This is a genomic window from Streptomyces rhizoryzae (assembly GCF_023155275.1).
In the GTDB taxonomy this organism is placed as follows: Bacteria; Actinomycetota; Actinomycetes; order Streptomycetales; family Streptomycetaceae; genus Streptomyces; species Streptomyces rhizoryzae.
Genome location: NZ_JALMUV010000034.1, coordinates 1 through 56,833, shown reverse-complemented (window position 1 = coordinate 56,833; position 56,833 = coordinate 1). Strand labels below are relative to the sequence as shown.

The following is a 56,833-nucleotide window of genomic DNA, read 5'->3' as shown; positions in this document are numbered from 1 at the left end:
TCTTCGGCGCCGCGGCGGCCGGCTGCGCGGGCGCGGGCGCCGCCGCGTCGATCACCTTCTGCCGCCGCTCCAGATACTCGTCCAGACCGCGCGGCAGCATCCGCAGCGCCGCGTCACCCAGCAGCGCGAACACCCGGTCCGTCGTCCGCTCGACGAAGTACCGGTCGTGGCTGATGACGATCATCGACCCCGGCCAGCCGTCGAGCAGGTCCTCCAGCTGCGTCAGCGTCTCGATGTCGAGGTCGTTGGTCGGCTCGTCCAGGAACAGCACGTTCGGCTCGTCCATCAGCAGCCGCAGCAGCTGGAGCCGCCGCCGCTCACCACCGGACAGATCACCGACCGGCGTCCACTGCTTCTCCTTCGTGAAGCCGAACTTCTCGCACAGCTGCCCCGCGGTCATCTCCCGGCCCTTGCCGAGATCGACCCGGTCCCGCACCTGCTGGACGGCCTCCAGCACCCGCAGCGCCGGGTTCAGCTCCGCGACCTCCTGCGAGAGGTAGGCCAGCTTCACGGTCTTGCCGACCACGACCTTCCCGGCCACCGGCTGGCGCTCGCCGCCGCTGCGGGCCGCCGCCTCCAGCGTCCGCAGCAGCGAGGTCTTGCCCGCGCCGTTGACGCCGACCAGACCGATCCGGTCGCCCGGCCCCAGCTGCCACGTCAGGTGCTTGAGCAGCACCTTCGGCCCGGCCTGGACGGTCACGTCCGCCAGCTCGAAGACCGTCTTGCCCAGCCGCGAACTGGCGAACTTCATCAGCTCCGAGCTGTCCCGCGGCGGCGGCACGTCCGCGATCAGCTCGTTGGCCGCCTCGATCCGGAACCGCGGCTTGCTGGTGCGGGCCGGCGCACCGCGCCGCAGCCACGCCAGCTCCTTGCGCATGAGGTTCTGCCGCTTGGCCTCCTCCGTCGCCGCGATCCGCTCCCGCTCGGCGCGCGCGAAGACGTAGTCGGAGTAGCCGCCCTCGTACTCGTGGACGGTGCCGCGCTGGACGTCCCACATCCGCGTCGCCACCTGGTCCAGGAACCACCGGTCGTGGGTGACCACGACCAGCGCGGACCGCCGCGCCGCCAGGTGCCGGGCCAGCCACGAGATGCCCTCCACGTCGAGGTGGTTGGTGGGCTCGTCCAGCACGATCAGGTCCTGCTCGGCGATCAGCAGCTTGGCCAGCGCGATCCGCCGCCGCTCACCACCGGACAGCGGCCCGATGACGGTGTCCAGCCCCTGCGTGAACCCCGGCAGGTGCAGGTCCCCGAACAGCCCGGTCAGCACGTCCCGGATCTTGGCGTTCCCGGCCCACTCGTGATCGGCGAGATCCCCGATCACCTCGTGCCGGATCGTCGCGGCCGGATCCAGCGAATCGTGCTGCGTCAGCACCCCGAGCCGCAGGTCACCGGCGTGCGTGACCCGCCCGGCGTCGGCGGACTCCAGCTTGGCCAGAATCCGGATCAGCGTGGTCTTGCCGTCGCCGTTGCGGCCCACGACGCCGATCCGGTCCCCCTCGTTGACCCCGAGGGAGACGCCGTCGAGCAGCGCACGCGTCCCGTACACCTTGTCGACGGCTTCCAGATTGACGAGGTTGGCGGCCATCTCACTCCTGGTCTGTGAATCCCTGGTCTGGGGATCGATCAGCCTCCAGGGTAGTCGCCGGTGCGCGGCCCCCTCGGGGGAGGACGAGGGGGGCCGTTGGGGGGCATGCACGGGGCGGTCACTCATTGTGATGACGTACGTGGGGATACGGTCGCCGCGGCGCCCCAGGGACCGAAGAATCCCGCCCGTGGGAGAAACCCTGAGCACCGAACCGCCCCGGCGATGGCCGGTCCCGCCCCCGTCCGGCTGGACCGTGGACCATCTGCTGGCCCTGCCCAACCTGCCGCCGCACACCCAATTGATCGACGGGAGCCTGGTCTGCGTGAGCCCGCAGCGCCGTTTCCACGGCACCATGATCGACCTGCTCGTCTGCGGCCTGCGCACGACCCTGCCGCCCGCCTTCAAGGCCAGCCGCCAGATGACCGTCGTCCTCGACAGGCACAACGGCCACGAACCCGACGTGAGCGTGGTCCGCGCCTCCGCGGTCACGGGCCCGGACCAGATGAGCTACCGGGCCGAGGACGTGGTCCTCGTCGTCGAAGTCGTCACCCCGGAGTCGGCGGCCCGCGACCACGGGACCAAGCCACGCAAGTACGCCGCCGCCGGGATCGAGAACTTCTGGCGCGTCGAGGAGTCCGGAACGAGCGGCAGGCCCGTCGTCCACGTCTACGAACTCGACCCGGTCACCAAGTCCTACGTCCACGCAGGCATGCACCGCGACCGGGTCAAGCTCGACCGGCCCTACCCGAGATGCTCTCCGCGCGCTGCTCCATTTCCAGCACGTCCGCGAAGTACTCCGCGTGACCACCTCGGCGGGCCTTGGCCGCCGCTTCGCAGCGACGCTCGAAAAACCCGTTCGTACCGAGCTTCTTGTCCACGTGTAGCTGCACCGTAGAAGCACGGGACGCTGGCCGAGGGGTTGGTGTCCTTGCGAGGGGGCATAACTCACCATCGCTGTCCACGAGTTGTCCGGTACAACCCGATTCCCCGGCACGCTACGCCGACGCCGCGCCACCCCGTGAGCGTTTCGTCACAATACGCACGTGTGGGTGGTTCGGGCGGGCGCCACCGGGTCGTGCGTTTCCGCGACCCGGTGGGCCGCGTCGCGGCGCGGCGCGGCGTAAAGACGTAAAAGCCTGGGGAAAGTACCCTCCCCACCCCTCCGACCTCCCCGGCCGTCCCGCCACTCACACGAGTGACGTGTGCCAACTCGGCTGGATAGGCAGGGGGTTGTGCGGCATATGCTCACCGCGACAACGTGCATCACCGCACGCCAAAACGCGCATCACCGCACACATACTTCGGCCCCCGGCCGGGACTGGCATCCCGAACGAGGGCCTAACCACCCAGGAAGCAACAACCTTCCCGATGGCTCTCAAGAACCCTAGCGCGCCCTCGCGCACCGTGTCCCGCGTTCCCGTGACGACTCCCCCGTCCGGTGTGACGCACGTCAACACCCGTCACACCAGTCGCTACACGGTGGTCGGCAATCACCTCGCCCAGCACCGCGAGCTGACGCTCGTCGCGATCGGACTCGCGGTGCACATCCAGTCGCTGCCCGCCGGGGCACGCATCGGCATCAAGTGCCTGACCGCCCGTTTCCGGGAGAGCGAGGCCCGTATCGCCTCAGCGCTGCGCGAACTGGAGGCGGCGGGATACCTCCAGCGCACACGGGAACGGCTCCCGACCGGCCGCGTCGTCACGCGCACGGTCTCGTACAACCAGCCGGGCGCAACGCCCGCCACCGCGCCCCGTCCCGCCCCACCGGCCCGGAGAACGAAACGAGCCCACGAGACGAAGCCGACACCAAGGCCGACTCGGCAGCCGACCTCGCCGCCGAGGACGACTCCGACTCCGAAACCGGCACTCGCACCGCTTCCCGCGCCCCGGCGCCCCGGCCCGGACGGTTCGCGGCTGGCCCACCGCATCCTCGTGGACCTGCGGCAGGACGATCCCCGCCTGCTGCTCTCCGAAGCGGACGTGGCGCGCCTGACCCCGGCCGTGAGCGCCTGGCTGGAACGCGCGGCACCGCCCGACGCCGTACGCCGCACCCTCGCGGCGGACCTGCCGCCCGGCCTCCGCCGCCCGGCGGCCCTGCTCGCCCACCGCCTCACGGCATGGCTCCCCCCGCCCGTCCCGGCCGCCCCCGCACACCCTGCCCCCTTCCAGACCTGCGACGGCTGCGACCGCGCCTTCCGCGCCCCACGCCCCGGCCTCTGCCGCGACTGCCGCCCCGGCCCACCGGAGACCGCCCAGCGTGAACGTGACCCCGCTACGCCACCCGTAAGGACTTCGTGTACGGCGAGGACGTCACCCTCGCCGACTGGACGATCCGGACGGACGGCCTGCCGCGTTACGTGTGACGACGACCCAGCAGCCCTCAGTCCACGTACTCCATCGTGATCGGGGCGGTGTTGTTCGTCAGGTCCGGGTCCGGGTGCTCCGGGTCGGGCTCCACGGAGACCGTGCCCCGCGCGCCCTCGACGCGTTTGTCGATGCGGACGCGCAGCTCGGGAGCGGGGTTGTTGGGGGCCGGGCACAGCACCTTGCGGTTCTTCTCGTCGGTGTACTCGCAGTAGAGCAGTTCGCTCGCCTCGCCCTCCTGGTGCGGGATCAGGCTGACGCCCTCCGGCAGGGTCACGTACGAGCTGCCTTCCAGGTAGCCGGCCGCGTCCATCACGCCGATCCCCAGCGTCTGGCCCACCTTGCCCTTGATGGTGAACCCGTTGACCTGCCGGTCGTACCTCCGGGTAGTGCGGAACTGCATGTCCGCGGGGGCCAGCTCCCGGTCGAACTGGTCGAAATTGCTGCCGTCGGTCGGGCGGAAACCGAGTGGCGCGCCGGTTCCCCGCGGGGCGGAGTCGGGCAGCAGGTCGCGGGTCGGTGTGTTGGGGGCGGGGTAGAGGGTCGCGGTGATCTTGCCCTGGCTCCCGGTGCTGTCGACCGCGACCGTGAACGGGTGGTCGGTCTCGTACGCCGCGCCGGCCGGCAGGGGCCCGGGGATCGTGCACAGCGCCTTCTTCGGTGCGTCGGCCTTGTCGTAACGGCAGTTGCCGTACCGCCGGCGCAGCGTCGCCTGGCCCACCACCTCCACCGCGACGCTGAGGTCGCCCTCGACGTCGACGTCCCCCTTGTTGCCGAACGCGGGGCGCACCGTCAGCTCGGAGCCGGGCTCCACCGGACCGGACGCCCAGGGCAGGTCCCTGGCGGTCAAGCGGGGCGAACCGATGACGATGTGGGAGGTGTGGTGAAGGGTGGGGGCGTTGTCGCTGGTCACGGTGACCTTCATGGGGCCGGCCGGGCCCTTCTCCGCGTTCTTCCGCACCACCATGTTGAAGAGCCAGAGGTTTTCCTGCTCGCCCGACGCGATGTCCTTCGGGGTGCAGGTGATGATGCCGCGGACGCCCTTGCAGCCGTGCTTCCGGTTCATGGTGGTGAACGTCACCGACTTCGTGGCGGTCGTGTCGACGGTCACCTTGATGTCCCTGACACGCGCCGACCCCTTGCCCCGGGTCACCGTGCTCGCTGCCAGGCGCACGTAGAACGGGTCGGAGGAGCCGCCCACCCACCTCCGCTCCGACTCCTCGATGTAGCGCAAGTAGCTCGTGCCCATCGGGTTCTTGAACGCCAACTCGGCCCGCTGCGGGACCTGTTCCGCCTCCGGTCCGGCCGCGCCGCAGGACGCCACCGCCCCGCCGAACACGACCGCCAGGGCGGCCGCCCCGGCCGTGGTCGCGCGTCGTCGCCGTCTGCTCGCCATGGAAACCTTCATGCAGGCCATGACCCGCACGGCGGGCCGCCCGGTTTCCGGCGGGCGGACACGAAACAACTACGGAACGGCTACCGGACGGCCTTGGCGGGCTGGGCTCCGTCTCTGTGGTCAGAGGCGGTAAAGGTCGGATCCGGGCACGTTGTTGCAGGTGGCAGAGACGGAATTGCCCACCGGCAGGCTGATTCCGATGATGTGCTCGTTGTTGATCTTGTTCGCGCAGATCGGAACCTGCACGCTGACATTGCCCAGGTTGGCGTCCTCCAGCATTGTCCGCAGGCCCGCGTTGTAGTCGCGGACGCCGACGCGAGCGCGGGTCCGGGCCGGGTCGGCTGCGGGAGCTGCCGTGCGTCGCGAAGAGGGCAGCTCGGGCGGGGTGACCGTCAGGCACCTCCCCTGCGGGCTCTGCCCGGCGGGCACTGCCTGCGCGGTCACGGTTGCCTTCAGCGGTCCGGTGTTCTTCACGCACAGCGCCACGCGCATGGCGGCTGCTTCCTGCCGGGTGCCGCGGTACAGCTCGACGCTGCGGACCTGCGGGTCCCTTACCTGCGGGGCCCGGACCCGCTCGGCGGCCGCGGCAGGGGCGGCGACCGAAGCGGTCAGGGCCAGCGCCGCGAGAGTGGCACCGGTCCCGCGGAAGGTCGCACGGAACATGGGGGCACTTCCTTTCCGGCGGGGAACGAGCGCCATGGACATGCCCGCAACTGGGGATGGTCCACTGCACAGCATCCCTGCGCGCACCCGAACGAGGCACGGTACGGGACACCGGGCCACGCCAGTGAGTGAACCGCCCGCTCTGCCGTTGCGGGGAAGCGCGGCAGTGCGCGGGCAAGACGCCATGCGGGCCTTCTCGGAAACGCTCACCAGGCCGCACTCCACCTCGCCCGCGCCCGCGTCTGGACCCGGCTCCGGACCCGGCCCCGGCTCCGGCCGAAGAGGCGGAAGCTAAAGGGTGTTGGCGAGGACCGTCGCCCCCGGCGCAGGCCCCGTGGTGGTGCGGGCCGCTCGGCAGGTGCCGGAGGCGCGCAGGGCCGCGGCGACGCGGTCGGCGTCCTCGGCGTCGGCGGTCAGGAAGGCCGTGGTGGGGCCGGAGCCGGAGACGAGGGCGGCGAGGGCGCCGGCCTCCTTGCCGGCGGCGAGGGTGGCGGCCAGGGAGGGGCGGAGGGAGACCGCGGCGGCCTGGAGGTCGTTGCTCATCGACGCGGCCAGGGCGGCGGGGTCGCCGGTGCGGAGGGCGGCGAGGAGGGCGGGGGACGGCTCGGGGTCGGGGATGTCGGCGGTGGTGGCGCCCTGGCCGGAGGCGTCGCGGAGGCGGTCGCACTCCTTGTAGACGGCGGGGGTGGACAGGCCGCCGTCGGCGACGGCGAACACCCAGTGGAAGGTGCCGCCGGTCTCCAGGGGTTCGAGGAGTTCGCCGCGGCCGCGGCCCAGGGCGGCGCCGCCGACCAGACTGAAGGGGACGTCGCTGCCCAACTCGGCGCAGAGGGAAAGGAGTTCGGACCGGGGGGTGGCGGTGCCCCAGAGGGTGTCGCAGGCCAGGAGGGCGGCGGCGGCGTCCGCGCTGCCGCCGGCCATCCCGCCGGCGACCGGGATGTCCTTGGCGATGTGGAGGTGGACGCGCGGCTCCAGGCCGTGGCGGGCGGCGAGGGCGGTGGCGGCGCGCGCGGCGAGGTTGGTCCCGTCCAGCGGCACCTGGTCGGCGTCGGGGCCGGCGCAGGTGAGGGTGAGGGTGTCGGCGGGGGTCGCCGTCACCTCGTCGTACAGGCCGACCGCGAGGAAGACGTTGGCCAGGTCGTGGAAGCCGTCGGGGCGGCGGCCGCCGACCGCGAGCTGGACGTTGACCTTGGCGGGGACGCGGGCGGTGACGCTGCCGGGGCGGCGGTCGGCGGCGGTGCGGGTCATCGGGCGGACTCCTCGTCGGTGGCGTCCGCGGCCGCGGCCGCCGCCTTGTTCTCGGCGATGGCGATGAAGGACTCGATGGCCAGCGACTCGCCGCGGGCCTGCGGGGAGACCCCGGCGGCGACGAGCGCGGCCTCGGCGGCCCGCGCCGAGCCCGCCCAGCCGGCGAGCGCGGCCCGCAGCGTCTTGCGGCGCTGGGCGAAGGCGGCGTCGATGACCGCGAAGACCTCTTCGCGGGAGGCGCGGGACGGCAGCGGCTCGGCCCGGCGGACCAGGGAGACCAGGCCGGATTCGACGTTGGGGGCCGGCCAGAAGACGTTGCGGCCGATCGCGCCGGCCCGCTTGACCTCGGCGTACCAGTTGGCCTTGACGGACGGGACGCCGTAGACCTTGCTGCCGGGGCCGGCGGCGAGGCGGTCGGCGACCTCGGCCTGGACCATGACCAGGGTGCGTTCGATGGTCGGGAACCGCTCCAGCATGTGCAGCAGGACGGGGACCGCGACGTTGTAGGGGAGGTTGGCGACCAGGGCGGTGGGGGCCGGGCCGGGGAGTTCGGTGACGTGCAGGGCGTCGCGGTGGACGAGGGCGAAGCGGTCGGCGCGCTCGGGGAGGCGGGCGGCGACGGTGGCGGGCAGCGCCGCGGCGAGCACGTCGTCGATCTCCACGGCGATGACCCGCTCGGCGGTCTCCAGGAGCGCCAGGGTCAGCGAGCCGAGGCCGGGGCCGACCTCGACGACCACGTCGTCGGGGCGGACCTCGGCGGTCCGGACGATCCGGCGGACGGTATTGGCGTCGATGACGAAGTTCTGGCCGCGCTGCTTGGTGGGGCGGACGCCCAGCGCGGCGGCCAGCTCCCGGACATCGGCAGGGCCCAGCAGGGGGCCGGTTTCGTCAGTGGTCTTGCGGTCGCTCACCCGTGAAGCTTACGGCCGCAGACCGGCCACGGGCTCGCGCCCCGGGTCACGTAGAGCTTCTTGGCCCGGTAGGTCTGCTCCTCGGCGGGGGCCTCCTGGGGGCGGCCGGTGCCGCCGAGGCGGTGCCAGGTGCGGACGTCGAACTGGTAGAGGCCGCCGTGGGTGCCGGTGGCGTCCACCGCGTCGGGGCGGCCGCCGGCCTCGCAGCGGGCCAGCGCGCCCCAGGCGAGGTGGTCGGCGCCGGGGACCGGGGCGGGCCCGGCGCGGGTGCCGAAGCGGACGATCCGGGGGCGGGGGGCGCGGACCGTCTCGGCGGCGACCTCGCGGGGTGCGCGGCGGACGCCGTTGACGGTGTCGCGGTGGTAGGTGACCCGCCGCAGGCCGGGGGCGCCGGGCCGGACCACCTCCTCGGTGCCGCGCGGCAGGTGCGGGTCGGGGCGCCGGACGGTGCGGAACGGGACGGGCTCCTCGCGGACCTCGGTGCGGCCGGTGATCCGCAGGACGGTGACGATCTGCCCGTCGCGGGGGAAGCTGTCCGGCGGTACGGAGGTGGTGTCCCGCTCGCGCAGGGCCAGCCCGGCCTCGGCGAGGGCCTCGCGCACGGTGGCGGCGGTGGTGCGGACGCGGTACTCACGGCCGTCGGCGGCCACCACCAGGGTGCGGGCGGTGCGGACGTGGAGTTCCAGGCCGTGCCGGCCGATGGGCTGGGAGCGGGAGGCGGAGAGGTAGGCGCCCTCGGCGCGGACGCCGAGCTGGCGCAGCGCACCGTCGACGGTGCCGGCGGTGGTCCACACCCGGCGGCGCTGCCCGTCGAGGGTGAGCGCCACCGGCCGGCCGTGGCGGACCACGATGTCGTCGCCGTTGGTCAGGTCGGTGCCGGGGGCGGGGGCGACGATGTCGTGGGGGCCGACGGGGACGTCCTGGTCGGCGAGCAGGCCGTCGACGTCGTCGGCGAAGGTGTGCAGGGTGCGGGGGTGGCCGTCGACGCTGAGCCGGACCGCCTTGTCGTGGGCGACGAAGGCGGTGGTGCCGCCGGCGAGGAAGGCGACGACCAGGGCGCGGGGCAGCAGCCGGCGGAGGTGGTCGGGGGTGGCGGCGGGGCGCCGGCGGCGGCCGCGGGCGCGGCCGCCGCGGTGGGCGCTGGGTGAAGGACTCACGCTGCACCTGCCACGGGTGTCGTCCGGTAACCGGTCAAGCGCGGAATGTAGCGGAGCGGGGGCGGCGGGCCCAACTCGCCGCGGGGTGGCGCGCGGGGGGCCACCCGTTCAGTAGTCGAACGCGCGGGCGGTGTTGGCGGCGACGGCCGAGGCCAGCGCGTCCTCCGTCATGCCCTTGACGGCGGCCATGGCACGGAGGGTGAGCGGGATCAGATACGGGGCGTTGGCCCGTCCGCGGTACGGGGCGGGGGTGAGGAAGGGTGCGTCGGTCTCGACCAGCAGCAGTTCGGGCGGCGCCACGGCGACGGCGTCGCGCAGCGGCTGGGCGTTCTTGAAGGTGACGTTGCCGGCGAACGACATGAAGTAGCCGGCCGCGGCGCAGACCTCGGCCAGCGCGGCGTCGCCGGAGAAGCAGTGGAAGACGACCCGGTCCGGGGCGCCCTCCTCGCGCAGCACCCGCAGCACGTCGTCGTGGGCCTCGCGGTCGTGGATGACCAGGGCCTTGCCGTGCCGCTTGGCGATCTCGATGTGGGCGCGGAAGGACCGCTCCTGGGCGGCCCGGCCCTCGGGGCCGGTGCGGAAGTGGTCCAGGCCGGTCTCGCCGACGCCGCGGACCTCGGGGCGGGCGGCCAGCGCGTCGATCCCGGCGAGCGCCTCGTCGAGGGCGGCGTCCCCGCCGGGCTCCCGCGCGCCCTGCCGGGACCAGCCGTCGGGGTCCCCCAGCACGATCCGCGGCGCCTCGTTGGGGTGCAGGGCGACGGCGGCGTGCACGGCGTCGTGGGCGGCGGCGGTGTCGGCGGCCCAGCGGGAGCCGTTCAGGTCGCAGCCCACCTGGACGAGGGTGGTGACGCCGACCGAGGCGGCCTTGGCGAGGGCCGCCTCGACGGTCGTGTCCTGCATGTCCAGGTGGGTGTGCGAGTCCGCGACCGGTACCCGGAGGGGTTCGGGCAGCGGCGGCGGGGTGTCCTTGTCCTGCTTGGCCATGGCCGCGATCCTACGAGGACCGCGGCTCCGGCCTCACCTGCGGTGGTGCTGGAAGGGGTGCAGCAGGTCGGAGAGGTGCCAGTGGTGCCGGCCGGTCCCGTCGGTGCCGCTGTCCGCGCCGTCACCGCCGGTGCGGTGGGCGGACTTGCGGTGCTGCGGGCTCCGGTGCAGGTGCGCGATCGCGTCGGAGACCATCGAGACCTGCCCGGAGCGCATGATGCGGACGACGGTGCCGCCGCAGCTGAGGCACGTGGGATGGGTCAGGGGGGAGGGGACGCGCTCGCCGTCGGCGTAGTAGACGGCGTGCATGACGCCCTTGGTGTCCACCTGGTGCTCGATCTCGTAGGACTGCTCCCAGCCGTGGCCGCAGCCCATGCAGCAGAAGGCGTACGCCTCGCGGGCGGCGGGCTCGGGCCGCCGGTTCTGGGACGGGACGGACTGGACGGACGGGACGGACGCCGCGCCGGACGCACCGGTGGTCGTCTTGGTGATCTCGCTCATGTGCGCTCCTCTTGTCCGCTGGACAAGCTCTCCGGGGCCGGAAGGTCCCGGTACCCAGGGAACGCCTTCCGGGGCCGGTTGCGCAGCCGTGCCGGCACCTATTGGCCCAGATTTGGCAGCTCGTAGGACAAACGCACCGCAGGGGGCCGGATCGCTTTACCTTCGATGCCGGCCATTTACCTTCTGAACGGTCGCTTCCCGCCCGTACGCTGGGCTTTTACGCTCTGTCGAGCGTGTGGGCGCTCATCCGGCGGCGCCCGGGCCGGCCGCCCGGTCCGCGTTCTTCGCCGCCACCACCGCGTCGAAGACCTCCCGCTTGGGCAGCCCGGCCTCCGCCGCCACCGCCGCGATCGCCTCCTTGCGCCGCTCCCCGGCCTCCTCGCGGATCCGCACCCGGCGCACCAGCTCCGCGGCGTCCAGCTCCGCCGGGCCGCTCTCCGGGGCGCCCTCGACCACCACGGTGATCTCCCCGCGGACGCCCTCCGCGGCCCAGGCCGCCAGTTCGCCCAGCCCGCCCCGCCGGACCTCCTCGTAGGTCTTGGTCAGCTCGCGGCAGACCGCGGCGCGGCGGTCCGCGCCGAACACCTCGGCCATCGCCGCGACGGTGTCGGCCAGGCGGTGCGGCGCCTCGAAGTAGACCAGGGTGCGGCGTTCGCCGGCGGCCTCGCGGAGCCGGGAGAGCCGCTCGCCGGCCTTGCGGGGCAGGAAGCCCTCGAAGCAGAAGCGGTCCACCGGCAGCCCGGACACCGCGAGCGCGGTGAGCACCGCGCTCGGGCCGGGCACGGCGGTGACCCGCACACCGCGCTCCACGGCGGCGGCGACCAGGCGGTAGCCGGGGTCGGAGACCGACGGCATCCCGGCGTCGGTGACCAGCAGCACCCGTGCCCCGCCGGCCAGCGCGTCGGCCAGCTCCGGCGTCCGGGCCGCCTCGTTGCCCTCGAAGTAGGAGACGATCCGGCCGGCCGGCACCACGTCCAGGGCCTGGGTGAGCCGGCGCAGCCGCCGGGTGTCCTCGGCCGCGATCACGTCGGCGGCGGCGAGTTCGGCGGCGAGCCGCGGCGGGGCGTCCGCCACGTCGCCGATGGGCGTCCCTGCGAGTACCAGCGTTCCAGTCACGCCCCCATCCTCCCAGCCCCGGGCGGCGGCCCCGGCCGGGACCGGGCCGGTGACGCGCGGGGCCGCCCGGCGGCGCTCAGCCGCGCTCCGCAGGCCCCTTCCCTACGATGGGCCGGGTGACCAGTGACACCACCGCGACGCACGCGGCCGCCCCGCGCACCCCGGAGCCGACCGAGCGGCCGCCCGCGTGGCAGCGGCGGCTGCGCCGGTTCGGGTACACCGGGCAGCCCGCGGCCGACGTCCGGACGCGGCTGGTGGCGCCGTTCCCCGCGCCGGACGGGCGGGGCTGGGCGCTGCTCGGCGCCGGCCCGCGGCTCGCCGGATGGCTGGCCCGCCGGGCGGGCTGGCTCGGCCCCCTGCTGGTGACGCTGTGCGCGGGGGTGCTGACGTTCTGGAACCTCGGCAGCCCGCGGAAGGTGATATTCGACGAGACGTACTATCCCAAGGACGCCTGGTCGCTGCTCCAGTACGGCTACGAGGGCACCTGGGCGAAGAATGCCAACGACGCGCTGCTGGCGCACCCCCCGCAGATCCTGCTCTCGCCGGAGCACTCGTACGTCGTCCACCCGCCGATGGGCAAGTGGCTGATCGCGCTGGGCGAGTGGGCGTTCGGGATGAACCCCTTCGGCTGGCGGTTCACGACCGCGCTGCTGGGGACCCTGTCGGTGCTGCTGGTCTGCCGGATCGGGCGGCGGCTGCTGCGCTCGACGGCGCTGGGCTGCCTGGCCGGCGGGCTGCTGGCGGTGGACGGGCTGCACTTCGTGATGAGCCGCACCGCGCTGCTCGACCTGATCGTGATGTTCTGGGTGCTGGCCGGCTTCGGCTGCCTGCTGGTGGACCGGGACCGCACCCGGGCCCGGCTCGCCGCGGCGCTGCCGACCGGCCCGGACGGCCTGACCCGGCCGGACGCGGAGGTCGGCGGCCGGCTGCGGCTGGGCTGGCGGCCGTGGCGGATCGCGGCCGGGCTGTGCCTGGGACTGTCGGCGGCGACCAAGTGGAACGGCCTGTACTTCCTGGCCGCGTTCGCGCTGATGTCGGTGCTGTGGGACATGGGCGCGCGGCGCACGGCCGGGGCCCGGCACCCGTTCCGGGCGGTGCTGCGGCGCGACGTCCTGCCCGCGTTCGGCGCCACCGTCGTGGTGGCGCTCGCCACGTACCTGGCGTCCTGGACCGGCTGGATCGCCACCAAGGGCGGCTACTACCGCGACTGGGCCACCACCCCCGAGGGGCAGCACAGCTCGTTCACCTGGCTCCCGGACTGGCTGCGCAGCCTGTGGCACTACCAGAGCGAGGTCTACGCCTTCCACACCGGCCTGACCACCCCGCACACCTATATGTCCAACCCGTGGAGCTGGCTGGTGCTGGGCCGCCCGGTCTCGTACTTCTACGAGGACCCCAAGGCCGGGCAGGACGGCTGCACCGCCGCCGAGGGCTGCGCCCGCGAGGTGCTGGCACTGGGCACCCCGCTGCTGTGGTGGGCGGCCTGCTTCGCGCTGCTGTACGTGCTGTGGCGCTGGCTGTTCCGGCGGGACTGGCGGGCCGGGGCGGTCGCCTGCGGCGTCGCGGCCGGCTACCTGCCGTGGTTCCTCTACCAGGAGCGGACCATCTTCCTCTTCTACGCGGTGGTCTTCGTGCCGTTCCTGTGCCTGGCGCTGGCGATGATGATCGGCGCGATCATCGGGCCGCCGGGGGCGAGCGAGCGACGGCGGACCGTCGGCGCGGTCGGCGCGGGCGTCCTGGTTCTGCTGATCGTGTGGAACTTCATCTACTTCTATCCCCTCTATACCGGTATGCCGATCCCGAAGAGCGCCTGGCACCACCGGATGTGGTTCGACAGCTGGGTCTGAGCCCGCGCCGGCCGGCCCGGCGGATGTGACGAACCTGTCACGGCCCTTCCACAGCGTGTCACCGGACCGTGCCCGGATCGAGACTCACCGCCCGCCCGTGTCCCTTAGAGTGCGGGGGACGTTCTTGGGTGCGTACTCACGGACGGAAGGCTCCTGGGAGGGGATCGGTGGCATGCGCCGCGAGGTGAAATACGGACTGATCGGCGGGTCGGTGGCCCTGGTGGCGGGCGTCGTCGGCGGCTTCACGCTGTTCGGCGGTTCGGACGGGTCCTCGCCGCAGGCGGTCAGGGCGGCGGACGCCAAATCGGGCGACGGCCCGGCGGTGCCCACCGGCCCGCTGAGCGCCAAGGAGGTCAACACCACCGCGCAGGCGTTCCTGACCGCCTGGCAGTCCGGCGACGCCGACAAGGCCGCCGCGCTCACCGACGCCCCGGACGCCGCCCGCACCGCCCTGGCCTCGTTCGCCCGGCAGGCGAAGTTCTCCAAGGTGACGCTCAAGCCGGGCGCCCCGGCCGGCGCCAAGGTGCCCTACACGGTCACCGCCGAGATCGACTACAAGGCGGTCAAGACCCCGTTCTCGTACGGCACGGCGGTGACCCTCCAGCGCGACAAGGCCACCGGGAAGCCGCAGGTCGCCTGGCAGCCGTCCGCGCTCTACCCGGGCCTGGCCAAGGGCGACGAGCTGCGCACCGGGGAGGCCGAGGCGCCGCCGATCAAGGCGGTGGACCGCAACGGCGTGGAGCTGACCGCCAAGGACCACCCGAGCCTGGCCGGGGTGCTGGACAGCCTGCGCACCAAGTACGGCGCCAAGACCGACGGCAAGCCCGGCGTGGAGCTCTACATCCACCGCGCCAAGGCCGCCGACAGCAACGCCCAGCAGCCCGACAAGACGCTGAAGGTGCTCTCCAAGGGCACCCCGGGCACCCTGAAGACCACCCTGGACGCCAAGCTCCAGACCGCGGCGGAGAACGCCGTCAAGGGCAAGAAGTCGGCGTCCGCGGCCGCCGTCAAGCCCAGCACCGGGGAGATCCTGGCGCTCGCCAACTCCCCCGCGGACGGCTTCGACGTCGCCACCCAGGGGTCGCTGGCGCCCGGCTCGACGATGAAGATCGTCACCGCCGCGATGCTGATGGACAAGGGGCTGACGGCACCGGACAAGAAGGACCCGTGCCCGAAGTTCGTCACCGTCGGCGGCTGGAAGTTCCAGAACCTCAACAAGTCCGAGATCCCCGACGGCACCTTCGCGCAGAGCTTCGCGGCGTCCTGCAACAACGCCTTCATCGGCCACGCCAAGGACCTCTCCGACGACGACCTGACCAAGGAGGCCCGGGACGTCTTCGGCATCGGCCTGAACTGGGCGACCGGCATCCCCACCTTCGACGGCACCGTCCCGGTGCAGCACGACGCGCAGATGGCCGCCTCACTGATCGGCCAGGGCGGGGTCCGAATGAACCCGCTGAACGTCGCCTCGATCGCCGCCACCGCCCGGTCCGGCTCCTTCCACCAGCCGTACCTCGTCGCCCGGAGCCTGGACGGCCGGGCGTTCGCCACGGCCGCGCGCACCATGAAGCCGGAGACCGCCTCGAACCTCAAGGCGCTGATGAAGCTGACCGCCACCTCCGGGACCGGCGCCGAGGCGATGCAGGGGATCAGCGGCGACATCGGTGCCAAGACCGGCTCCGCCGAGGTCGACAACCAGGACAAGCCCAACGCCTGGTTCGCCGCCTACCGCGACGACCTCGCCGCCGCCGCCGTGGTCCCCGCCAGCGGCCACGGCGGCACCAACGCCGGCCCGGTGGTCCGCGCCCTGCTCACCGCCGGCTGACGCCCGCGGGCGCCCGATCGCGGCGGGCGCCCGACGGCCGGAACCCGTTCGCATGGCCCGTACAGCTTTCGCTAGCGTGCGGGCCATGAGCGATTCCGCGACCGGCACCGAGACCCCACCGACCGCCACCGCCACCGACGCCCATCCGCGCTTCGCCGAGGCCCTGGACGCGCTCGGCCTGCGCGTCGAGGTCCGCGCCTTCCCCGAGGCCACCCGCACCGCGGCGCAGGCCGCCGCGGCCCTCGGCTGCGACCTCGCCCAGATCGTGAAGTCCCTGGTCTTCGCCGCCGACGGGGCGCCCGTCCTGGTCCTGATGGACGGCGCGTCCCGGGTGGACGTGGACCGGGTCCGCGCCGAACTGGGCGCGGCGGAGGTCACCCGGGCGGATGCCGCCCTCGTCCGGGAGACCACCGGCTACGCCATCGGCGGCGTGCCCCCGTTCGGCCACCGCACCCGCACCCCCGTGCTCGCCGACCGCGGCCTCCTCGCGCACACCACCGTCTGGGCCGCCGCCGGGACCCCGCACACCGTCTTCCCGCTCGACCCGCAGACCCTGATCGCGCACGCCGGCGGCACGCTGGTGGACGTCCGCGAGCAGACCTCGTGACCCCGCTGGTCGTCGCGGCCGTCCTGCTGGCCGCCCTCACCCACGCCAGCTGGAACGCCATCGCCCACGGCATACGCGACCAGCTGCTCGCCTTCACCCTGGTCGGCGGCGGCGGCTCGCTCTGCGGCCTCGCACTGGTCTGCCTCACGCCGCTGCCCGCCCCGGCCGCCTGGCCGTACCTCCTCTTCTCCGCCGTCCTGCACGTCGTCTACCAGGCGCTGCTGATGCGGTCGTTCACGCTGGGCGACTTCAGCCAGATGTACCCGATCGCCCGGGGCACCGCGCCGCTGGTCGTCACGCTGCTGGCCGCGGTGTTCGTGCACGAGGTGCCGGACGGCCGGGTGCTGGCCGGCGTCGCGCTGGCCTCGGCCGGGCTGGTGGGACTGGCCCTGTGGGGCATCCGCGGCTCCGGGTCCCGGCCGCACTGGCCGGCGATCGCGGCCGCGGTCGCCACCGGCCTGTCCATCGCCTCGTACACCACCGTCGACGGCCTCGGCGTCCGCGCCGCGGACACGCCGCTGGGCTACATCGGCTGGCTGATGCTCCTCGAAGGGCTGGCCATCCCCGCCTACGCGCTGGCCACCCGGCGCGGCCGGCTCGCCGCCGAACTCCGCCCGCTGGCGCTGCGCGGCCTGGCCGGCGGGGTGCTGTCGGTGTTCGCCTACGGCCTGGTCCTGTGGGCGCAGACCCGCGCACCGCTGGCCCCCATCGCGGCCCTGCGCGAATCGTCGATCATCGTCGGTGCGGTCATCGGCACGCTGTTCTTCAAGGAACGGTTCGGGCTGCCGCGGGTGGCGGCGGCGGGGGTGATGGTGGTGGGGATCGGTCTGATGCTGGCCGGCTGACGCCGGAGCTTCCCGCGTTGCCGGCTCTCCCGCCGTGCGGGTGCTCTTCTCCCGCCTTCGGCGGGAGGGTTGCGGGTGGGTGGGGCGGGGCCCCTGTTCAGGCGCCGTGCAGGGCATGGACCAGGTCGCCGTTGGCGGTCAGGATGCCCCCGTCCACGGGGAGCGTGATGCCGGTGACCCAGGCGGCGTCGGGGGAGGCCAGGTAGGCGACGGCGGCGGCGATGTCCTCGGGACGGCCCACCCGGCCCAGCGGATAGACGGCCGCCGCCCGCCGCAGATTCTCCTCCCTGCCCTCCCAGTTGGGCGTGTGGACGGTGCCGGGCGCGATGAGGTTGACGCGGACCCCGCGCGGCGCGGCGTGCCCGGCCAGGGTGCGGGTCAGCGAGCCCAGTCCGGCCTTGGCCGCGCTGTAGGCGTGGTTCCCGAAGTCCTGAAGGCCGTTCACCGACCCGATGTTGACGATGCAGCCGCGTCCCCCGGCGGCGGCCAGATGCGGCAGCGCGGCCCGCGCACAGCGCATCGCCCCGGTCAGCGTCACATCGAGATCCGCGGCCCACTCCTCGTCCGGTGTGTCCTCGAAGAGGCCGGTGTCCGGGTGGCAGCTGTAGGCGTTGTTCACCAGCGTCTCCAGCCCGCCGAACGTCTCCGCGGCGTACGCGACGGCCGCCGCCACCGAGTCCCGGTCGGCGACATCGCAGACCCGCCCCTCGGCCAGCCCGCCCGCCGCCCTGATCCCCTCCGCGACCCGCCCGGCCCGCTCCTCCTCCGCATCCGTCACCAGCACCCGCGCCCCTTCCCCGGCCAACCGCCGGGCCGTGGCCTCCCCGATCCCGCGCCCGGCCCCCGTGATCAGTACGCGGTACCCCTCGAATCGCCTCATGGCACCTACCTACCCCCGCCCCCCGGGCCGCGTACCTCACCTCCCTCATCGGGCGCGGCCTGCCGCCCCTTCACCCGGCATACGGCGCACGGCGCGGCGCACGGCGGCACCGGCTCGCCGGGCGGCACGTGGATGACACCCCCGCCCGTCGCCACCAAGGGCGGCCTCGGCCCCGGCGGTCTCAGGGGGGACCGTTCGGTCATGACGTCGCCTTCCGGTGGGGATGGCGGCGCATCTCGACGGTGCAGTCGGTCGCCTTCGACCGGTCCCCGGCGGCCCGCGCCCGCGCCCGCTGCCGGGCCAGCGCCCCGCACACGTCACACCCGGCCACCGGCTCCGGCTCGGCCACCGCCAACGGATCCGCCAGATGAACGGGCCCACTCAGACCGGACATCAGCACCCCGCCTCCGCCCCGCCGACCCGGCACCCGCAGGCGGTGAAACGCGGGCGCGACAGATGTCCGGTGGTCCACCCACTGTGGTGGCGCATGTCGGTCTACCTCCCGAGGGTTGACGGCCGTGCCCCCGGACATTCGCCGCGTCGCGGGGACCCTTCGTACCGCCACCCTTTCGCCCCGTGGCCCCGCCCGTCAGCCGATGGTGGGTCACCCATCATGGGTGTGGTCGCCGATCCCGGGCGTCCCGGGCGTAAACTGGTCAACCACCGCCCAGCCAGTCGGAGTTGGCAATGTGGCCGTCAACTGCAATCCCGCCAGAGGTGCTTGCCCGGAGCGATGTCCGGGAATCCCTTGAGGCCCATGACTTCGGTCGGCTCTTCTACCTCGTCCGGAAGTGGGCCGGGATCAGCTACAACAGAATCGCGGAAGCGTGCGACATCAAATCGTCCCGGGTCAGTGAACTGGCGCGCGGCGAAGGGGCGATCACGACTCTGACCAAGATCGAAGCGATTGCTGACGCTCTCCGCATCCCAGGGGCCATGCTGAGGCTCGCGCCCCGGGCATGGGAATCCCCACCGGGAGGTACGGCGAGGCACGCCGAGGGCGCCACGTCACGACGCGCCTCGGTCCTGGACGAGGCACGTGGTGCCGAATACGTCGAGGCGATTCGAGCGACATCGCGCCGGCTGATCGCCCTCGACAATGAGTTGAACGGTGTGCCGATCGCCGCGATGGCGGCGCGTGCGTTCAAAGCCGTGCACCGGCGTCTCGGCAGCGGCGGGTACGAGCGGAAAAGTGAGCGAGACCTTCAGGCCGCGGCCGCAGAGCTGGCAGAGGTCGCTGGATGGACGCTGTTCGACGCGGAGGAGTACGACGCGGCGCGCCGCTTCAACCAGGAAGCGTTGTTCCTCGCGCGGTTGTCGGGAGATCGAGCCATCGAACTCCTGATTCTGCAAAATATGAGCATGCAGGCCGGCTGGCTGGGGCGCCCGCGAGAAGAACTGGCGATTGCCCGGTCGCTCCTCGATCGAGAGAACCTGTCACCACGCATTGAGGCGATCTTCAGGGTCCGCGAAGCCAAGGGGCTGTTCGCATCGGGGCAATCCACCGAGGCAGTGAGGATATTCCGGCGCGCACAGTCGCTTATCGGGGAGGGCGCGAGGAGTGACGATCCGCCCTGGGCTTGGTGGATCAGTACCGATGAGATCAACGGCCATCGGGCCATGGAGTTGCAGAAGGCGGGCGACTGGAGGTCCGCCATCCCGCTGCTCCAAGAAAACCTCTACACCCGGAACCGCCCGCGAGTCGGGTACCAGGGCATCTACTCCGCAAGGCTCCTCGCGTCATTGCTGAATGAGAAAGTATGGCGGGAGGCGGGGGAATTGGCCGAGTCCGTCGTGTCGGTGGTCCCCGAAATCGGGTCGGCGCGGACGTTGAAGCTCTTGAAGCGGACCGCCGCCGGCGGGGAAAAGATCGCGGGCATTCCGGAAAGCCTCCGCGATACTCTTCGCGGAGTAGGAGAGGCCATGGAGAAAGACCCTTACGCGCTCTGAGGCTTGCCACGTCCCGTCGCCGGGAGCTTCTCTCCTCCGCCCCCGCCGGGGCGGGGCCCGCCGCGGGGCCCGGGGGCGGCCGGGTCAGCCGGATACGGTCGCCAGGGCGCGCACCAGCGCCTGCGCCCGCGGATCCGCCGTCACGTTGCGCTGCATGCCGTTGGTGACGTAGCCGAAGGCGACCCCGTGCTCCGGGTCGGCGAAGGCCAGCGCGCCACCGCGGCCGGGGTGGCCGAAGGAGCCGGGGCCGAGCAGGGGGGACGCCGGGCCGTGGAGCATGAAGCCCAGGCCGAAGCGGGTGTTGACCAGGAGGGTGCGGTCGGGGCCCGCGGACTCCTCGGTGCGGGCGAGGGTGAGGGTGGCCGGCGCGAAGAGGCGGGCGTGGCCGTCGACCGGGCCGATCAGCGCGGCGTAGGCGCGGGCCAGGGCGGGTGCGGTGGCGATGCCGGCGGAGGCGGGGAGTTCGCCGGCGCGGTAGGCGTCGGAGTTCTCGTCGGGGGCCGGCGAGATCGCGGCGAAGGCGCGGCTGGTGAGCGAGGCCGGGTCGGCGTACGCGTCGGCGACGGTCTTCTTGGGGCGGACCCGCAGGCCGGCCGCGGCGGGGCGGGGCGGGGCCTCGACGGGGGCGAGGCGGCCGACGCGGGCGCGGGCCTCCGTTGGGAGGCCGATCCACAGGTCGAGGCCGAGGGGACCGGATATCTCCTCGGCGACCCAGGTGCCCAGGGTGCGGCCGGTGACCCGCAGGACCAGCTCGCCCAGCAGCCAGCTGTAGGTCTGGGCGTGGTAGCCGTGGTCGGTGCCGGGCGTCCAGGCGGGGGCCTGGGCGGCGACCGCGGCCGGGCCGCTGACGCCGTCGACGGCCTGGGCGGGGGTCAGCGGGGTGTCCAGGACCGGCAGGCCGGCCCGGTGCGCGAGCAGGTGGCGGACCAGGACGCGGTCCTTGCCGGCGGCCTTGAACTCGGGCCAGTACGTGCCGACCGGGGCGTCCAGGTCGAGGAGGCCGCGCTGGTGCAGCAGGAGCGGGACGGTGGCGGCGATGCCCTTGGTGGCGGAGCGGACGATCTGGGCGGTGCCGGGCTCCCAGGGCTCGGCCCCGCCGGGCCGGGCGTCGCCGTCCCTGGTGCCGCCCCAGAGGTCCACGACCTTGCGGCCGTCCCGGTAGACGGCGACCGCCGCTCCGCGCTCGCCGCGCTCGGCGAAGTTGGCCGCGAAGGCGTCCCGGACCGGCTCGAAGCCGTCCTCGACCGTGCCCTGGACGTCCACCACTGAATCCCGCTTCCCGCTCTTGTGTCGCTTTGGTGACCCATCAATGGTGCAACGCCGGGATCCATGCTCATGACCAGGGGCGCCGCCAGGGGCCGGGGGCGTGGCGTTCCTCACATCCGGCCGCGGCGGGCGGGCGGGTCAGCCGGGGAGGGTCACCGAGCGGGGGTCGAAGCCGAACGGCAGCTCCAGCCGGTGGCCGCGCATCAGCTCCTCGTCGCACAGCAGCTCCTGGGTGGTGCCGTCGGCGACGATCACCCCGCCGGAGAGCACCACGGACCGCGGGCACAGCTCCAGGGCGTAGGGCAGGTCGTGGGTGACCATCAGGACGGTGACGTCCAACGAGCGGAGGATGTCGGCGAGTTCGCGGCGGGAGGCCGGGTCGAGGTTGGAGGACGGCTCGTCCAGGACGAGGATCTCCGGGCGCATGGCCAGGACGGTGGCGACGGCGACCCGGCGGCGCTGGCCGAACGAGAGGTGGTGCGGCGGGCGGTCGGCGTAGCCGGTCATGCCGACCCGGTCCAGGGCCTCGGTGACCCGGGCGTCGAGTGCGGCGCCGCGCAGTCCGGCGGCGGCCGGGCCGAACGCCACGTCCTCCCGGACGGTCGGCATGAACAGCTGGTCGTCGGGGTCCTGGAAGACGATGCCGACCCGGCGGCGGATCTCGGCGAGGTGCTCCCTGGTGACCGGCAGGCCGGCGACGGTGACCGTGCCGGCGCCGGCTTCGAGGATGCCGTTGAGGTGCAGGACGAGGGTGGTCTTGCCGGCGCCGTTGGGGCCGAGCAGGGCGACCCGTTCGCCGCGGGCGAGGGTCAGGTCGACGCCGAACAGGGCCTGGTGGCCGTCGGGGTAGGCGTAGGCCAGGCCGGAGACGGCGAGGGAGGGGGCGGGGGCGGTGGTACTCACAGGATCCATCCCAGGAGGCAGACGGCCAGCGCGGCGAGCGGGAGGGCGGCGGCGCGGGTCCAGTGGGTGCGGGTGGCGGTGGCGGTGTCCGTCAGCGGCATGGTGCCGGTGTAGCCGCGGCTGACCATGGCGAGGTGGACGCGTTCCCCGCGTTCGTAGGAGCGGATGAACAGGGCGCCGGCGGACTTGGCGAGGACGCCCCAGTGGCGGACGCCGCGGGCCTCGAAGCCGCGGGAGAGCCGGGCGATCCGCATCCGCCGCAGCTCGTCGGTGAGCACGTCGCCGTAGCGGATCATGAAGGAGGCGATCTGGACGAGCAGCGGCGGGATCCGCAGGCGCTCCAGGCCGAGGAGCAGCTGCCGCAGCTCGGTGGTGGCGGCCAGCAGGACGGATGCGGCGACGCCGAGGGTGCCCTTGGCGAGGACGTTCCAGGCGCCCCACAGACCGCTGACGCTGAGGTCCAGGCCGAGGAGGTGGGTCCGCGGGCCCTCGGCGACGAACGGCATCAGGACCGCGAAGGCGACGAACGGCACCTCGATCAGCAGCCGCTTGAGCAGGAAGCCGGCCGGGACCCGGGCGGCCGCGGCCACCGCCGCGAGCAGCCCCGCGTACAGCGCGAACGCCCAGGCGGCGGTGCGCGGGGTGGCGACCACGACCAGGACGAAGCAGAAGACGGCCGCGATCTTGCAGTGCGCGGGGAGCGCGTGGACCGGGGAGCGGCCGTCCCGGTAGAGCTTGTGGGCGTGTCCCGCTCCCATGTCAGTGCTGCTCGGCGGGGGTGTCGGCGGCGGGCGCGGGGGTGTCGGCGGCGGCCTTGCGGCGGCGGAGGACGACGAAGACGCCGGTGCCGGCGGCGAGCGTGGCGGCGACGCCGATGACGCCGGCCAGGCCGCCGGCCAGCCGCCGGTTCGCGATGTCCTTGACGCTGTAGTCGGCGAGCGGGGAGTCGGCGGTGGCGTGCTCCTCGGTCCGGGTGTCCAGGCCCTTGTCGTGGGCGACCTTCTCCAGGCCGTCGGGGCTGGAGGAGGCGTAGTAGCTCAGGCCGCCGGCGCACACCAGGGCGGCGGCGAGGCCGGCCAGCCACAGGCGGCGGGGGGAGCGGCGGGGGGCGGCGGGCGCGGGCGCCGGGGCGGCGGGGGCGGCGGCCGGGGCGTCGTCGGCGGCGAGCGGGGAGGTGCGCAGCTCCAGCGGCCGGGTCAGGCCGCGGGCGCCGTAGACCAGGTCGGGCCGGACGGCGAGCACCGCGCCGACGGTCAGCGCGGTGATCACCGCCTCGCCGAGGCCGATCAGCACGTGCACCCCGACCATGGCGGTGAAGACCTTGCCGAGCGCGACGTCGGTGGTGCCGCCCAGCGCGTAGAAGGCGGTGAAGCAGACCGCGGCGGCCGGCACCGACAGCAGGGCGGCGGTGAACGAGGCGACGGCGACCGAGCGGCGGGTGCGCGGCAGCACCCTCACCAGCAGGCGGAAGACCGCGTAGGCGACGGCGGTGGTGATCACCGCCATGTCGGAGATGTTGACGCCGAGCGCGGTCAGCCCGCCGTCGGCGAACAGCACGCCCTGCATCAGCAGCACCACCGAGACGCAGAGCACGCCGGTGTACGGGCCGACGAGGATGGCGGCGAGCGCACCGCCGAGGAGGTGGCCGCTGGTGCCGGCGGCGACCGGGAAGTTCAGCATCTGCACGGCGAAGATGAACGCGGCGACCAGGCCGGCCAGCGGCGCGGTGCGCTCGGCGCCGGTGCCCGCGCCCGGCCCGGTGGCGGCCAGCTCGCGGCGGGCGCCGCGCAGGCTGACCGCGACCGCGGCGGCGGCGACCACACCGGCCGCCGCCGAGACCGGCGCGTCGATGAATCCGTCGGGTACGTGCATCTGAAGGTTCTCCGCTCTGGTGTGCGACCCGACGATGATGTGGGTCCTGCAACAGACTTGCAAGAGCGCCCATGATGCGGGACGGGGGCGCACGCCGTGCGTGCACCCCGGTCCGCCCCCGCATCGGCCTTGACTCCTGCGCCCCGCTCCCCCACCCTCCCGGCCATGGCCGCCGCCCAGGAAGCACCCCAGGCACCTGACTCCGGTCCCTCCGGCCCCACCGGCCCCACCGGCTCTGCCGGGCTCCCCCGTTTCACGCCGTGCTCCGGGGAGAGCTGGCGCGCCCCGTGGGCGATGTACGCGGCGCTGCGGGACTCCGCTCCGCTGCACCACGTCGCCGACGGCGACTACTGGGTGCTGTCCCGCTACGCGGACGTGGTCGCCGCGGCCCGGGACACCGGGCGGTTCTCCTCCGCCGGCGGCCTCACCACCGGCTACGGCGAGCGGGAGCGGCTGGGCATCACCGACGCCGCCCCGATGGTGATGCTGGACCCGCCCGAGCACACCGGCTTCAGACGGCTGGTCACCCGCGGCTACACCCCGCGCCGGGTCGCCTCGATCGAGCCGGACGTGCGGGCCTTCGTCCGGGACCGGCTGGACCGGATCGCCGCTGCGCGCGGCGGCTGCGACATCGTCGCGGAGCTGTTCAAGCCGCTGCCCAGCTTCGTCGTCGGGCGCTACCTGGGCGTGCCGGCGGCGGACCGGGCCCGCTTCGACGGCTGGACGCACGCCATCGTGGAGGCGGGCGCGCACGGCGACCCGCTGGCCGCGGGCGCGGCGGTGGCCGAGCTGTTCGGCTACTTCACCGAGCTGGCCGCGCGGCGCCGCGCCGAGCCCGCCGACGACACCGTCTCCGACCTGGTCCGGCTGCTGCCGGAGGGCGACGACACCGCGCTGCTGCGGATCCTCGGCTTCGCCTTCACCATGGTCGCCGGGGGCAACGACACCACCACCGGCCTGCTGGGCGGCGCCGCGGAGCTGCTGACCGCGCACCGCGGCCAGCGCCGCCTCCTGCTCGACGCCCCGGCCCGGCTGCCGGGCGCCGTCGAGGAGCTGCTGCGGCTGACGTCCCCGGTGCAGGCCCTGGCCCGGACCGTCACCGCCGACACCACCCTGCACGGCCGCACCGTGCCGGCCGGCCGCAAGGTGCTGCTGCTGTACGGCGCGGCGAACCGCGATCCGCGGGCGTTCGGCCCGGACGCCGAGCGGCTGGACGTGACCCGTACCGGGCCCGGGCACCTGGCGTTCACGCACGGCCCGCACCACTGCCTGGGCGCCGCCGCGGCCCGGCTGGTGGCCCGGGTCGCCCTCGCGGAACTGCTGCTCCGCTTCCCGGACTTCGCGGTGGACGCCGCGGCGGGCACCTTCGCGGACGGCCCCTCCGTGCGCCGGTACGCCACGCTGCCGTTCGTCACCGGCCGGAGCTGACCGCCGCCGCGGCCGGCGGACGCTCCGGGCGGTTCGGGACGCCGAGTTGCCTTGGGCCTCCCGCGCCGAAACCATGGGGGCGTGACCGATGCACCCGAGGCCGCCGGGCCGCTCCCGGGGCCGGAGAACACCACCACCTCCCGCGGCCGGCTGCGCCGCGTGCCGTCCGGACCGGCCGGTCCGCCCGGCGCGTACCTGCGCTATCCGCACCTGCACGGCGATCTGCTGTGCTTCGCCGCCGAGGACGACCTGTGGCTGGCGCCGCTGGCCCCGGACGGCGGGGAGCCGGACCGGGCCTGGCGGCTGACCGTGGACCGCACCCGGGTCGGGCACCCGCGGTTCTCGCCGGACGGCAGCCAGATCGCGTTCACCACCTGGCGCAGCCTCGACCCGGAGATCCATCTGGTGCCGGTGGCCGGCGGGCCGGCGCGGCAGCTGACGTACTGGGGCGGCACCGACGCCCGGGTCTGCGGCTGGACGCCGCCGGACCACGAGGGGCACGCGCAGATCCTCGCGGTGTCCTCGCACGGCCAGCCGTTCTCGTACTACTCGTGGTCCTACAGCGTGCCGACCGACGGCAGCCCCGGCGGGCAGCTGCCGTGGGGGCCGGTCTCCGACATCGCGGTGGCCGAGGTCGGCGGGGAGCGGCGGACGCTGCTGCTGACCGGCAAACCGCCGCACGAGCCGGCGTCCTGGAAGCGGTACCGCGGCGGGGCGATGGGCCGGATGTGGCTGCACGGCACCCGGCTGCTGCCGGATCTGCACGGGCACCTGGACGCGGTGATGTTCGCCGGCGGCCGGATCGCCTTCCTCTCCGACCACGAGGGCGTCGGCAACGTCTACTCCTGCCGGCCCGACGGCACCGATCTGCGCCGGCACAGCGACCACGCGGACTTCTACGCCCGGCACGCCTCGACGGACGGTTCCCGGATCGTCTACCAGTGCGCCGGCGACCTGTGGCTGATCGACGACCTGTCCCCGGACGCGGTGCCGCGCAAGCTCGGGGTGCGGCTGGGCGGCCCGCGGGCCGGGCGGCGCACGTACCAGGTGCCGGCCGCCTCGCACGTCACCGGGCTGGCGGTGGACGCCACCGGCCGGGCCAGCGCGGTCGGGGTGCGCGGCAGCCTGTACTGGCTCACCCACCGCGACGGCCCGGCCCGGACCCTGCACGACACCCCGGGCGTCCGGGTGCGGCTGCCGGTGGTGCTGGGCGGCACCGGGCGGCTGGCGTACGTCACCGACGCCGAGGGCGAGGACGCCGTGGAGGTCGCCGACCTGCCGCGGGCCAGCGGTGCGGGCACCCCGCGGCGGCTGGCGGCCGGGGCGCTGGGCCGGGTCCACGAGCTGGTGTCGGCGCCGGACGGCGAGCGGCTGGCGGTGGCCACGCACGACGGGCGGCTGCTGCTGGTGGAGACCGGTGAGGCGGACGCGACGGGCGAGCCGGACGCACCGGCGGCGGGCGCCGCGGCGCCGGTCACCGAGCTGGACCGGTCGCGCAACGGCCCGGTCCGGGACCTGGCGTTCTCCCCCGACTCGCGCTGGCTGACCTGGTCGCACCCGGGCATCGGCCGGTCGCTGCGGAAGATCCGGATGGCGCGGCTGTCCGACGGGCACCTGGTGGACGTCACCAACGGCCGCTTCGAGGACGAGCAGCCGGTGTTCACCCGGGACGGCCGCTATCTGGCCTTCCTGTCCTGGCGCGGCTTCGATCCGGTCTACGACGTGCACACCGGCGACCTGTCGTTCCCGCTGGGCTGCCGCCCGTACCTGGTCCCGCTGTCGTCGGCGACGCCCTCGCCGTTCGCGCTGTCCCCGGAGGGGCGGCCGGCGGCCGGCGGGCTGGACCCGGACGAGAACCCGCCGCCGGCGGAGGGGCCGGTGCTGGTGGAGGTGGAGGGGCTGGAGAACCGCGTCACGCCGTTCCCGGTGCCGGCGTCGAAGTACTCCTCGCTCCAGCCGGTCAGCGGCGGCGGGCTGGTGTGGCTGCGCTGGCCGATCTCCGGGGCACTGGGCGAGACCTTCGCCAACCCGGCCGACACCTCCGGCCGCCCCACCCTGGAGCACTTCGACCTGACCAAGGCGCGCCGCACCGAACTCACCAGCTCCCTGGACGCGTTCGCGCTCAGCGGCGACGGTACCCGGCTGGTCGTCAACGACGAGGGGGAGCTGCGCGCGGTGCCGGCGACCGAGCCGGCCGACCCCGACACCACCGTCTACCTCGACCTGCGGCGGATCCTGCACGACGTCGACCCGGGCGCGGAGTGGCGGCAGGCGTTCGAGGAGGCGGGCCGGATCGTCCGGGCGTACTTCTGGGACCCCAAGCTGTGCGGGATCGACTGGGACGACGTGCTGGCGCAGTACCGCCCGCTGCTGGAACGGGTCGCCACCCCCGACGAGTTCGCCGATCTGCTGCGCGAGGTGCTGGGCGAGCTGGGCACCTCGCACGCCTACGTCACCGGCGCCCGGCGCAACGAGGGCCCGCCGCACTACCAGCGCCCGATCGGCCTGCTCGGCGCCAACTTCGTGTGCCGGGAGGGCCGGTGGGTGGTCAAGCGGATCCTGCCGGGTGAGTCCTCGGACTCCAAGGCCCGGTCGCCGCTGGCCGGCACCGGCGTCCGGGAGGGCAGCGCGCTCACCCACATCGACGGGCGCCCGGTCGATCCGGTGGCCGGCCCGTACCCGCTGCTGGCCGCGGCCGGCGGGACGACCGTGGAGCTGACCTTCGCCCCGCCGGAGGGCGAGGAGGGCGGCAACGGGCACGCCCGCCGGGTCGCGGTGGTGCCGCTGATCGACGAGCGGCCGCTGCGCTACCAGGACTGGGTGGCCAAACGGCGGGCCGTGGTACGGGAGTTGAGCGGCGGCCGGTGCGGCTATCTGCACATCCCCGACATGGGCGGGTCGGGCTGGGCGCAGTTCAACCGCGATCTGCGCCGGGAGATGGCGATGCCGGCGCTGATCGTGGACGTGCGCGGCAACGCCGGCGGCAACATCTCCGAGCTGGTCATCGAGAAGCTGACCCGGTCCATCATGGGCTGGGACCTGACCCGGGACGCCGAGCCGGTGTCGTACACCAGCAACGCGCCGCGCGGCCCGGTGGTCGCGGTCGCGGACGAGATGACCTCGTCCGACGGCGACATGATCACCGCGGCGTTCAAGCTGCTGGGCATCGGGCCGGTGGTCGGGATGCGGACCTGGGGCGGGGTGGTCGGCATGACCGGCCGGCACCGGCTCGCGGACGGCACCTCGATCACCGTGCCGATGAACGCCGCGTGGTTCCGGCTCTACGGCTGGGGCGTGGAGAACCACGGCGTGGACGTCGACATCGAGGCGCTGCGCTCGCCGCTGCACTGGGCGGAGGGCCGCCACCCGCAGCTGGGCGTGGCGGTGCGCACCGCGCTGGAGCTGCTGGACCGGCATCCGGCGGCGACCCCGCCGGACCTCTCGGACGTCCCGGACCGGCGGCGGCCGCCGCTGCCGCCGCGGGGCAGCGGCGCCGGGGACGGCGGCAACTGACCGGCGGCGGCTGCCCGTTCTCCGGCAGCCGCCGCACGGCATGGTGGGAGGGGCGCACCCGGTTCCCGGATGCGCCCCTCCCGGGGACGACCTCCACGAGGACGAACGACCCTCGTTCCGGACGTCGGACGCGTCAGCTCTGGTAGCGGTCCTCGGCGTCGTCCATCATCTGCTGGCCGCGCTCGCGGGCCTGCTGGCCGCGCTCCTGGGCCTGCTTGCCGCGCTCCTGGCCCTGCTGACGGCCGCGCTCGCCGCGCTCCTGGCCCTGCTGGGCCCGGCGCTTGGCCTCGTCCTTGAGCTGCTGCGCCTTGTCCTTGAACTGGTCTTCGATGCCCATGCTGTTCACTCCTGTGGGGGTGTTGGGGATCGGGCTCGATAAGCGTGACACGAACCGACATTCGTCGCACTTCGATCACAATCGGACACTTTCCGTGGCCGATCCCGCCCGATTCCCGCCACCGGCCCCGGCCCCCTAGCGGTTCAGCCGGGCCTTCTCGTCCGCCTCGCCGCCCGCGCCGACCAGCCCGGCCCGGAACCCGTCGAGCCGGTCCCCGAACCTCCGCATCTCGCGCTGCCCCACCGTCCCGATGAGCGAGGGCAGGTAGCCGCGCACCGACTGCATCCCGCGCAGCCACCACTGCCCGTAGACGTGCGCGGAGCGGCGCTCGATCCCGGCCACCAGCCGGTCCACCGCCGGGCCCAGCGGATAGGTCTTGTTGGACGGCCAGGGCAGCCGGGAGCGCAGCTCCCGCATCAGGTCCTCCCGGTCCGCACCGCGCACCATGTCGGTGTCGGTCCAGCTCAGGTAGCCGACCCCGACCCGGACGCCCTTGTGCCCGACCTCGGCCCGCAGGCTGTGCGCGAACGCCTCCACGCCCGACTTGGAGGCGCAGTACGCGCTGAGCATCGGCGCCGGGGTGATCGCCGCCAGCGAGGCGATCTGGAGGAAGTAGCCGCGGGACTCCGCCAGCACCGGCAGGAACGCCCGCCCGGTGACCGCGCTGCCGATCAGATTGACCTCGATGACCCGCTTCCAGGCCACCGGGTCGGAGTCCGCGAACGGGCCGCCGGTCGCCACCCCGGCGTTGGCGACCACCACATCGACCTTCCCGAAGCGGAGTGTGACCTCCGCGGCGACCTCGGCCATCGCCTCGTGGTCGGTGACGTCGGCGTGCCAGTGGTGGGCCGGGCCGTGCAACGAGGCGGCCACCGCGCGCAGTTCGTCCGGCTCCAGGCCGACCAGCGCCAGCGTCGCGCCGCGCGCCGACAGCTTGCGCGCCAGCAGCGCCCCGACGCCGCGCGCCGCGCCGGTGACGACCACCACCTGTCCGTCGAGCTTGCTCCCGTTCACGCCGCCTCCTCCTCGTCGCGCCGCCGCCCGGCGCCGTTTCGCTGTTCCGCCGCCGGACGGGCCGGGGCGGTGGTCAGGTGGTCGCGGACCAGGTCCCGCAGCCGTCCGGCGACCGCGTCCGGGTCCTCGACGGGCGTCATGTGGCCCCGGCCCGGCAGTTCGGTCACGCCCACGCACCGCGGCAGCACGGACGCCAGCCGCCGGGCGTGCACGGCCGGGGTGAGCCGGTCCGCGGTGCCGGTCAGGACCGCGGCCGGCACCTCCAGCCGGCTCGCGCCGCGGGTGAGCTGGAGGTCGTGCAGCACCCGGCCCCAGCGGGCCCGGACGCCGGGCGGGCAGGCGTGCACGATCCGGGCGCACGCCTCGATCTGCTCGGGGGTCGCCGCGGGGCCCATCGTGGCGTAGCGCAGGGCCGCCCTGGCGAGCGGGTTGACCGGGCCGAGCGGGGCGCGGGAGCCCAGCAGCAGCCGGTGCGCCCGGCGGCGGGCGCCGGGGGTGGGCAGCGGGAAGACCCGAGACTCGGCGGGCAGGTTCGCGCTGCCGGTCGAGCACAGCAGGACGGCCGCGGCCCGGGCGCGCAGCTCGGGCCGCTCCGCCGCCGCCATGATCGTCATGCCGCCCATGGAGTGCCCGCCGAGGACGGCCCGTTCGCCGGGTGCGAGGGTCCGCTCCAGGACCGCGACGAGGTCGTCGGCGAGCGCGTGGGTGCTGTAGCCGGCGGGCCGTACGGCCGGGCTGCGCCCGTGCCCCCGCTGGTCGTAGACGATCACCCGGTGGTCGCCGGCCAGTTCCCGCACCACCGGCGCCCAGAAGGCGGTCGAGCAGGTCCAGCCGTGCGAGAGCACCACGGCCGGGGCGCCCTCGGGCCCGTGCGCCTCGGCGTACAGGGCGGACCCGTCGGCGGAGGTGACGTGGAGCGTCCGGCGGGGCGCCGGCGGGGCGTAGCGGCCGCGGACGGCGTGCGGCGGGCGGGTCATGCCGCCACCTCCTCGGCGGCGGTCCGGCCCGCGCCGGCCGGGGCCCCGTCCGGGGCGGGCCGGGGCGGCCGGAGCACCTCGTACTCGGCGAGGTCCACCTGGCGGGTCACCCGGCGGAACTCCGAGGTGGTGCCCGGCCACACGGTGGTGTTCCGCCCGTTGGCGTCCAGGTACCAGCTGTCGCAGCCGCCGGTGTTCCACACCGTGCGCGCCATCCGCTCCTGGACGGTGCGGGTCCACGCGTCGACCGCGGACTGCCGGGCGTCCAGCGCGATCCGGCCGCCGAGGACGTCGAGCTGGTGCAGGAAGTCGACGAGGTAGTTCAGCTGGGCCTCGATGATCAGGATCATCGAGCTGTTCCCCAGGCCGGTGTTGGGGCCGATGAGGGTGAGGAAGTTGGGGAAGCCGGCCGCACTGGTGCCGCGCAGCGCCGCCATCCCGTCCTTCCACTCCTCGGCCAGCGTGGTGCCGCGCGCGCCGGTGACCCGGCGGGCGATCGGCATGTCGGTGACGTGGAAGCCGGTGCCGAAGATGATCGCGTCCGCCGCGGTCTCGGTGCCGTCCGACGCGACCAGGACGTTGCCGCGGATCTCCCGCAGCCCGGAGGCCACCACGTCGACGTTGGGCCGGGTGAGCGCCGGGTACCAGCTGTTGGAGAGCAGGATCCGCTTGCAGCCGATGCGGTAGTCCGGGGTCAGCCGGGCCCGCAGCGCCGGATCCTTGACGGCCTTGTGCATATGGGCCTTGGCGAGCGCCTCGATCAGCCCCAGCTCGCCCGGCCGCTTGGTGAACGCGCTGACCTGCAACTCCCGGATGCCCCACAGCAGTTGGCGGCGCAGCGCGCGGGTGGCGGGCACCTTGGTGTGCAGCCAGCGCTCCACCCCGCTGATCCGCCGGTCGGCCCGCGGCATCACCCACGGCGGGGTCCGCTGGAACACCGTGAGCCGCTCGGCCTGCGGCTGGATCGCCGGCACGATCTGGATCGCCGAGGCGCCGGTGCCGATCATGGCGACCCGCTTGCCGCGCAGGTCGTAGTCGTGGTCCCAGCGGGCGGAGTGGAAGACCTTGCCGGGGAAGTCCGCCAGGCCCGGGATGTCGGGGATCTGCGGGTCGGAGAGCGGACCGGTGGCGGAGATCACGACATCGGCGGTGAGCGGACCGCGCGCGGTGTCGATCTCCCACCACAGCCGCTCGGCGTGCCAGCGCAGCGCGCGGACCTCGCAGTCCAGGCGCAGGTGCGGCCGCAGCCCGAAGGTGTCCGCCACCCGCTCCAGATAGGCGCGGATGTGCGGCTGCCCGCTGAAGTTGCGCGGCCACTCGGGGTTGGGGGCGAAGGAGAACGAGTACAGGTGCGAGGGCACGTCGCAGGCGCAGCCGGGATAGCTGTTGTCGCGCCAGGTGCCGCCGACCGCACCGGCCCGCTCCAGGACCACGAAGTCGGTGATCCCCGCCCGCCGCAGCCGTACGGCGGCGCCCAGGCCCCCGAATCCCGATCCGATCACCGCCACCCGTACATGCCGCTGCCCGTCGTCGGCCATGCCGCCACCTCCCGAGTCGGTACGCCATCATCGTCCAATCGCGCCAGCAATCACTGGCACGGTTGTCCTGCTGGGAGCGTAGGACACCTGACGTACCGAGCGGTAGGGGTGCGGCGGCAGGAAGTTACCGGCGGTCACGCCCCGGCCCGGGCCGCCCCGCCCCGCATAGGCTGGGCCCGTGGCAGACCAGGCGGCAGCGAACACCCCCGAGCAGGCGGACCGGCCCCCGCGCACCGCGGACGCGGCGGCGGACCGCGCCCCCAAGACGCGCGAGTTCCGGATGGCCGAGCTGGCCAGGGAGGCCGGGATCACGGTCCGCACCCTGCGCTTCTACCGCGAGCGCAAGCTGATCCCGCCGCCCCGCCGGGAGGGCCGGATCGCCTGGTACAACGAGCACCACCTGGCCCGGCTGCGGACCATCGCCGCCCTCCTGGAGCGCGGCCACACCCTCGGCGGGATCGCCGAACTCCTCACCGCCTTCGAGACCGGCCGGGACGTCGGCGAACTCCTCGGCCTGCCCAGCCCGCTGCTGACCCCCTGGTCCGAGGAGACCCCGGTCCGGCTGACCCCCGAGGAGCTGGCCGACCACTTCCGCGGCGAGGTCACCCCGGAGAACCTCTCCGCCTCACTGGCGCTGGGTTACCTCGCCGTGGACGGCGACGAGTTCGTGCACATCAGCCGCCGGCTGCTGGACGCCTCCACCAGCCTGGTCGCCGAGGGCATCCCGCTCGCCGCGGTCCTGGAGGCCGGCGCCGAGGTCCGCGCGCACGCCGACGCCCTCGCGGACATCCTCACCACCCTCATCCGCACCCACCTCTTCCCCACCCTCAAGGACCTCCCGCGCGCCACCGAGGCCGTCGAGAACCTCCGCCCCCTCGCCAAGGGCGTGGTGGAGGCCGAACTCTCCATGGCCATGGACCGCCGCATCCGCAGGGAACTGGACGACTTGCTGAACGGGACGGGGCGCGCGGACGACGCGGCTGCGGAGCCGGGGGCGGCGGGCAGGGAACCGGGGGCGGGCCCCGGCCCGGAGTAGTTCCCACCTGTGCCCGCACCACGACGTCGACGGTGTTCCCCCCACCACGACGTAGCGGACCGATGCCCGAAACGCCCGACAGCCCCGTCCGTGCGCCACGGTGCAGCGCGCGAACGGGGCCGGCGGGCTCACTCCTCCGCGGCCGTCAGCCGCCTATTTCCGGTCCCCGTCGCCGGGCTGCGGGGCGGGGCCCCGGGGCGCCTCCGGGGGCATGGGCCCGCCGTCGTGCTTCCCGCCGTCGTCCTCGGCGACGACGTCCAGATCCCGGGGGTGCCGGAACGGGACGCCGCGCCAGCCTTCGGCGTCGGGAGTGCGCGTCCCGAACGTCTCCACCGCTACCGTGCTCATCTGTCAACCTCCTCTTTCGTGAGGGGCCGTACCGCCGTACCGTCGACGGCACGGCCCGAGGGTCCGCAGGGTTTCTGCGGTCGGGTCACCCGCCCCGGCTGCTCGACTGTCCAGGTTTCCGCCGCCGGGGCGGGGGTCTCATACGCCGGCCCTCAGGGCTCGGGCGCCCACTGCCGCCGCTTGGCCCGGCAGACCGCGCAGTGGCCGCGACATGCGGGAACCGGTCGGCCCGGGGGAATCGATGTGGTCCCGGACGTGCCCCACACCGGGGTGGCGGCGGGTTCGGCCTCGTCCCCGCCGGCCTGCTCGGGCATCGGGCCGGTCATACCGTCTCCCGGTGCCCATGGCGGTGATTCCGGATCCCGCGGGCGGCAGCGCACGCGGCCTTCCAGTCGCCGGCCTCGGCCGCCGCGTCGCGTTTCACGGCCCGCGTCGCGCAGGAAGCGCACCCGGGAACGGGCGCCCCTTCCAGAAGCCAGCGATCCAGGTCGAGCTCGACGGGGTCGGCGCTGTACCGGGGTGGGGTTGTCATGCCATCTCCGCGGTTGGTCACGTCGTACGGGTGACTCCACGCTAGGGATGATGTTGTGAGGTGGGCCACTCCGTTGCAGTCTGTTGCACGTGAGTTATCCGAGAGAGTCAAGGGCGCCGGTGATCAGGGTTCTCGCTTCGGCTCCGTAAACGGCCATGCGGCGCAGGCGCTCGAACGCAGCGAGGTAGAGCGTCACTTCGCTGGGCGTTGTCACCGTAACCTTGGCTGTCAGGAGTTCAACGTGCACGCGATTGTCGTCGAACACCGTAAATGTCTCCGTGCCCCACATGTCCCGGCGGACGGATCTCGGGATGATCCCCAGGGAGACGGCCGGGTACGACATGGCGGCGAGCAGATAGCCGAGTTGGGCGGCCATCTCGGCGTTATCGGCAACACGGTGGAAGAGGACGTCCTCTTCCACCACCAGGACGACGCGGCGATGCCCGTCTCGGATGACGCGCGAGCGGTCAACGCGAGCTGCGGCGGCGCGTGCCGAGTCATCAGGTAGGCCGCGGAAGCTCGCGATGGTGGCGAGGAGGGCTCTGGCGTAACCCTCTGTTTGCAGGAGTCCGGGAATGAGCCGGGAACAGTAGATGCGAAACCGGGCGGTGCGCTGATACAGGGGAACGCCTGCTTCTTGGAGGCGTCGCAAGCCGGTGCGTTGCAGGCGTCGCCATTCGACGTACATCGAGTCAGCCGAGCGTGACGCCGCGATGAGGTCCTGCGCGTGCTCGGCAACGTTGCAGGCCCGGCACCAGGCGGTGATGTCGGCCTGGGACGGCATCGTCTTGGCGTTCTCGATGCGCGACGTTTTCGCCTTGTGCCATCCGCACCGGTCAGCCAGTTCTTGGGTCGTCAGCTCTGCGTCCAGGCGCAGTTCCTTCAGCCGCTCCGCGACGGATTCGCGAGCGGCCTGGGCACTGGAAGAAGGGGACGACGGCACGTTCTGACCGACTTGGTGTGACGTGGCTATACCTGGTATTCCTCGTGTGGGATGCCGTGCTCCCACAGGGCTTCGAACGCTTCGCTCAGGAATGTGACTGTGGCCGGCGCCGAGTTGAACTCGTCCTCCACAAGCGAGCCGTCTCCGGCGAAGTGATGGACGCGGGCCAGCCGATCGTCGAAGAGCCAGTAGTCGTTGGCGGGCACAGCCAAGTTTGTCGCGCGTCGACGAGGGAGCCAGCGAACCAGTTCTCCGGCTTCCGTGTTGGCACGGGTGACGTGGTGCTCCCACCGGATGTATTCCGAGGCCGGCTCGCTCACGACACGGAGTCGGCGGACGACGACTCCTCGTGCGACAGCGGTGGCGATGGATTCGTGGAAGGGACGCCACCATGACGCACGGTCGTCCCAATTGACGCGTTCACCTCGTCGCCAGGCTGCGAGCCGCTCATTGTCGAAATACGTGTCCCGCGATTCGAGGTGCACCGCGGAGCGTTCGGTGTCCTTGAGGACCTCAGCGAATGTCGGATGTGCCTGCTGCGCGTTCTGCGGCATCGCATGCCTTCCGGAGCTGCGGCACCATGCGTGCCGGGATACGGATCACAGCCTCGGTGTCCGGGAGGGACCCGAAGTTCAAGCACTCCGCCTGGGTGGCGTCATCGCTCTTCCAACCCTGGAGGACGAGGTCCGCGGTTGCCTCGTCCACCCATGCGGAAGGGCAGTGTTCATCATCCGAGTCGGGGTCCTTGCCGAAGAACAGTAATGACATGGTCTTCTCCCGTTCGAGCGGGCTGCGGCTTGTTGCACGACAATTGCCCCGCCGGAAGGCGGCGTCAAGGGCGAACTCACGTTGCGGACGACCCGAGGCGCGGGCGATCAGCGTGACGCCGTCGTTCTCGCAGGTCCACACCGCCGGGCCGAGCCGTTCCATGGCGTGCCGGCCGAACGGGCAGCTGACGGGCCCGTCGTCCGCTTCGGCGGCGGAAGCCGGCAGGGCCGCGAGCCGGTCGGCGACGAGGCGGGCTAGCAAGCGGTGCACGGGCGCCCCTGGCCGTCCGTCCGCTTGCCGCCGTTCTTCCCGTGGGAGGACTGCTGGTTCTTCTCGGCGTTCTTCCTGCTGACGTCGTCCGGCGCTCCGCTCATGTGCGCGCCGCCTTCACGCGGCGGGCTGCCGAGGCGAACTGACAGATGGTCAGCGGCCGGGGCGCGGTGCGGCAAAGGCGCGACCCGCCCTTGCGCTCCGCCGGTTCCACCGCGCGTTCGGGCCATGGTGTGGTCATGATCTGCTCCCCACGTTCTCGGAGGTGGCCGTCAGGGGTCACCCACACAGTCACTCTGTGCGGCCGACCGGTCACACCGTAGGGAGGCGGTCGCTACGCTGACGAGCGTTTCACCAACCGATCTGGGGCCTAGATGAGTGAGTCCGATGTTCTTAGTGGGCGGTTCGTGATTATTTGAGTGGTTCTGCTGTCGCCTGATGGTGTGGCGGCAGGGCGAAATCCGCCGGTCCACGGGTGCTGGTCTGGTGATGTGATCGGGTGAGTGAACGCAAGCCGTACCCGAGTGACTTATCGGACGAGCAGTGGTCGTTGATCGAGCCAGTGATCACCGCGTGGAAGAACCGGCACCGCTCGGTCAGCGGCCACCAGGGCGCCTACGACATGCGGGAGATCGTGAACGCGATCCTCTATCAGGGGCGGACCGGCTGCCAGTGGGCCTACCTCCCGCACGACCTGCCCCAGAAGAGTGCGACCTACTACTACTTCGCCGTATGGCGCGACGACGGCACTGATCAGGTCATCCATGAACTCCTGCGCTGCCAGGTCCGTGAACGCGCCCGCCGATTAGAGGACCCGACCCTGGTGGTCCTGGACACCCAGAGTGTCCACGCGGCCGCCGGGGTCCCCGCCGCCACGACCGGCCACGATCCGGCCAAGCGGGTGCCCGGCCGCAAGCGCGGCCTGGCCGTGGACGTCCTCGGCCTGGTCATCACAGTCGTCGTCCTCGCCGCGAACACCCACGACAACACCGCGGGCATCCTCCTGCTGGACCAGGTCGCCGAGCACACCGGCGGAACCGTCCGCAAAGCCCTGGCCGACCAGGGCTTCAAGAACCAGGTCGTCACGCACGGCGCCGGCCTGGGCATCGATGTCGAGATCGTCGCACGCGACCCACAGGTCAAGGGGTTCGTGCCGCAGCCGAAGCGATGGAGAGTCGAGCAGACCTACGGCATCCTGATACTGCACCGGCGCCTGGTCCGCGACTACGAGCACCGCCCCTCCTCCTCCGCCTCCCGCGTCTACTGGGCGATGACCCACGTCATGACCCGACGCCTCACCGGCGCGAACGCCCCCACCTGGCACGCGACGCAGACGGTGGCAGCGTGAACCTCCAGCCCCTGCTCGAAGCCCTGGACCTCCAGAAAGACGCCGCCCGGGCCCTGGCCGACGACCTCCGCGCACAGATCGACGACCTGCAGACCCGGCTGCGGGAGGCCGAGACGCACCTGGAGCACCTCGCGATCACCCGCAAGACCGTCACCGGCCTCGCCGACCGGCTCCCCGCATCCTCGCCGGAGCTGCCCGAACACCCGGACTACCCCCGCATCCTCGACGCCTTCAACCAGACGACCGGACCGCTACGGGCCAAGGACGTCTGCGAAGCCCTCGGCCACGAACTGCTGCCGAAGAACGTCGAAGGCACCCGCGCCAAGCTGAAACGCCTGGTCAGACTCGGCCTCCTCACCGAGGCCGACACCGGCAACTTCGCGAGAAAGCCGTAGCCGGACACCTACGTCCAGCAATCGCCGGCCACAATCTGGCGTGCGTACTGGTCCTCCGGGCCGATGTCCGCAACTACCTTCTGAGCTTCTTGCACCCGACCCGTCTCGCACATCAGTCGAACAAGGACGTACAGGGCGCCACGGTCGCCGTCTTCGGCGCGGTCACGCAGCGCCGCCTCCATACCCCGCTCTCGAAGCGATCTGTTGAGTCTTCGACGTGCGTGGCTATCCGTGAGGGCGCGCTCCGTAAGTTCTGGAATCCGTTCCGCTCGGGCCAGCAGATCCATGTGCCACAGATGGTTGTCGTGCATGTCTGGATCGTGGGAGAAACATTCGGCGTGGGCGCTTACCAGCGCGATCGCCTCGTCCCAATCTTGAAGCTGTTCCGCCGCCCGAGCTCGCTCCAACCAGTCCACAAGACGAGTATCGCCTGCGGCCCCACCGGACAGCGCCTTTCGAAGTAACCGCTGATGAGCGCCCTTCAAGACAAGACACGGTCAAATGCTCACGAACCATCCACTAAGGCCGCCTTGCTTTGGGCGGCGTGGCCAACGGGCCGGTGCGGGCGCCGTCACGAGCGCGCCCGCCACTACAGGCCACAGCCTCGCGTGCTCCATTGGCGGGTGAGACCGGGCCTTGAGCGCAGTTCCCATACTGCCAATGGGCTGAGTTCCGACCCGCCACTGGCCTGATAGCTGTGCGCTCTACCCCACCCGGAACTGGCGCCAGAACGCACACCCGGCGAACAGTGGGCGGGCCCGGCGCTCGTCCCCGGCCTCTACGTGCAGCTCCGCAATGCTCGCCCCATCGCTGGACGGGGCGAGGACAGCATCCTCAGCGATGCGACACTGCGCCCGGTACCGCACCTGCCGGAACTGGCAGTTCGCCTGGTGGCTGGGGACCCATCGCAATGCACCGGAAGGGCCGCCCGCGTACGTGCCTCCGAGGAAGAGGGTCGGCACCGGAGAGCAGATGTCGCTGATGTGAGTGCGCGGTCACCGGATGTGGCGGTAGCCATTCTTGCTCAGGTGACAGTGTTACTTTCATGCGTTCGGGTGAAAAGGTGGATCTCAACGGACTCGTGTCCGCTATCGTTCATGGCCATGCGTCGAAGCACTCCAGTTCAGGACGCCATTAGGAAGTGCCTCAAAGAGGCGACTACCAGTGAGCCGTACCCTGCTCATGTCAGTTGGCAAAAAATCGCCAACTCTGTGTATGGCATCAGATATGCCAGTACCGGCGATATCCGGAATGTGCAGCGTGCGGCTGAAAAAATGCATGATGTGGAGTTCACCTATTTCACATCGACAAGGCGGCGCGCCGGTGCTTATCTCAGCCCGACAAGGGAGCAGAGGTGGCTGATGGTTCGCCTCCGAAGGATTTGCCCTGCCGCCTGCTACCTATCTGATGCGCCGTCCTACCGTCCTCCAGCGGCTGAAGATATTCTGGCGGCGTTTCTGGATGGTTTGCAAGAAGAGCGCCTTGGCGTCCATCTGGGCAAGCTCGTTTCAGTTGTCAATAAACACTGCGGCACCAGCTTTGACCCCTCGGAAGTGCAGTGGTGGAGAGTCGGGTTTGAACAGGAACGACGCCGAGAGCGGGATTCTCTGTTGAGGGGAATGCACTCCGCGCTTGGTAAGCTATGCACCGCGAAGGAACGCCAGGAAGTCGAAGCCCGAATGATGACGAAGGGCCCCTATCGATTCGACCCTGAGAGTACGCCTCATTGTCCGTGTTGCGGACAGAGGGTCGCCTTTTGGGAGCAGGCTTCCACGCAATCAGCTGTGGGAGGGCCGCGGCTACCAATGGATGATGCGTCGCGGAGTGCAGCGAACCTCACGTAATGAGATCATGGTGGCGGGCGTGGGGGTGCACCGAGCCGGAGGCCCCCGCAGTGGGACGCCTCGACAAAGCCGAGCGTGCGGCCATCGCGCGCCGCCGCTCGGACGCCATCGACCGCCGCCTCGCCGGTGTCGACTGGCTCACCATCGCCTGCAAGCTCGCCGCCGACCCGGCCCGCCAACTCGGGCGGCATCGCCTACTCCCAGGGATACGGCATCGAGTGGCACCGGAAGAACCAGGAGCCGCCCTCCGGCGAGGCGCTGATCCATGGCGTGTGCCGAGACGTCCGCGCCACCCTGGCCGACCGCCGAGCCGAGCTCAACGACAGCGTTGACGAACTGAGTGCCTTGGAGGCCGACAGACTCGACCCACTCGGCCGGGAAGTCGGCGAGCCGTTGTGGCCTCAGCGGTTCGACGCCGCTCACCACGCCAGAACTAACTGTACCTTCTCGCCGACCGGACAGGCTCCATGGGCATCAACGATTGGGGCCTTGCCGCCTGCCGACTCGCCCTCGTATTCAAGGCCGGCGATCGTGGTCGAGAAGAACTGCGGCGGAGACATGACAAGGCGGATCGTCACGCCGACATGGGAGCAGCTACGCCGCGACGGCGTCACCAAGGGCCTTCTCATGCTGATGATCCTGGAGGTCACGGCCAAGGTCAGGAAGCGCCTGTGCGCCGCACCGGTAGCTCGGCTCTACGGACAGCAGTTCGTCCACCACGTCGGCGAGTACCCCGACCTGGAAGACCAGATGGTCACCTGGGTCGAAGGAATGGACAGCCCGGACCGCGTGGACACAGCCGTGCACGGCTTGACTGAACTGGCCGACCCGTACCAACTCGACACCCTACCGAACGACCATCGATGAAGACCGCTTCGACGGCCGACGCTGAGCCGAACCAACACGGCCGTTAAGAAACGGCCCCAAGAGGAAACTGCCCGGTCAGCAGGTCATCTCGTCGTGTCGTGACGCAAAAGTCTTGCCCCACACCGAGCCCTGTATCTACTTTTATGTGTCACACATAGGCTCGCGTGGCTATGCTCGGGAGCGTTGTACATCCCTGTTTCGGTGTGCACTGTGATCGAAGGTGCGGGCACCGGCCGCCAAAGATTGGCGTCCTGCACGGCCGATGCCCAGGTGGCTACTGGTCGCCGAAGCGGTCGCTCAGCCAGAACACGATCTGGATGAGTAACCAAACTCGGCGGCCGGTCAGCCGCCTTCGCCGTGGCTTCCTGTGTGCTCCCATCTCACCTTCCCTTCACCGTCGTAGGGCGTGCCCGAACGAATGAACGAGCAGGTGAGGTGGGTGCAGCCGCAGCTCTTTGACTCTATGCGTCAGAGAAGCTGCTCGTGCGGGCTTCGGCGAACTCTGCCGATATGCCACCTGTGGGCTGTTAGCCTCACGATCATGGGAATCAGGGGCAGTTAGGCCACGGTTCTGGGCGCCACAGCCATCGCAGCTGCGCGTCTCACGGGCTGTTCGCCCCCTGCCGAGAAACCGACCGAAGCGGATCGACGTGCCGCCTACCTCGACCGCGTCCGCGAGATGTACCGGCGTAGCGAAGGGCTTTCCGTGCAGCGACAGAAGATCGCCAGCGGCACAGCCCCCTCTTACTCCAGTCCGAGCGAGAAGGAGTGCGTCGACCGCTGGGACCAGCTCGGCGAGCACGAGCAGACCGCAGGCGATTGGGACGGCTTCCATGCCGCGTGCTCCTTGTCCCCGGCGCCGGGGACGGCCGGATACGACGAGGCGGTAGCCGAGGCCAGCGGGAGCACGTCGGCGCCGTAACCTGATCAGCGGCGCGGGGCCGACTGCCTGGAGGGGCGCCGTGGGCCTGCTCGAGCTGACCACCGACGTCTGTAGCTGGCTGGACTACAAGCCGGCCATGGCAGACCCGCTTCGGCCGGGCCGGAACGCCCGGGCGGAGCTGACTTCCTCCTTGGTTCCGGACGAGGACCTGCGCCGGTTGGCCGCCTATCGCCTGCTGGCCGCGTGCGACTCCAACGAGGCCGGCCAGGTGGCCGTGAGCACCGGCGACGATGACGCTGGTACCGAACGGCGGGACCTGGGCGACGCCTCTCGGACATCAGCTGAAGTACTACCGCTTGTTGTCCCCGCAGGCTGGCCGCGGCCTCGGCTGGCCGTCATGCTGCTGCCCCGACGTCGTTGTGGTGCAGTGCCTTGGCGGTGGCGCGTTCGGTGATCGCGGCAGTGGCGGTGGCTGAGGCGGCTGTCAGGTGCTCGGCGTCGCGGCCCCTGTACCAGGGCTTGAGGTCGATGAGGGCGGGGCGGATGCCGGTGGCGAGCAGGCAGGCGGTGCCCTTGGGGAGTGCGCGGATCACGTCCGGGGGGAGGACGCGTTCCTGCCGCATCGAGACGGAGGTGGACCTGCCCGACTCGCCGGTGGAGACGGAGACCGTCCGTACGTCGTGGTCGCCGGCCAGGCGGGAGATCTTGTCGGCGAAGTCGGCGTCGTCCATGCCGGAGCCGATCACCTTGATCGTCGCGGCGGAGAACAGGGCGTGCATGCCGGCCTCGCCCCAGACGCGGACGCCCTGTTGGTAGGACTGCAGGATCGTCATCGGGATGACGCCGCGGGAGCCGAGGTGCGAGTACAGGTCGGGCAGGTCGGCGATCTTGCAGACGTTGGCGGCTTCGTCGAGGATCGCCAGCAAGGGGGCGTCGAGGCGTCCGCCGTCGCGTTCGGCCTGGATGACGGCGGCGCGCATCACCGCGTCGGCGGCTGCGGCGATGATCGCGGAGGCGGAACCGCCGCCGTCCTTGGACAGCAGGAACAGGGTGTCCTTGCCGGTCGCGAACTCCGCAGGCTTGAATTCCCGGACCTTGTCGATGTGGTTGGGCGGGGTGACCCAGGCGGCGATCTCGGGGGCGAGCAGGCAGCTGGCGTACTGGCGGGCGGTTTCGAAGATGCCGTCGCGGGTTTCCACGGCGCCGGCGACGGTGCCCTGGAGCTGGGCGGCGACGGCGTCGAGGCCGGCGTCCTGGAGCAGGTCGATGGGGGTGCGGTCGGCGGGTGAGGCGAGCCAGGCCAGCACGTCGGTGATCGGCCGGCGGTCGCGGGCGGCGGCCAGGAAGAGGGCGGTGAGGGTGTTGGCGGCGGCCGTGGACCAGAAGTCTCCGGAGCTGGACTCGTTGACGGAGGCGGTGACGAAGTGGCCGGCGAGGCGTCGGGCGCCGGCAAGGTCGCGGGCGTCGGCGAGGATGTCCCACCACATCGTCCGGGGCGCGTGGGCGATCTGCTGGGGGTCGAGAGTCCAGACCGTTCCGACCTTGGCGCGGGCGTCGATGGTCGCGGTATAGGCGTCGCGGGCTGCCTTGTTGGAGGTCAGCAGTACGGGGCCGGGGGCACGCAGGATGGCGGGGATGGCCAGGCCGGAGGTCTTACCGGACCGCGGGGCCATGATCGCCAGGATGACGTCCTCCCAGGAGGACCGCACTTCGGTCTTGCCTGGCTTCACGGTGCCGAGCAGGACGCCGCGGTCGTCGGGGGCGACGTCCGTGGGCTTGGTGCCTTGGAGGCTGGGGCGCAGGTCGATGGCCTTGGCCGCGATCTGCCGGGGGAGGAGCGGGGCCAGTTCGCGTTGGCCAGCCAGTCCGGATGAGGTGCTGCGGAAGCGCAGCCACAGCCTCGCGGCCAGGACGGCGGCGGACAGAAGGACGAGGGTGGGGAGGACGTAGCAGCCTGTGAACAGGGCTGGTTGGGGGAGTCGGGGCCAGATCTGGTGGGGATGGAGGAGTGTCTGTTCCGGGTGCTGGTAGGGGGCCCATGGGTCGGTGCCGGCGACGGCGCTGGCGAGGTTGCCGAACAGCCAGGCCAGTGAGCTACCGGCGATGCCGATCCCGGCGGCGGCCAGGAGGAGGTAGAGGAGGAGGTCGGTGCCGGTGGTGGCCGAGGGAGGGCGGGGCACGAGGGGTTCCAGGTGTGTGACGTGGGGGCGGGGATGAGGCGGCGGGTTGTTCTGGTGTTCATGCGGACTCCGGGATGCGGGGGACGGCAGCTGGTTGAGGGGGTGCGGCGGGGTTCGGTGTCAGGAGCGGGGGGTGTCGTTTAGCCGGTCGTCGTCGGTTGCGGCGGCCAGCAGGGCGGGCAGGTCGGCCGGGGCAGCATCGCGGTTGTCGATCCACCAGGCGGCGAGGGTCAGGGAACGTGCTGCGTCCTCGACGGCCGTCCATTCCGTCTCGCCGGTGGTGCCTTCGAGGACGAGGGCGGTGTGGGCGGCGGTGACGAGTTGGTGGCGGCAGCGAGTTCCCCAGGGGACGGTGCGTTCGGTGCCGTCCAGCGTTGGCATCCGGTACTGCTCGGCCCACTCCTCGGCCGCGGTCTGCTCGGCGGCTCGCTTCCTCGCCAGCCACTCCGCTGTTGACTCGTCATCGGTGGTGCGGGTGGCCTGCCAGCAGGGGGTGCAGTCGCGCTCGGCGAGCCAGCGTGCGTAGCCGGCACGCCGGTCGGCGGGACGTCCGGAGAGATCGATCTCCGTGGTGTGGCCGCAGGCGTGGTCGATGGTCCAGTGGGTCTTGACGGTCATGGTGAGAACTCCTCGGGGCGGGATAGGTCAGCGCTTGCGGCTGGGGGTGGTGGTTGGAGCGGTGCGGGTCGGGGGCGCTTCGACCTGCGGCGTGGGCGTTGCGGTGGGTCGCTGGGCGGAGGAAGCGGTGGCTGCGCGGGAGCGAGCGGGGCGGTTCGCCGAGAGGTCGTCGGGGTCGGGTCGGCTGCTGAGGATCCTCGGGTCTGCGGCGGCCGTGAGGCCGGCGTCGTGGAGCGCGCGGCAGGCGTGGGCCACAGCTCGTACGCCGACGGCGGGCGGGGTGCCGGCCGGTAGCAGGTAGACGTCCAGGTCCTCGCTGTAGCGGAAGTGGTGCCTGCGGAGGACCTCGTCAAGGAACGGGCGGTCATCGGCCGTGGCGGCGGCGATGCCGAGGACAGGGTGGACCCCGAAGGCGACGTCGGGTTCAAGGTGATCGAGCATGAGGAGGATCTGTCCGAGGGGGGCTTTCAGCGGGCGCGGGCTGGTGATCGGGGAGCGGGAGCCAGGCGGTATTCCGGGCTGACAGCTGGTCGCTGCGGGCCGGGGACGTGGACGTGGGCGTGAGCGGGGGAGGCCGCGGTGGCTGCGTGAGCGACGGCCTGCCGGAACGCCAGACGTGGGTCCGGACACGGCCGCCTTGCCTGGGCGTCGTCCCACGTCGAGGTGTCGGTCAGGAGGCGTGGGCTCTTGGAGGCGGTGACGTCGTACGCGGAGTCGGCGGTGACGTTGTAGTGCGCGGCACGCAGGGACTGGACTGCTTGCTGGCTGCGCCGGGTGGTGTCCCGGTGCGGCTCGGTGAGGGCGTAGAGATCCCGGTCGGGCAGTGGGTGGAATCCGACCCGGCGCAGCATGTGCGCGGCGACAGGGTTGTGGTGTGAAGCCGAGGCGACGACGCCGTAGCGGTCGTGGCGGGCGATGGTGATGTGCGGCGGGGGTTCCGGCACGATAAGGCACCTCGCAGGTCAGGTCGGGCGGAGCACGAGGGTGGGGGCCGTGGCCGGATTTGGCCCGGCCGGGCGTGCGCGTTAGGTGCGTGGCCCCGGGGCGGTGGGGACGGGCGTGGGCGTGCTGGTGTGCATGCGGGCGTCGGTGTCGAACAGTTCGCGCTCGCGGGGGTGGAGGAGGTGCTGGGTAATGAAGGAGCGGCCTGCGACCTTCCACAGGCCGCGGCCCTTGGTGAGGGCGGAGACGGCTTGCGTTTCGACGCCGGTGAGGCCGAGGAGCGTGGCGGCGGAGGCGAGTTGGTCGGCTTCCTGGCGGTAGATGATGCGGGTGGAGCAGTCGGTGAGCAGGCCCTCGGCCAGGGCTCGGCCGCGGGAGCCGGCGTCGCCCGCGGTGAGCAGGTCGGACAGACGGTGGATGACGATCATGTTGGCGATGCCCAGGCCGCGGCTGAGCTTCCACTGGGACTGCATGCGTTCCAGCAGGGCGACGTGCCGCATCACGCGCCACGCCTCGTCGTAGATGACCCATCGGCGCCCGCCGCCGGGGTCGGCGAGGGCGGATTCCATCCAGGCCGAGGCGCAGGTCATGGCGAGGACGAGGGCGGTGTCGTCGCCGGCACCGCCGAGCCGGGACAGGTCGATGGACAGCATGGGCGCGGTCGGGTCGAAGGTGACGGTGCTGGGTGCGTCGAACATCCCCGCGAGGTCACCGTGGATGAGCCTGCGCAGGGCGTGAGCGAGGTCTTCGGCAGCCTGCCCGAGGCGGCCGGCGGGCTCGCCGAGGGCGGCGTCGAGCAGCTCGGGGGTGCCCAGAACGTGCGCGACGTCTCCGAGGAGGGGCGTGGCGCCGGTGGCCTGGGCGTGGGTGACGACGTGGTCGAGGGCGACGTCGAGAGCGGTGTGCTCCATGGGGTGCAGTTCGCGGCGGAGGACGGTCTTGGCCAGGGAGCCGAGCAGGAGCAGGCGCCGCTTGCGGACCTCGCCCGACCAGTCGTCCTTGCTGATGCCGTGCGGTTTGGCGGGGGCGTCGAGGGGGTTGAGGCGGCCGGGCAGGCCGGGGCCGAGGGCGATGGTCTGGCCGCCGAGTGCCTGGGCGACGACGGTCCATTCGCCCTTCGGGTCGCAGGGGACGTAGATCCGGTAGCCGAAGGCCACCGCTCGTACGGCCAGGGACTTGGCCAGGGCGGACTTGCCCATGCCGATGACCCCGGCGAGGAGGATGTTGGGGTTGGTGAAGCCTTCGAGCTTGCCGTAGAGGGCGAACGGGTCGTAGGTGAACGCGGCTTCGGCGTGGACGTCGCGGCCGATGTAGATGCCTTGGGCGCCCAGGCCGCCCTCGGCCAGGAACGGGTAGGCGCCGGCGGCGACCGCGGTGGTCATGCGGTGGGCCGGGAGCTTGAGCCGGCCCCCGCGGGCGGAGGCCGGCCCGGGACGGCCGGAGGGCGGATAAGTGGCGCGCAGTTCCGGGTCGGCGCCGGTCGTGGTGGTGCTCGCCTTGGGCCGTCCGGCTTGGCGGGCCTTGTCCTGCGCGGCGGCGAACTGGGCCCGGGCGGTGCGGGCGGTTCGGCGGTCGTTCCTGCGGGGGACGAACAGCGGGCTGGCGCTGGCGCGAGTCCGGAGAGGGGAGGGCATGAGGGTGCTCCTGGTCAGTGGCGGATCAGCCCGGTGAAGGGGTCACGCAGGTCGGTCGGGGTGTGGGAACGGCGCACCCGGGCGGCGGTGGTCAGGTGGCGCCGGCAGACGGTGAGGTCGGGCGCGCCCTCGGGCAGCCGGGCCCGGCGTGCCTCGGGCGAGGAGGCGGGGCGGGGTGCGGCATGGTAGGCGGCGTGGAGGTGTTCGGTGGCCTGCCACAGCCGGACGCGGCACGCCCGGAGGTGATCGCCCTCGGCCTTCGCCACCGGGGCGGTCAGCGTCGTGTGGGCATCGATGAGCCCGTAGAGCGAGGTGAGATGGGCGTGGAGGGCGTCCAGCTCGATGCGGGACGCGGCGTGGGAATCGTCGGGGAGGTTGATGGCCCGGTGGAAGTCGAGCGCCGCGGTGGCGAACGGCACGAAGTCCGAGGCCGGTTCGGGCTCCGGGTGGGACGGCATGGTGGGCCCTTCGGTTGTGCGGGAGGTGTTACGGGCGGGCCAGGGGAAGGGCGGCATTGGTGAACGCCTCGGCCTGCTGCCAGGTCAGCGGTCGCAGGTCGAGGAGGGCGGAGACGGCCGCGGTCTCGATCGCCGCGCAGGCCGCGTTGAGCTGGTCGTCGGTATCGGCGCTGACGGTGAGCAGGCCGGTGAGGGCGACGTCGGCGTGGCCGGCGATGAGCTGGCGCTCGCGTTCCTTGATGTCGGCGTACTCGACCGAGTCCTCCTCGGAGTCGACCTGTCCCTTGCGCTGCCGCTCGGCGGCGTCGGCGATGACCGTCGCCTTCTTGCGCTGCACGTCCTTCAGCGCGGCATCCAGCCCCTTGGGCGCGTAGGTCAGGGAGAGCGTGCGGCGGACCCCGGAGGTGAACAGGAGCTGGTGGAGGAAGCCGGGGCTGGTCTCGATCCGGGGCCAGTTCTCGATCCAGAACGTGGCGTGGTGCGCTGAGTCGGTCTCGATGCGGTCGGCCTTCTCCACCAGGACGACCGGGCCGGCGGCCTCGGGGGCGGCCTGCGGGCGGCCGGAGTCGGACCACTGGTCCAGCGCGGCGGATGCCTTGGGATCGTAGGCGGTGCGGACGACGGCGGCGATCTCCGCGGCGGCCAGCCAACCACCCGGTGTCAGACCGGAGTTGCGGGCGGACAGGTCGAAGGTGGATGTCAGCTGGGACAGTACGGCGAACGCGCCGGTGAGCCCGCCGCCGGCCTGGTTGATCAGCCGGCGGGCCGCCTTGAGGTCCAAGGCGAGGGCGACGTACGCCTCGTGCGGGGCCGCGGCCGGTCCCGCAGCGGCCAGCAACTCGCCGTAGAGCGGGCCGGCGAGCGGGGTGCCGGCGTCGCCGTGTTCGGTCCAGTAGCGGTTGAGCGCGTCGCCGGAGTCGGGGACGGTGCGTTCGAGGACCTGGACGCGGGCGATGTGACCGGTGCGGGACAGGGCGGCAAGGGTGCGGCCCCAGCCGGCGACGTTGTCGGACTGCGCGGCCGGGTCGAGCAGGGCGAACGCGCGGGAGGAGACCTTCACCACCGCGGTGAGGGTCCCGTGGTGCGGGTCGTGGACCGCGCCGAAGCCACCACCGGGGGCGGAGACCACGCGCAGCGAGGCCGCGGTCCCCGGCAGGTGCAGCAGCCCCTCGCGACGGGGACGCCGGGCAGGGCGGGCCAGCCACAGCAGCTGGCCGCGCAGGCGACGGAGGGCGTAGCGGAGGGTGATGGGAGCCCAGTCGGCCAGGGAACGACCGTGGCGCCGGACGAAGACCACGGCAAGGACGGCCGCCCAGACGGGGAGGAGCTTGAGCGCTCCGGTGACGCCGGAGGTCACCAGCACGGCGAACAGGAGCAGGCCGGTCACCGTCGCGACGACCAGCTGGGCGAGGGTCAGGCCGAGCAGGATGCCGCGGCGGGAGCGATGGGGGAACTTCACGGTGGCCGGGCCGCCGGTGGGAGATGCGTCGGAGTACATGGCGAAGACGTCCTCGAAAAAGGGTCGGAGTAGGGGAGAGGGGCGGGCCGTTCCGGGGATCGGGTTCGGCCCGCCCCTCAGGCCAGGCCGGGCAGGTCGGGCTACGGGCCGCCGGTCTCGCCGGGAGGCTTGGGCGCCACCCACCGCGGTGGAGTGGGGCCGCCCTCCGGAGGCGGGCCGCTGCGCCGCGGCGCGGGCGGATCCATCCGCGTGACCCGCGGCGCCGGGACGGGAGCGCCCTGCGACACCGGACCGGCAGGCCCTGGAGAGGGTGCGTCGGCCGGGGCGGAGCGCGCCGCCGCAACGGTGCCGGTGGCAGTGGTCTGCTCCGCGGCCGGGCGCCGGATCAAGGACTGCCCCCGGTCACCGTCCTGGCGAGGCCGCTGGATCAGCGCCCGCCCCTTGTCACCGACGGCGTCCGCGTCCTCGCCGAACCGGAACCGTGTCTGGTGCGACCGCGACCGATCGCCGCCCGACCCGCTCGACCCGCCCGAGGGGTCGATGCCGGAGACCACGCCGTCCTGGCCCTGGCCAGGCACCTTCGACGGTCCCTGCGGAGCAGGCTTTCCGGTCCCGGCCTGCATGGCCAGCTGCCCCGCGGTCTTCGCCGCGCCGGCCGCCACCGCCATACCCGCCACACCGGTGCGGTGCAGGTCGTCATGGCCGCCGCCGTCGGCCGCCCAGTGCACGAACTTGTACGTGGCGTACGGGCAGAGCATCACCAGAACCATCACCACGATGCCCGCGATCGCATCCGACAGCGCGCCCAGACCGTCGTGCGGGTCGGACTTGCCCATGGCCGAGACGCCCAGCAGGAACACGATCGTCATCAGCAGCTTGCTGACCACGAGCGTGACGGTGGCCTCCACCCAGCCGCGCCGCCAGCGCCGGGCCACCTCCCAGCCGCCGCCGGCTCCGGCGAACACCGCCAGCGTGACCAGCACCAGGATGCCGACCTTCCGGGCCACCATCACCGCCCAGTACAGGAACGCGCCGAGCGCACACCCGACCGCCACCAACGCCGGAACGCCCCAGCCCAGGCCGTACATCATCCCCAGTTCGTTGACCTTGACCAGGCGGCGGATGGCGTCGTCCACGGAGCTGTTGGCCACGTGGAAGAGACCGGCGCTCAGCGCGTCGACGACGTTGAGGGCGATGGTGGTGCAGGCGATGGCGGCGAACGCGAAGAAGACGCCGACCATCGTCCCGAACGCCGCCTGAGCCAGGGCGCGTTCGTCGCGGCGCCAGGCCGCGCGGGTCAGCTGCAGGCAGAACGTGCCCACCGTCAGCACCAGGCCGATCGGCAGCAGCAGCTCGTAGTTGTTGCGGAACCACTCCGCACTGAGGTCGATACCGGTGGTCTGGTTGACGGCCTTGGAGGCGAGGTCGGCGGCGGACTGGGCCAACTCGCCCATCGACTTGGCGATCCAGGCACCGATGCCGTCGGTGACCGCCTCACCGGTGGAACTGACGACACCACCGACGGCCTCGCAGACCGTATTCATCAACGGAAGGTCGCAGGCTCCCATCAGAGCACCTCCTTCTCGGGGTTGTGTGCGGTCACGGAGCGGTGTTCGGCAGGACGCCGGCCAGCGAACAGTCGCGTTCGGGCCGGCACTGGACGGCGAGCGTCACGGAACGGGCCTCGGCCCCGGCACCGGAGCCCTTCCAGGCCACGGTCTGCTTGCCGGTGACGGTCACGGCGTAGACGTACGCCTGGGTGATCGCGCCGGGGTCCTGGGCCAGCGCGGTCTTGAACGACTGTGGGAAGTGGCCCTCGCCGACCGTGGCCGACGCGTGCTGGCCGTTGTCCCGCATCCGCGCCCACAGCACCGGACCGGGCATCTGATCCACCACCGACTCCCAGTCGGCGTACTTCTTCTCCACCGTCATCCACCGCCGCAGCCCGGTCAACTGCTGTGCCTGGGAGACGGAGCGAGTGTCGTACGTCCACAGTGCCTTCGTGGCCGCCTTGGCGAACACGATCGGGTCACTCGTCGCCGGCGGCGCCGCCACGGCCTTCCCGCTTCCCGGGGGCGACGTCTCGGGGGAGGGGGAAGCCGGGGCAGAGGACGGAGCGGCGGCCGGTGACGGTTCAGGGGCCTCCGCGCGGGTCGCATAGGCGATCAGGCCGGCGACGGCAACGAGGACGGCGAGGACGACGCCGCCGATCACCGCGCGCCGCAGCACCGAGGCCGGCGGACCGGAGCCCTGCTCGCGGGATACAAAGGGACGTTTCTTCACCATCAGTGGACCTGCGAGCCCATGGTGGAGAAGAACGCGACAATGCCGTTCGCGGCGCCGAGCAGCAACGCGCAGCCCGCGGCGACCAGCGTGCCCTTCTTACCGTTCGCCTCGGCCTGGTGGCCGCCGCTGTGATGGCCCCACGCCCAGATCACGGCACAGATCGCCAGGGCGCCGACGACGGCGATGATGCCGAACAGATTGATGCTGCCGATGACCTTCTTCAAAACGTCCAGGCCCGGCAGACCACCCTCCTTCGGCGATACGCCCGGGTTGAAGGCCAGGTACTGGACCTGCTGCATGAGCTTCAAAGCACACTCCAGAGAGATCCCGGGCACAGAAAAGCCCGGGGGAGAGGAAGGAACGGAACAGGAGGAGAGGCGGCGCGGTCAGACGATGCGCCGGGCGGCGAGGATGTCCGGCCGCCAGGAGGCCAGCGTGGAGACCTTGACCACGTCACCGGTCCGCGGAGCCTGCAGCACCAGCCCCTGGCCGATGAACATGCCCACGTGCTCCGGCCGGGCCGCCGAACCCCGGGTGAAAAGCAGATCACCAGGTGCGATCGCGTTGACGCTGACCGCCTTGCCCTCCTTGACCTGCGTGTACGTCGTCCGGGACAGCGAAATACCGCCGGCCTTGTAGGACGCCTGCATCAACGAGGAACAGTCGCACCGGCCCATCGGATCCTGGCCGTGCGGAGCGGTGCAGGAACCGCCCCACTGGTACGGCGTGCCGAGCTGACCCAGGCCCCAGCGGATCGCCGTACGGACCGACGCCGGCGCGTCAGCAGGGATCTTGTAACCCCCCGGAAGGGCCCCGGCGGGAATCGGACCGAACTGCGAACCGTCCACCCCGGTCCCACAGCCGCCGGCCGGCAGCGAGGCGTCCTTGGCCGCTCCCGAAATCCCGCCTCCAGCAAGGTTGTTAGCGATCGCCTTCTGCAGTGCCGTCGCCAGCGGCTCCCACTTGGCGTAGGCGTCGGGGAAACCGCTCGCCTGCACCGCCTGCGCGGCCTGGGCAACCGTCATCGACTGCCAGCCAGGCACCTTCAGCAGCGCCTCGTAGAACCTCGTCGACGCGTGCACCGGGTCCCGCACCTGTTCCGGCGTCCCCCAACCCTGGCTGGGGCGTTGCTGGAAAAGTCCGAGACTGTCCCGGTCGCCGTAGTCCAGGTTCCGCAGCCCCGACTCCTGCAGAGCGGTGGCCAGGGCCACGACCTGCCCGCGGGCCGGCACCTTCATCGCCACACCGGTGGCCTGGATGGTCCGCGCATTCGGAACCTGCTCCTTGGGCGCGTCCAGACCCGGGACGGACACGGCCGTCGTACCCGTTCCCTTGAGGATCGCCTCCACCTGCTTCGCCACCGCACCGGAGTCCACACTCTGCGCGCTGCCGCCGGCGCAGGCGGCCTGAGCACTGCTGGCGCCCGCCAAGGCAATAGCCACCGGGGTGATGAAAGCGAGTGGCCCGAGCGCCACCACCCCGGCTATGCAGGCGACCTTCTTCACGACCGAAACCCGCACGTCGAAGGACTGAACGCCAGGCGGGGACCTGGACGACGACGTGCCTGGGCGTGCTGCACCGGCAGCTCCTTACTCATAGGCAGCGCGGTGCCGGCGTTCTCGTCGAAAAGGCCACCGGCACCACGCCGGTCAAGAAATTTGTAACCCATTAAGGAAGTGGGGCAGGTAGGAACCAGGGAGTTGCGAGCTCCCGGAAGCCACCGCGCCCTCTGTGTCCTCCGCGGCAGCCAGCCGCGCTCGTAATCTCAGGCGCCACACGGCAGAATGCTCCTCTTCGCTCATCGTTTTCTGACGCGGTATCCGCCTCCAGCCCTCGGATATGGGGGCAGGGGTTCGCGGCCGTGCGTCACTCAACAGGAACAGAACAACCGGACCTGTTGAGACGCCGAGACTGTAGAGGTGAAAAGCGGCCGCACCAAACGCACCCGGCCCGGCGCCGATTACGGGGCCAGCTCCTCATTAGGCGCGGCCGCGCCTGAGCAATAACCTCCAGGGTGCACTCCACGCCTGGAAAGAGAAGCGCTATGCCCTACACGCTGCACCGAGGCGATGCCCTCACGATCCTCAAGTCCCTCCCGGACCAGAGCGTCGACGCCGTCATCACCGACCCGCCGTACAACTCCGGCGGCCGCACCAGCTCCGAACGCACCGCTCGAACCGCCCGGGCCAAATACACCAGCGGCGACGCCCGGCACGACCTCGCGAACTTTCCCGGCGAGAACCGAGACCAGCGCTCCTACCGCGCCTGGCTGACCGAACTGCTCACCGAGGCTTACCGAGCCAGCCGCGAGCACGCCGTCGTGATGGTCTTCACCGATTGGCGCCAGGAGCCGACAACCTCGGACGCCCTTCAGATGGCGGGCTGGACTTGGCTGGGAAACCTGCCGTGGATCAAGCCGGCCTGCCGGCCCCGAAAGGGCGGCCCCAAACAGGACTCCGAGTTCATCCTCTGGGGCGTCAAGGGCACCCTCGACCGCACCCGCGACCTCTACCTGCCCGGCCACTACATCGCCTCACAGCCCCGCAAGGACCGCGTCCACATCACCCAGAAGCCTGTCGAGGTCATGCAGCAGCTCGTCCAGGTCTGCCGGCCCGGCGGCACCGTCCTCGACCTCTTCACCGGAAGCGGCTCCACCGGAGTCGCAGCCCTGAAGGAAGGCCGTAACTTCATCGGGATCGAGCTCTCCGACCACTACGCCGACGTCGCCGAAGAGCGCCTGCGAGCGGCTCTTCCCCAGGACAGTTACGAACTCGCCGGGCCTGAGCAGTGAGACGGCCGCCGGCACGCCGACCGGTACAGCAACAACGGGTGGTTGCGTCACCCGGAATACGGTGACGCAACCACCCTTAGCCGTAAAACGCATCAACCCTGTTCGATGCTGCGCCAGATCAGGTCGCCAGCTCGCTCAAGATCCTCGCGCGATCTGATCCGCACCTCGACACCGCCCTTGATTCCGAGGCACCCCAGGCCGCGGACATCGCGCGAGAAGCCCTCTTCCAGCTTCACGGTGTCAGGGTCCAGCCGCAGATTGACCACGAGCGCCCGATTCCTGGGCTGGACGCGCACCGTTGCCACATTCTTGATCCGCCGGTAAGCGATGTAATGCAGCTGGGACTCTCTCTGCACATCCTCGTGCGAGAGGAGCACCTTGTCGAGGTCCGCGAAAAGATCCTGAAGATCCTGCGGTGACTCATTGAGGTACTGCTGCACCGACTTCGGTGCGGCAGCACCAGAAGTTACTGTCGCGAAGGAGGGTTTAGCGCGGACTGATGCCGCCCCGGTACCCGGGACGGAAGCGACCAACTGCAAGGTGAGCACGTCGTCGAAGACCCGGTAGCTCACCAAGTCGATACGGCGGCCGATCATCTCGATCGCCACGGTGTCGTGGTGAGTGAAGTCGCCAGCGATGCAGACGAGTCGGGGATTGCTCCAGTCGACGGCCTCGGCTGCCTCGGTGCCGAGTTTCTCCGTGACCAGGCTTTCGAACTCATGGTGGTGGTCGTGGAGCCATGATAGGTACGACAGCGCCTGATTCACCACGTTCTGGTCGCGGGAGCGCTTGTACTCCACGATGACCGGCGTTCCGTTCTCGTCCAGCCCCAGAGAGTCGATCCGGCCCCGGTGCCGACCCGTCGCATACTCGCTCGCCAGGAAGCGGATGCCGAGCATCGCCTCCATGTTGCCCTCGATGAGCGACTGCAACTGGCGCTCCAGAGCTACGGACGACCCCGGTATCTCCGTCACGCGTCCGCCAATCACCCTGAATGCTTTCAACTTACCCACGACTCACCTTCCCCGGCTTGACGATCACCGAGCAGGAACAATCGAGTTCAGGGGCAATTTATTCCGGCGAGGCCGCGAGTGCACGGAGTCTTTCGTCTCGTGGCTACTGAACTTGAAAGCGTGATGTCGGCCTGGGGCTTACCGCACCGCAGCGGCAGCTGGTCTGTGTTTCCGTGCCTTCCAGCTGTGAGGCTACGAGCGAGACGAAGTACTGCAGTACGGCGAACGGCAGCGTGTGCGTCTCGTTGAAGAAGACCATCGGCGGTTTCTCGTCCTCGAGTGTATAGACAACCACCGTCACGATCGCTCGCTCACCCGCGGTGAGGCAGCGATCTCCCGATTCTTCTCCCCGCCCTCAAAGCGTTCCACGACCTGCAGCCGGACCGCTCCCGCGCGGACCTCTCGGCGTCGGTCAACCCGCCGCCTTGCGCGTATCTCACAGAATCGCGGCTACCGGAGTCGACCAACCGCTGTCAGGCGAACGGGTCCGACATCACCCGATCAGGTTCAGTAGTTCGCGCAGTCTGAAAGTGACTGGCTAAGGACTGTCCCGTACCTGCTGGTCACGGGTGAGGTGATCTCGTCGTGTCTGATGTGATCACGGCGTCGGAGCCGTCCTGGAAAGTACCCTTCACTTGCCTGAACAAGCGTCATTGACCAAGGTCTCGCCGCGTTGCCTGGCCGATGATGGCGGCCGGGCCCCACTACCGCACGCGCGGGGACAACGCTGACACCTACGAAGAGGAGGTGGCGCCCGTGGGACCATCCCCGCACGTCGTCCGGGGACCACGAAGCACTCGGGGTCGGCCTGAAGACCCCGGGGGAGGGGACCGCCCCCGCACGCGCGGGGACCACAGGGTGTCGTGGACCAAGGGCCGGACCATACCGGGGCCACCCCCGCACGCGCGGGGACCACGGCGTCGCGACCGACACCGACATTCCCTCGGAGGGACCACCCCCGCACGCGCGGGGACCACTCGCTGTCTCCGCTGGACTCGTCCGCTTCCTCGGGACCACCCCGGCACGCGCGGGGACCACGACTCGTCGTTCGGTGAGCAGCTGCTCGACGCGGGACCACCCCCGCACGCGCGGGGACCGCCCCCGAGGCGGGGCCGCGGCGCGCTTCGGGTCGGGACCACCCCCGCACGCGAGGGGACCACCGACCATGGCCTACACCGACTACATGCCGCCTGGGACCACCCCCGCACGCGCGGGGACCACTCGCGGGCGGTCGGGGCCTTGCGGCGCCGCTCGGGACCACCCCCGCACGCGCGGGGACCACCAGGCGGTCAACGCGCATGCCGGCAACTGCTGGGGACCACCCCCGCACGCGCGGGGACCACTCCCTCACCTCGCCTCAACCGAGATGGAGAACGGGACCACCCCCGCACGCGCGGGGACCACATCCATGGCCTCCACGAGACCGACTTGCCCATGGGACCACCCCCGCACGCGCGGGGACCACCCAACCATCCCGGCCCACAGCGCCGG

48 protein-coding genes, 4 pseudogenes and 1 CRISPR repeat array (1 of these 53 cut by a window edge) are annotated in these 56,833 nt (G+C 72.0%); of the genes and pseudogenes, 14 read left to right on the top strand and 38 right to left on the bottom strand.

What is annotated here, in order from left to right:
• Positions 1 to 1,585 carry the 5' portion of an ABC-F family ATP-binding cassette domain-containing protein gene (locus MUU72_RS24460; protein ID WP_248015539.1) on the bottom strand. The gene continues 218 nt to the left of window position 1, outside the view, so the window shows 1,585 of its 1,803 coding nt (coding positions 1-1,585); the start codon lies at positions 1,583 to 1,585; the stop codon falls past the left edge of the window.
• Positions 1,586 to 1,715: 130 nt separating this feature from the next.
• On the opposite strand from MUU72_RS24460, the pseudogene MUU72_RS24455 reads away from it, so the two are divergent.
• Positions 1,716 to 2,279: pseudogene (locus MUU72_RS24455) on the top strand (Uma2 family endonuclease); the annotation flags it as partial.
• A gap of 55 nt (positions 2,280 to 2,334) precedes the next feature.
• Here the strand turns inward: MUU72_RS24455 and MUU72_RS24450 are convergent.
• Positions 2,335 to 2,527 (bottom strand): annotated as a pseudogene (locus MUU72_RS24450) (XRE family transcriptional regulator); the annotation flags it as partial.
• Positions 2,528 to 3,852: 1,325 nt separating this feature from the next.
• On the opposite strand from MUU72_RS24450, the pseudogene MUU72_RS35680 reads away from it, so the two are divergent.
• A pseudogene (locus tag MUU72_RS35680) lies at positions 3,853 to 3,948 on the top strand (Uma2 family endonuclease); the annotation flags it as partial.
• Between the two features lie 17 nt (positions 3,949 to 3,965).
• Here MUU72_RS35680 and MUU72_RS24440 read toward each other — a convergent pair.
• The 8 genes from MUU72_RS24440 to rsmI form a co-directional block, all read right to left on the bottom strand.
• The gene (locus MUU72_RS24440) at positions 3,966 to 5,345 is read right to left on the bottom strand and encodes a hypothetical protein (protein ID WP_248015537.1); all 1,380 of its coding nucleotides are present in this window, start codon (positions 5,343 to 5,345) and stop codon (positions 3,966 to 3,968) included.
• Between the two features lie 120 nt (positions 5,346 to 5,465).
• A complete protein-coding gene (locus tag MUU72_RS24435; protein ID WP_248015536.1) occupies positions 5,466 to 6,008 on the bottom strand; it encodes a hypothetical protein in 543 nt (180 codons plus the stop codon).
• Positions 6,009 to 6,299: 291 nt separating this feature from the next.
• Positions 6,300 to 7,256: a 4-(cytidine 5'-diphospho)-2-C-methyl-D-erythritol kinase gene (locus tag MUU72_RS24430; protein WP_248015535.1), complete on the bottom strand. Its 957-nt coding sequence runs from the start codon at positions 7,254 to 7,256 to the stop codon at positions 6,300 to 6,302.
• The gene (gene rsmA / locus MUU72_RS24425) at positions 7,253 to 8,167 is read right to left on the bottom strand and encodes a 16S rRNA (adenine(1518)-N(6)/adenine(1519)-N(6))-dimethyltransferase RsmA (RefSeq protein ID WP_248015534.1); all 915 of its coding nucleotides are present in this window, start codon (positions 8,165 to 8,167) and stop codon (positions 7,253 to 7,255) included. Before rsmA ends, MUU72_RS24430 begins: the two co-directional genes overlap by 4 nt.
• Positions 8,164 to 9,324, bottom strand: coding sequence for a resuscitation-promoting factor (locus MUU72_RS24420; protein WP_248015533.1), 1,161 nt, complete (start codon positions 9,322 to 9,324; stop codon positions 8,164 to 8,166). The genes rsmA and MUU72_RS24420 overlap by 4 nt, the downstream gene beginning before the upstream one ends.
• A gap of 108 nt (positions 9,325 to 9,432) precedes the next feature.
• Positions 9,433 to 10,308, bottom strand: a complete 876-nt coding sequence (locus tag MUU72_RS24415) for a TatD family hydrolase (RefSeq protein WP_248015532.1) — start codon at positions 10,306 to 10,308, stop codon at positions 9,433 to 9,435.
• Between the two features lie 33 nt (positions 10,309 to 10,341).
• Positions 10,342 to 10,809 (bottom strand): hypothetical protein, encoded by a 468-nt coding sequence (locus MUU72_RS24410; protein WP_248015531.1) that lies wholly within the window; start codon positions 10,807 to 10,809, stop codon positions 10,342 to 10,344.
• A 243-nt stretch (positions 10,810 to 11,052) separates the two neighbouring features.
• Positions 11,053 to 11,925, bottom strand: a complete 873-nt coding sequence (gene rsmI / locus MUU72_RS24405) for a 16S rRNA (cytidine(1402)-2'-O)-methyltransferase (protein WP_248015530.1) — start codon at positions 11,923 to 11,925, stop codon at positions 11,053 to 11,055.
• Between the two features lie 107 nt (positions 11,926 to 12,032).
• Here rsmI and MUU72_RS24400 point away from each other — a divergent pair, with 107 nt between their 5' ends.
• From MUU72_RS24400 to MUU72_RS24385, 4 genes are all read left to right on the top strand, one after another.
• Entirely contained in the window at positions 12,033 to 13,772 is a 1,740-nt protein-coding gene (locus MUU72_RS24400) for a dolichyl-phosphate-mannose--protein mannosyltransferase (RefSeq protein ID WP_248015529.1), read from the top strand.
• 172 nt (positions 13,773 to 13,944) lie between these two features.
• Positions 13,945 to 15,597: a penicillin-binding transpeptidase domain-containing protein gene (locus MUU72_RS24395; RefSeq protein ID WP_248015528.1), complete on the top strand. Its 1,653-nt coding sequence runs from the start codon at positions 13,945 to 13,947 to the stop codon at positions 15,595 to 15,597.
• A gap of 85 nt (positions 15,598 to 15,682) precedes the next feature.
• Positions 15,683 to 16,204 carry a YbaK/EbsC family protein gene (locus MUU72_RS24390; RefSeq protein WP_248015527.1) on the top strand — a complete coding sequence of 174 codons (522 nt, stop codon included), beginning with the start codon at positions 15,683 to 15,685 and terminating at the stop codon, positions 16,202 to 16,204.
• Positions 16,201 to 17,049, top strand: a complete 849-nt coding sequence (locus tag MUU72_RS24385; protein ID WP_248015526.1) for an EamA family transporter — start codon at positions 16,201 to 16,203, stop codon at positions 17,047 to 17,049. The genes MUU72_RS24390 and MUU72_RS24385 overlap by 4 nt, the downstream gene beginning before the upstream one ends.
• 97 nt (positions 17,050 to 17,146) lie before the next feature.
• Here the strand turns inward: MUU72_RS24385 and MUU72_RS24380 are convergent, their stop codons facing one another.
• Positions 17,147 to 17,929 (bottom strand): SDR family NAD(P)-dependent oxidoreductase, encoded by a 783-nt coding sequence (locus MUU72_RS24380; protein WP_248015525.1) that lies wholly within the window; start codon positions 17,927 to 17,929, stop codon positions 17,147 to 17,149.
• A 199-nt stretch (positions 17,930 to 18,128) separates the two neighbouring features.
• Entirely contained in the window at positions 18,129 to 18,323 is a 195-nt protein-coding gene (locus MUU72_RS24375) for a hypothetical protein (protein WP_248015524.1), read from the bottom strand.
• Positions 18,324 to 18,646: 323 nt separating this feature from the next.
• On the opposite strand from MUU72_RS24375, the gene MUU72_RS24370 reads away from it, so the two are divergent.
• The gene (locus MUU72_RS24370; RefSeq protein ID WP_248015523.1) at positions 18,647 to 19,879 is read left to right on the top strand and encodes an NsdA family TPR-like regulatory protein; all 1,233 of its coding nucleotides are present in this window, start codon (positions 18,647 to 18,649) and stop codon (positions 19,877 to 19,879) included.
• A gap of 84 nt (positions 19,880 to 19,963) precedes the next feature.
• Here the strand turns inward: MUU72_RS24370 and MUU72_RS24365 are convergent, their stop codons facing one another.
• The 4 genes from MUU72_RS24365 to MUU72_RS24350 all read right to left on the bottom strand — a co-directional run bounded on the left by MUU72_RS24365 (position 19,964) and on the right by MUU72_RS24350 (position 23,920).
• Positions 19,964 to 21,145 (bottom strand): serine hydrolase domain-containing protein, encoded by a 1,182-nt coding sequence (locus MUU72_RS24365; protein ID WP_248015522.1) that lies wholly within the window; start codon positions 21,143 to 21,145, stop codon positions 19,964 to 19,966.
• A 138-nt stretch (positions 21,146 to 21,283) separates the two neighbouring features.
• On the bottom strand, positions 21,284 to 22,057 hold the full coding sequence (locus tag MUU72_RS24360; protein ID WP_248015521.1) for an energy-coupling factor ABC transporter ATP-binding protein: 774 nt from the start codon (positions 22,055 to 22,057) through the stop codon (positions 21,284 to 21,286).
• Positions 22,045 to 22,806, bottom strand: coding sequence for a cobalt ECF transporter T component CbiQ (gene cbiQ / locus MUU72_RS24355; RefSeq protein WP_248015520.1), 762 nt, complete (start codon positions 22,804 to 22,806; stop codon positions 22,045 to 22,047). Before cbiQ ends, MUU72_RS24360 begins: the two co-directional genes overlap by 13 nt.
• A gap of 1 nt (position 22,807) precedes the next feature.
• A complete protein-coding gene (locus tag MUU72_RS24350; RefSeq protein ID WP_248015519.1) occupies positions 22,808 to 23,920 on the bottom strand; it encodes an energy-coupling factor ABC transporter permease in 1,113 nt (370 codons plus the stop codon).
• A gap of 165 nt (positions 23,921 to 24,085) precedes the next feature.
• On the opposite strand from MUU72_RS24350, the gene MUU72_RS24345 reads away from it, so the two are divergent.
• Together MUU72_RS24345 and MUU72_RS24340 are read left to right on the top strand one after the other, a co-directional pair.
• Positions 24,086 to 25,348: a cytochrome P450 gene (locus MUU72_RS24345; protein WP_248015518.1), complete on the top strand. Its 1,263-nt coding sequence runs from the start codon at positions 24,086 to 24,088 to the stop codon at positions 25,346 to 25,348.
• A 159-nt stretch (positions 25,349 to 25,507) separates the two neighbouring features.
• The gene (locus MUU72_RS24340) at positions 25,508 to 28,861 is read left to right on the top strand and encodes a S41 family peptidase (protein ID WP_248015567.1); all 3,354 of its coding nucleotides are present in this window, start codon (positions 25,508 to 25,510) and stop codon (positions 28,859 to 28,861) included.
• A 133-nt stretch (positions 28,862 to 28,994) separates the two neighbouring features.
• Here the strand turns inward: MUU72_RS24340 and MUU72_RS24335 are convergent, their stop codons facing one another.
• The 4 genes from MUU72_RS24335 to MUU72_RS24320 form a co-directional block, all read right to left on the bottom strand.
• A complete protein-coding gene (locus MUU72_RS24335) occupies positions 28,995 to 29,198 on the bottom strand; it encodes a hypothetical protein (RefSeq protein ID WP_248015517.1) in 204 nt (67 codons plus the stop codon).
• Positions 29,199 to 29,333: 135 nt separating this feature from the next.
• Positions 29,334 to 30,212: an SDR family oxidoreductase gene (locus MUU72_RS24330; protein ID WP_248015516.1), complete on the bottom strand. Its 879-nt coding sequence runs from the start codon at positions 30,210 to 30,212 to the stop codon at positions 29,334 to 29,336.
• Positions 30,209 to 31,189 carry an alpha/beta fold hydrolase gene (locus MUU72_RS24325; RefSeq protein WP_248015515.1) on the bottom strand — a complete coding sequence of 327 codons (981 nt, stop codon included), beginning with the start codon at positions 31,187 to 31,189 and terminating at the stop codon, positions 30,209 to 30,211. The genes MUU72_RS24330 and MUU72_RS24325 overlap by 4 nt, the downstream gene beginning before the upstream one ends.
• A complete protein-coding gene (locus MUU72_RS24320; protein WP_248015514.1) occupies positions 31,186 to 32,727 on the bottom strand; it encodes a flavin-containing monooxygenase in 1,542 nt (513 codons plus the stop codon). The genes MUU72_RS24325 and MUU72_RS24320 overlap by 4 nt, the downstream gene beginning before the upstream one ends.
• 280 nt (positions 32,728 to 33,007) lie before the next feature.
• Between MUU72_RS24320 and MUU72_RS24315 the strand changes: the two genes are divergently transcribed.
• Entirely contained in the window at positions 33,008 to 33,763 is a 756-nt protein-coding gene (locus MUU72_RS24315) for a MerR family transcriptional regulator (protein ID WP_248015566.1), read from the top strand.
• A gap of 153 nt (positions 33,764 to 33,916) precedes the next feature.
• Here MUU72_RS24315 and MUU72_RS24310 read toward each other — a convergent pair whose 3' ends face one another.
• From MUU72_RS24310 to MUU72_RS35675, 4 genes are all read right to left on the bottom strand, one after another.
• Positions 33,917 to 34,111 (bottom strand): hypothetical protein, encoded by a 195-nt coding sequence (locus MUU72_RS24310; RefSeq protein WP_248015513.1) that lies wholly within the window; start codon positions 34,109 to 34,111, stop codon positions 33,917 to 33,919.
• A gap of 626 nt (positions 34,112 to 34,737) precedes the next feature.
• Entirely contained in the window at positions 34,738 to 35,586 is an 849-nt protein-coding gene (locus MUU72_RS24305; RefSeq protein ID WP_248015512.1) for a Scr1 family TA system antitoxin-like transcriptional regulator, read from the bottom strand.
• A 26-nt stretch (positions 35,587 to 35,612) separates the two neighbouring features.
• Positions 35,613 to 36,140, bottom strand: coding sequence for a DUF6879 family protein (locus MUU72_RS24300; protein WP_248015511.1), 528 nt, complete (start codon positions 36,138 to 36,140; stop codon positions 35,613 to 35,615).
• Positions 36,100 to 36,624 carry a hypothetical protein gene (locus MUU72_RS35675; RefSeq protein WP_308403865.1) on the bottom strand — a complete coding sequence of 175 codons (525 nt, stop codon included), beginning with the start codon at positions 36,622 to 36,624 and terminating at the stop codon, positions 36,100 to 36,102. The genes MUU72_RS24300 and MUU72_RS35675 overlap by 41 nt, the downstream gene beginning before the upstream one ends.
• A gap of 499 nt (positions 36,625 to 37,123) precedes the next feature.
• Between MUU72_RS35675 and MUU72_RS24290 the strand changes: the two genes are divergently transcribed.
• Together MUU72_RS24290 and MUU72_RS24285 are read left to right on the top strand one after the other, a co-directional pair.
• A complete protein-coding gene (locus tag MUU72_RS24290) occupies positions 37,124 to 37,972 on the top strand; it encodes an IS5 family transposase (RefSeq protein WP_308403864.1) in 849 nt (282 codons plus the stop codon).
• Complete coding sequence (locus MUU72_RS24285; RefSeq protein ID WP_248015509.1) at positions 37,969 to 38,367, top strand: hypothetical protein; 399 nt, start codon at positions 37,969 to 37,971, stop codon at positions 38,365 to 38,367. Before MUU72_RS24290 ends, MUU72_RS24285 begins: the two co-directional genes overlap by 4 nt.
• An 8-nt stretch (positions 38,368 to 38,375) precedes the next feature.
• On the opposite strand, the gene MUU72_RS24280 is transcribed toward MUU72_RS24285, so the two are convergent.
• Positions 38,376 to 38,783 carry a hypothetical protein gene (locus tag MUU72_RS24280; RefSeq protein ID WP_248015508.1) on the bottom strand — a complete coding sequence of 136 codons (408 nt, stop codon included), beginning with the start codon at positions 38,781 to 38,783 and terminating at the stop codon, positions 38,376 to 38,378.
• Positions 38,784 to 40,286: 1,503 nt separating this feature from the next.
• On the opposite strand from MUU72_RS24280, the gene MUU72_RS24275 reads away from it, so the two are divergent.
• Entirely contained in the window at positions 40,287 to 41,078 is a 792-nt protein-coding gene (locus tag MUU72_RS24275) for a hypothetical protein (protein WP_248015507.1), read from the top strand.
• Between the two features lie 1,278 nt (positions 41,079 to 42,356).
• Here MUU72_RS24275 and MUU72_RS24270 read toward each other — a convergent pair.
• The 11 genes from MUU72_RS24270 to MUU72_RS24220 all read right to left on the bottom strand — a co-directional run bounded on the left by MUU72_RS24270 (position 42,357) and on the right by MUU72_RS24220 (position 53,043).
• Positions 42,357 to 44,141, bottom strand: coding sequence for a type IV secretory system conjugative DNA transfer family protein (locus MUU72_RS24270; protein ID WP_248015506.1), 1,785 nt, complete (start codon positions 44,139 to 44,141; stop codon positions 42,357 to 42,359).
• Positions 44,142 to 44,261: 120 nt separating this feature from the next.
• Complete coding sequence (locus tag MUU72_RS24265) at positions 44,262 to 44,759, bottom strand: hypothetical protein (RefSeq protein ID WP_248015505.1); 498 nt, start codon at positions 44,757 to 44,759, stop codon at positions 44,262 to 44,264.
• A gap of 27 nt (positions 44,760 to 44,786) precedes the next feature.
• Positions 44,787 to 45,200, bottom strand: coding sequence for a hypothetical protein (locus MUU72_RS24260; protein WP_248015504.1), 414 nt, complete (start codon positions 45,198 to 45,200; stop codon positions 44,787 to 44,789).
• A gap of 26 nt (positions 45,201 to 45,226) precedes the next feature.
• Positions 45,227 to 45,703, bottom strand: a complete 477-nt coding sequence (locus MUU72_RS24255) for a hypothetical protein (protein WP_248015503.1) — start codon at positions 45,701 to 45,703, stop codon at positions 45,227 to 45,229.
• Positions 45,704 to 45,784: 81 nt separating this feature from the next.
• On the bottom strand, positions 45,785 to 47,335 hold the full coding sequence (locus tag MUU72_RS24250) for a putative type IV secretion/conjugal transfer ATPase (protein ID WP_248015502.1): 1,551 nt from the start codon (positions 47,333 to 47,335) through the stop codon (positions 45,785 to 45,787).
• Between the two features lie 14 nt (positions 47,336 to 47,349).
• Positions 47,350 to 47,793: a DUF6238 family protein gene (locus MUU72_RS24245; RefSeq protein WP_248015501.1), complete on the bottom strand. Its 444-nt coding sequence runs from the start codon at positions 47,791 to 47,793 to the stop codon at positions 47,350 to 47,352.
• Positions 47,794 to 47,821: 28 nt separating this feature from the next.
• Complete coding sequence (locus MUU72_RS24240) at positions 47,822 to 49,291, bottom strand: SCO6880 family protein (RefSeq protein WP_248015500.1); 1,470 nt, start codon at positions 49,289 to 49,291, stop codon at positions 47,822 to 47,824.
• A gap of 101 nt (positions 49,292 to 49,392) precedes the next feature.
• Positions 49,393 to 50,820, bottom strand: a complete 1,428-nt coding sequence (locus MUU72_RS24235) for an SCO6881 family protein (RefSeq protein ID WP_248015499.1) — start codon at positions 50,818 to 50,820, stop codon at positions 49,393 to 49,395.
• A gap of 31 nt (positions 50,821 to 50,851) precedes the next feature.
• Positions 50,852 to 51,538 carry a hypothetical protein gene (locus tag MUU72_RS24230; protein ID WP_248015498.1) on the bottom strand — a complete coding sequence of 229 codons (687 nt, stop codon included), beginning with the start codon at positions 51,536 to 51,538 and terminating at the stop codon, positions 50,852 to 50,854.
• Entirely contained in the window at positions 51,538 to 51,846 is a 309-nt protein-coding gene (locus MUU72_RS24225) for a DUF6112 family protein (RefSeq protein ID WP_372503253.1), read from the bottom strand. Before MUU72_RS24225 ends, MUU72_RS24230 begins: the two co-directional genes overlap by 1 nt.
• Before the next feature lie 78 nt (positions 51,847 to 51,924).
• Complete coding sequence (locus MUU72_RS24220) at positions 51,925 to 53,043, bottom strand: C40 family peptidase (RefSeq protein WP_372503252.1); 1,119 nt, start codon at positions 53,041 to 53,043, stop codon at positions 51,925 to 51,927.
• Positions 53,044 to 53,582: 539 nt separating this feature from the next.
• On the opposite strand from MUU72_RS24220, the gene MUU72_RS24215 reads away from it, so the two are divergent.
• Positions 53,583 to 54,329 (top strand): DNA-methyltransferase, encoded by a 747-nt coding sequence (locus MUU72_RS24215; RefSeq protein ID WP_248015497.1) that lies wholly within the window; start codon positions 53,583 to 53,585, stop codon positions 54,327 to 54,329.
• A gap of 92 nt (positions 54,330 to 54,421) precedes the next feature.
• Here the strand turns inward: MUU72_RS24215 and MUU72_RS24210 are convergent, their stop codons facing one another.
• Entirely contained in the window at positions 54,422 to 55,342 is a 921-nt protein-coding gene (locus tag MUU72_RS24210; protein ID WP_248015496.1) for a DUF5655 domain-containing protein, read from the bottom strand.
• Between the two features lie 300 nt (positions 55,343 to 55,642).
• Positions 55,643 to 55,782, bottom strand: a pseudogene (locus MUU72_RS36010) (IS630 family transposase); the annotation flags it as partial.
• Between the two features lie 386 nt (positions 55,783 to 56,168).
• Positions 56,169 to 56,807: a CRISPR direct-repeat array (repeat unit 29 nt; unit sequence GGGACCACCCCCGCACGCGCGGGGACCAC).
• Between the last annotated feature and the right edge of the window lie 26 nt (positions 56,808 to 56,833).

Excerpts from the sequence above, each read along its gene's own strand:
- MUU72_RS24440 (WP_248015537.1), bottom strand. The coding sequence starts at position 5,345 with ATGGCGAGCAGACGGCGACGACGCGCGACCACGGCCGGGGCGGCCGCC.
- MUU72_RS24435 (WP_248015536.1), bottom strand. The coding sequence starts at position 6,008 with ATGTTCCGTGCGACCTTCCGCGGGACCGGTGCCACTCTCGCGGCGCTG.
- MUU72_RS24430 (WP_248015535.1), bottom strand. The coding sequence starts at position 7,256 with ATGACCCGCACCGCCGCCGACCGCCGCCCCGGCAGCGTCACCGCCCGC.
- MUU72_RS24415 (WP_248015532.1), bottom strand. The coding sequence starts at position 10,308 with ATGGCCAAGCAGGACAAGGACACCCCGCCGCCGCTGCCCGAACCCCTC.
- MUU72_RS24410 (WP_248015531.1), bottom strand. The coding sequence starts at position 10,809 with ATGAGCGAGATCACCAAGACGACCACCGGTGCGTCCGGCGCGGCGTCC.
- MUU72_RS24400 (WP_248015529.1), top strand. The coding sequence starts at position 12,033 with ATGGGCCGGGTGACCAGTGACACCACCGCGACGCACGCGGCCGCCCCG.
- MUU72_RS24395 (WP_248015528.1), top strand. The coding sequence starts at position 13,945 with ATGCGCCGCGAGGTGAAATACGGACTGATCGGCGGGTCGGTGGCCCTG.
- MUU72_RS24390 (WP_248015527.1), top strand. The coding sequence starts at position 15,683 with ATGAGCGATTCCGCGACCGGCACCGAGACCCCACCGACCGCCACCGCC.
- MUU72_RS24380 (WP_248015525.1), bottom strand. The coding sequence starts at position 17,929 with ATGAGGCGATTCGAGGGGTACCGCGTACTGATCACGGGGGCCGGGCGC.
- MUU72_RS24375 (WP_248015524.1), bottom strand. The coding sequence starts at position 18,323 with ATGTCCGGTCTGAGTGGGCCCGTTCATCTGGCGGATCCGTTGGCGGTG.
- MUU72_RS24360 (WP_248015521.1), bottom strand. The coding sequence starts at position 22,057 with ATGGATCCTGTGAGTACCACCGCCCCCGCCCCCTCCCTCGCCGTCTCC.
- cbiQ (WP_248015520.1), bottom strand. The coding sequence starts at position 22,806 with ATGGGAGCGGGACACGCCCACAAGCTCTACCGGGACGGCCGCTCCCCG.
- MUU72_RS24350 (WP_248015519.1), bottom strand. The coding sequence starts at position 23,920 with ATGCACGTACCCGACGGATTCATCGACGCGCCGGTCTCGGCGGCGGCC.
- MUU72_RS24345 (WP_248015518.1), top strand. The coding sequence starts at position 24,086 with ATGGCCGCCGCCCAGGAAGCACCCCAGGCACCTGACTCCGGTCCCTCC.
- MUU72_RS24335 (WP_248015517.1), bottom strand. The coding sequence starts at position 29,198 with ATGGGCATCGAAGACCAGTTCAAGGACAAGGCGCAGCAGCTCAAGGAC.
- MUU72_RS24325 (WP_248015515.1), bottom strand. The coding sequence starts at position 31,189 with ATGACCCGCCCGCCGCACGCCGTCCGCGGCCGCTACGCCCCGCCGGCG.
- MUU72_RS24320 (WP_248015514.1), bottom strand. The coding sequence starts at position 32,727 with ATGGCCGACGACGGGCAGCGGCATGTACGGGTGGCGGTGATCGGATCG.
- MUU72_RS24315 (WP_248015566.1), top strand. The coding sequence starts at position 33,008 with ATGGCCGAGCTGGCCAGGGAGGCCGGGATCACGGTCCGCACCCTGCGC.
- MUU72_RS24310 (WP_248015513.1), bottom strand. The coding sequence starts at position 34,111 with ATGAGCACGGTAGCGGTGGAGACGTTCGGGACGCGCACTCCCGACGCC.
- MUU72_RS24300 (WP_248015511.1), bottom strand. The coding sequence starts at position 36,140 with ATGCCGCAGAACGCGCAGCAGGCACATCCGACATTCGCTGAGGTCCTC.
- MUU72_RS24265 (WP_248015505.1), bottom strand. The coding sequence starts at position 44,759 with ATGACCGTCAAGACCCACTGGACCATCGACCACGCCTGCGGCCACACC.
- MUU72_RS24260 (WP_248015504.1), bottom strand. The coding sequence starts at position 45,200 with ATGCTCGATCACCTTGAACCCGACGTCGCCTTCGGGGTCCACCCTGTC.
- MUU72_RS24250 (WP_248015502.1), bottom strand. The coding sequence starts at position 47,335 with ATGCCCTCCCCTCTCCGGACTCGCGCCAGCGCCAGCCCGCTGTTCGTC.
- MUU72_RS24245 (WP_248015501.1), bottom strand. The coding sequence starts at position 47,793 with ATGCCGTCCCACCCGGAGCCCGAACCGGCCTCGGACTTCGTGCCGTTC.
- MUU72_RS24240 (WP_248015500.1), bottom strand. The coding sequence starts at position 49,291 with ATGTACTCCGACGCATCTCCCACCGGCGGCCCGGCCACCGTGAAGTTC.
- MUU72_RS24235 (WP_248015499.1), bottom strand. The coding sequence starts at position 50,820 with ATGGGAGCCTGCGACCTTCCGTTGATGAATACGGTCTGCGAGGCCGTC.
- MUU72_RS24230 (WP_248015498.1), bottom strand. The coding sequence starts at position 51,538 with ATGGTGAAGAAACGTCCCTTTGTATCCCGCGAGCAGGGCTCCGGTCCG.
- MUU72_RS24215 (WP_248015497.1), top strand. The coding sequence starts at position 53,583 with ATGCCCTACACGCTGCACCGAGGCGATGCCCTCACGATCCTCAAGTCC.